The organism is Micromonospora sp. CNZ309 (assembly GCF_002846525.1).
This window is the reverse complement of record NZ_PJNG01000001.1, coordinates 3112812-3170308: the sequence shown is the minus strand read 5'-3', so window position 1 is coordinate 3170308 and position 57497 is coordinate 3112812. Positions and strand designations below refer to the sequence as shown.

Sequence of the window (57497 nt, the reverse complement as noted above, 5' to 3'; positions counted from 1 at the left end):
TGCTGACCGTGCCGAGGCCGGGGCGCTGGCGCAGGGGTATCCAGAGCAGCAGCACCAGTGCCCCGACCGCGATGGTGACGGTGCCGAAGGAGAGGCCGGTCAGCTCGGACAGGCCCTGGTGGAACACGTCCCACGGGTTCAGGCCGAGCCCCGAGTTGATCATGAGGGCCATGCTCACGCCGTACAGGACGAGGCCCGCGTAGAGCTGGGTGAGCCGCCGCGCTGGACGGTGTCGGAGATTGCCAATCGGTGTCACCCATGCCACGCTAAAGGCCAATTCGCGAAGCGTAAGAGCCAATCCGGGAGGAGTGGCCATGACCAGTCAGGTTCGGGGTGCCCAATTGGCCCGGCTCCTCGGTCAGTGGCATGCCCTTCCCGGCCGCCGCCGCAGCCCCGACTACGCCGCCCTGGCCGGTGCCGTACGCGGGCTGCTCGCCGACGGCCGGCTGCCGCTGGGCGTACGCCTGCCCGCCGAGCGGGAGCTGGCCGAGGCGCTGAAGATCAGCCGGACCACGGTCACGGCCGCGTACCGGGAGCTGCGGGAGAGCGGGCACCTCGCGAGCCGGCGCGGCGCCGGCAGCTGGACGATGCTCCCCGGCACCCACCGGGTGGCGAGCACCGGGCTCTGGACCCCGCTGGACGACCGCGACATGATCGACCTCGGGGTCGCCGCGCTCGCCGCGCCGCCCGAACTGCTGCCGGCCGCCCGCGCGGCGGCCGAGGACCTGCCCCGCTACCTGGGCGGCGCCGGTTACCACCCGACCGGCATCATCGAGCTGCGCGAGGCGGTGGCCCGCGCCTACACCGACCGGGGCCTGCCCACCTCGCCCGACCAGATCATGGTCACCAACGGCACCCAGCACGCCCTCGACCTGGTGCTCCGACTGGCCCTCGCCCCCGGCGGGAACGTGCTGGTCGAGGCGCCCAGCTACCCGAACGCGCTGGCCGCGCTCGCCGCCCGGCGGGCCCGGATCACCACCCACGGGCTGGCCGTCGAGGAGCCCGGCTGGGACGCGGACCTGCTGCTCGGCGGCCTCCGGCAGGCCCGACCCAAGCTGGCCTACCTGATTCCGGACTTCCAGAACCCGACCGGTCACCTGATGCCGGCGGCGCTTCGGGAGCGGGTGGTGGCCACGGCGCACGCCGTCGGCACCGACCTCGTCGTCGACGAGTCGTTCGTGGACCTGCCGCTGGACGGGACCGTGCTGCCCCCGCCGACCGCCAGCTTCGACCGGCACTCCCGGGTGATCACCATCGGCGGCATGAGCAAGCCGTTCTGGGGCGGCCTGCGCATCGGCTGGGTCCGGGCCTCCGCCCCGCAGGTGCAGCGGCTCGCCGCCGCCCGCGTCGGCGTCGACATGGCCAGCCCGGTCCTGGACCAGCTGGTCGCGGTCCACCTGCTCGCCGACGCGCCGGGCATCGTCGCCGCCCGGCAGGCCCAGCTGACCGCCCAGCGTGACGCGCTGCTCGCCGCGCTCGCGCAGCGCCTGCCCGAGTGGCAGGTCACCGTCCCGCACGGCGGGGTGACCCTCTGGGCCGAGCTCGACGGGCCGATCTCCAGCGCGCTGGCCCGGGCCGCCGAGGAGGTCGGCGTACGCCTGGCGCCCGGTCCCCGCTTCGGCCTGGACGGCACGCTGGAGCGCTTCCTGCGGCTGCCGTTCACCCTGCCGGCCGCCGACCTGGTCGAGGCGGTCGGTCGCATCGCCGCCGTCCGCTACGACCTGGACCGGGGCGGCCGGTCGCAGTGGCGGGAACCGGCGGTCATCGCCTGAGGGCCCGGGCCGGCTTGCCGGCCGCAACTCGCGGCCCCGTCGGTCAATCGCGCCTGCGCGGCGCCCCGGGGCTGGGAGACTGCGCAGGTGGGGGACGCGCGGGGGACACGTTGGCCGCGCGGGATCCTGCCGAGCGCCCCCGGCTCCCGCACCACCCGCCTGGAACTCTTCTACGACCTCGTCTTCGTCTTCGCCTTCCTCAACGTGACCACGGTGACGGCCGGCACCCCGGACGCCCGCGGACTGATCCGGTTCCTCGTGGTGCTCGCCCTGCTCTGGTGGTGCTGGAGCGGCTTCGCGGCGCTGGGCAACCTGGTCCGTACCGACCAGGGGCTGACACCGCTGGTCGGGTTCGCCCTCGCCGCCGCCGTGTTCGTGCTCGCGCTCAGCCTGCCGAAGGCGTTCACCGACCGCCCCGGCGGGCTGCCCGGCCCGGTGGTCTTCGCCGTCTGCTACTTCCTGGTCCGCGCGACCCAGGTGACGGTCTTCCTCTGGGCCGTGGGCAGCGACCGGGAGGTGCGCCGGCGGATGCCCGTGCTGATCCTGCCGTTCCTGATCGCCACGGGGCTCATCCTGACCGCCGCGCTGGTGCCGCAGCGGCTGCTCGACGGCGGCGCCGAGTCGGCCGTCCGGCTGACGTTGTGGGTCGCCGCGCTCGCGGTGGAGTACGGTGCCGGCCTGGCCCAGCACCGCGCGGGATGGACGGTGCTCTCGGCGGGGCACTGGGCGGAGCGGCATGCCTTGATCATCATGGTGGCGCTCGGCGAGTCGATCATCGCGCTCGGGCTCGGGCCGGGCCCCACCACCGCCCTGCCGCTGACCTGGCCGGTGATCATCGCGGCGTTGCTCGGCATCGCCGTGGTAGCGGCGCTGTGGTGGGCGTACTTCGACACCCTCGCCCTGGCCATGGAGCAGGTGCTGCACCGCACCCGCGAGCCGCGCACCCGCGCGGGACTGGCCCGGGACGTGTACACGTACCTGCACCTGCCGCTGATCACGGGCGTGATCATGTTCGCCCTGGGTCTCAAGGGGCTGATCCACGAGGGCGCCGACCCGGCGACCCCGACCTGGGGGGTCCCGCTGCCGAGCTTCGACGTACTGGTCCTCAACGGCGGGGTCGCGCTATACCTGCTCACGCTGATCGGGCTCGGGAGCCGGACGCTGGGCGCGGCGCGCTGGCCGTCGATCGGCGGGGTGGCGCTGCTCGTCGCGCTGACCCCGGTGGCCGCGCGACTGCCGGAGCTGGTCGCCCTGGCCATGCTGGCGCTGGCCGCCGTGCTGACGGTCGCGGTGCAGACGGTCGTCGACGCCCCACGACGGCGGCGCGTGCGGCAGGTGGCGCTGGAGGAGCAGCTCGCCTCCGAGGCCGAGCAGACCCGGTGGCGGGGCCACCACCTCTGAGGGAACCGCCCCGCACCCCAGCCCTGCCCCGACGCCGGTGACCCCGCGCCGCAGCGGGGGGTCACCGGCGTCGCGTGCTCAGAGCTCGGCCAGCGTGCCCGCGTACATCTTCTCGATCTCGCCGGCGAAGTTGCTCTCCACGCCGCGGCGCTTGATCTTGAGCGACGGGGTGATCTCGCCGTCCTCGATGGTCAGGTCGCGCGGCAGGATGGCGACCTTCTTGATCGTCTCCCAGCGGTTGAGCTTGGCGTTGAGCTCGGCCACGTACCCCTCGACCATGGCCTTCGCCTCCGGCGAGGCGACGATCTCGGCGTAGTCGCGGCCCTCCAGCGGGGTGCCGGCGGCCCAGCCCTTGATGGCGTCCGGGTCCAGCGTGACCAGCATCGTGCAGTAGTTGCGGGCCTGGCCGATCACGACCGCCTGGGAGGTGTACGGGCAGGTGGCCTTGAACATCCCCTCGATGTGCGAGGGCGCGATGTACTTGCCGCCCGAGGTCTTGACCAGGTCCTTCTTCCGGTCAGTGATCTTGAGGTAGCCGTCGGCGTCCAGGGTGCCGATGTCGCCGGTGCGGAAGAAGCCGTCCTCGGTGAACGCGGCGGCGGTCTCCTCGGGCAGGTTGTGGTAGCCGCGCATCACCGGCCGGCCACGCACCAGGATCTCGCCGTCGGTGTCGATGCGGCACTCCAGGTCGCCCATCGCCTTGCCGACGGTGCCGATGCGCAGCCCGTCCGGCGGGTTGACGAAGTTGCCGGCGCTGGTCTCGGTGAGGCCGTAGCCCTCGGAGATCGGCAGGTTCGCCGCGGCGAAGAAGGTGGCGATCTCCGGGCTGAGCGGGGCGGCGCCGGAGACGAGCACCCGGATCCGGCCGCCGAGGCGGGCCTGGAGCTTGCTGAACACCAGCTTCTCGGCCACCGTGTACTTCAGCTTCAGCCCCGTCGGGACGGGCCTGCCGGCCTGCTCCAGGGCGACCTTCTCCGTGCCGACCCGTACGCCCCAGGCGAAGATCTTCGCCTTCGCGCCGCCGGCGGCCTGCGCGGTCGTCACCGCCTTGTTGTAGACCTTCTCGAACACCCGGGGCGCGCCGCACATCAGCGTCGGCCGGATCACCGAGAGCAGGTCGACCAGCTTGTCCACCCGACCGTCGACGTACGTCGGCAGGCCCACGTGGATCGCCCCGCAGAGCAGGGTCTTGCCGAACGAGTGCGACAGTGGCAGCCAGAGATATTGCAGGTCGTTCTCGCGCAGCAGCCCCAGCTCGGCCTGTGCCACGCCCTCCCAGCACCAGCCGCCGTGCAGCAGTTCGACGCCCTTCGGGCGCCCCGTGGTGCCGGAGGTGTAGATCAGGGTGGCCAGGTGGTCGGGACCGATCTGGGCGACCAGCGTGTCGATCAGGTCGGGCTCGGCAGCCAGCGCGCGGGCGCCCTGCTCCTCCAACTCGGCGAGGGTGAGTTGGGGGACGGCGGCGGCCGGGTCGGCGGCGCCGTCGAAGAGCACGACGTGGGTCAGCGCCGGCAGGTCCGCACCGGCGATCTTGGCGGCCTGGGCCGGGTTCTCGGCGAACAGCACGCGGGAGCCGGAGTCGGCGATGATGTAGGTCGCGTCGTCGGGTTCCGTGGTCGGGTAGACGGTGGTGGTCGCGCCGCCGGCGCACATGATGCCGAGGTCGGCGATCACCCAGTCGAGCCGGGTGTTCGCCAGGATCGCGACCGGATCCTCCAGGCCGACACCGAGGCCGTGCAGCCCGGCGGCGACCGCCTTGGCGCGACGGGCCATCTGCTCCCAGCTCAGCCAGACCGGCCCGGAGTCGTCGGGGGCCGGGTGGGCGAAGGCGTCGCGGTCGGGGGACGCCGCCACGCGCTTGAGGAACATGTCGGGGATGGAACGGTACGGTACATCGAGAGCCATCGCTGTAGCCGCCTTCGGGGGTGGAGACGTGACCACAGTCACGTCGGCGTTCGTTACCGAAGGGTATTGCCTGCGCCCGGGCATCGGCTAGCCCTGTCGATCACGGCTGGGCCACGTCTCGGAGGATGGACGCCCGGCTCAGGCGTACCGGGCCGCCCGCAGCGACCAGTCGTAGGTGGCGCGGATCCAGTTGCGCCGGGCCGTCAGGGCGGACCGCAGGCCGGCGTCGCCGGTGGCGAGCAGCGCCGTCTCGGCCGCCAGGTACGCCGACAGGGTCCCGTTGAACCGGTCGGCCGCCGCCCGCAGGGCCGCCGACTCGTCGCCGTCCGCCCGCCCCGCGGCGATCACCGCGACCAGGTTGTGCACGTCGGGCTGGGTGAGGTGCTCCTTGCGGTACGAGAAGACGTCGTTGCACCAGCAGACCAGGTCGGCGGCGAGCAGGTCGAGGGCGACCAGCGACGGCTCGGTGCGCTGCGCCGCGCCCGGCAGGGTGCCGCCGGCCAGTTCGGTGAGGGTGAAGCTGGGGTGGACCGCGCCGGTGTGCCGGCGCATCTGGGCGTACTCGGCCAGCCCCGGCACGCGCCTGTGCTCGCGGTTCGCGGCCTCCCAGAGCAGCGCCAGCAGGTACTCCCGCACGTCCCCGGCGAAGCGCAGCAGCGCCGCGGGGCCGCCAGCCGCGTGGGCCCGCCGGCACAGGTCGGCCAGCGCCTCGCCGAGCGGCCCGGCCACGGTGGCCGGCCCGTCGGCCGCGCTCCCCTGCCCGTCGAGCACGTCCAGCAGGGCGGCGACGGTCGGCGCCAGGCGGGTGGGGGAGTCGCCGAGGCCGTCCTCGTCGCAGGCGTCGTCCATGACGAACAGCCAGGAGATCAGGTCGGTGAGCAACCGCAGCCCGTCGACCGGGCCCTCGGGGCAGGCCCGCCCGGCCAGTCCGGCGGCGTCGGCCCGGCGCAGTCGGCGCAGCCGGTGTCCGTCACCGATCAGCCCGTGGTCGAGCGCCCACTCGGTGCTCTCCCGTGCCACCCGCTCGGTGGCGTCGTGCTGGCGCTCGGGAAAGGGGGGTTCCCGTAGCGCCGAGACCGCAAAGGTCCGCATGGTGCCCCCTGTCGCGCCGTTCCCGTACGGGGCGGTGCGGCACAGCGTACGGGAACAGGGATCGGCCGTTATCGTTGGGGCATCCGGCTCGTCGGGCCGCTCCGTGACCGCTTGCGCATAGTCGGTCACATGCCCAGGCTGGCGCCCCGGAGCCGCTCGGACAGCGTCGCGGGCCCGTCGATCTGCACCCGGGACACCCGCTGCCGGCCGCTGAGGAACAGGGCCAGCTCGCCCGGCGCCCCCACCACCCGCACGGGTTCGCCGCCCCGGCCGACGGAGAGTTCGCCGTAGCCGGGGGCCTGGACGAAGACGTCGGCCGGGAACCGGCGCAGCGCCAGCCGGGCCAGCCCGGCACACCGCTTCCAGAGCGCCGCGTTCAGCCCCGCCGACAGGTCGCGTGGCAGCCAGCCCGGACGGGCCCGGCGGACGTCCTCGTGGTGGATGAAGAACTCCAGCGTGTTGGCCAGCTCGTCGGTGACCGGGTTGCTCACCGGGCTCCACAGCGGCGGGCGGCGCACCTCGTCGAGCAGCCGCGGCCAGGGGCGCGCGGCGACGCGCAGGCGCACCCGCTCGGCGTAGCCGCGCAGCGGCGGGAGCAGGATCCCTCCTGCGGCGTCGGGCCGGCGTTCCCGGAGCACCAGGTGGGCGGCGAGGTCGCGGGTGCTCCACCCCTCGTTGACCGTCGGCGCCTTCGGTCCCAGCGTCTGCATCAGGTCGGCGAGCGCCTCGCGCTCCGATCGGGCGTACCGCGGCATGGCCCGATCGTAGGCGCGTACGACCCGCTCGGCGCGGCGAGTGGGCCGCGGGCCGCCGTGACGGCGGACATAGCGGACCGGGGCGGCGGAGCTGGCTCCGACCGGTAAGGATGAGGAGGATAATTGCGGCTTACGGCGGGGGAGAGTGTGGCGAGCAGGACAAGTCGGGACGTGCTGGTTCGAGGGCTGGCCGTCCTGGGGCGGGCGATCCGGGAGGAGCCCCGCATCTTCGCGGTCGCGGTGAGCGGCAGCGTCCTCTTCGGTGCCATGACGGTGGCCAGCGCCTTCGTGGTGGGTGCCGTGGTCGGCGACGTGGTGGTGCCCGCGATCGAGCGCGGCGCGGTCGGGGTCGGGGGGCTCGCCCTGGCCGCCGTCGCGCTGTTCGCCATCAGCGTGCTGCGGGTGGCCGGCATCTTCGGTCGCCGGCTCGGCGCGGGCTACATGCAGTACCGGCTCCAGGCCGCCTACCGGCGCCGGGTGACCCGCCGCTACCTGGAGCTGCCGCTGGCCTGGCACCACCGCAACGCCACCGGCACGCTGCTGTCCAACGCCAACTCCGACGTCGAGGCCGCCTGGTACCCGATCGCTCCGCTGCCGTTCGCGGTCGGCACCCTGGTGATGCTGGTCGGCGCGGTGGCGTCGCTCTTCGTCACCGACTGGGCGTTGGCGCTTGTCGGTCTCGCGGTCTTCCCGGCGCTCTTCGCGCTCAACGTCGCCTACTCCCGCCGGATGGCGCCCCGCCAGGCCCGGGCCCAGCGGCTGCGCGCCGAGGTCAGCGGCATCGCGCACGAGAGCTTCGACGGCGCCCTGGTCGTCAAGACGATGGGCCGGGAGGCGCAGGAGACCGACCGGTTCGCCGCCCGCGCGGGCGAGCTGCGCGACTCGCTGGTGGCGGTCGGGCGGCTGCGCGGCGTCTTCGACCCGCTGCTGGAGACCCTGCCCAGCCTCGGCACCCTCGCCGTGCTGGTGGTCGGCGCGATCCGGCTGCGGCAGGGCGAGATCAGCGTCGCCGAGCTGATCAGCGTCGCCTTCCTCTTCACGGTGCTGGCGTTTCCCGTCCGGGCCATCGGCTGGGTGCTGGCCGAGCTGCCGCGCAGCGTCGCCGGCTGGGACCGGGTCAGCCGGGTGCTCGACGCGACCGGCGAGATGCCGTACGGCGACACCACGCTCGACGTGTCCGAGCCCCGCCCGGCCAGCCTCGCGTTCTCCGGCGTGCGCTTCGGCTACGAGCCGGCCGAGGCGCACCTGCCCGGCACGGAGGTGCTCGGCGAGGTCTCCTTCACCGTGCCGGCCGGGAAGATCGTCGCCCTGGTCGGGCCGACCGGCTCGGGCAAGTCGACGATCGCCGCGCTGGCCGTACGGCTGGTCGACCCCCTGGCCGGCACGGTGTGCCTGGACGGGGTCGACGTCCGCCGGCTCACCGCCGCCTCGCTGACGGGCACGGCCGCGCTGGTCGCCCAGGTGCCGTTCGTCTTCGACGACACGGTGCGGGCCAACGTCACCCTGGACCGGCCCGGCATCGGCGACGACGACGTCTGGGCCGCGCTGCGGCTGGCCGAGGCGGACGGTTTCGTCGCGGCCCTGCCCGAGGGGCTCGACACGATGGTCGGCGAGCGGGGCACCTCGCTCTCCGGCGGTCAGCGGCAGCGGCTCACCCTGGCCCGCGCGCTCGCCGGCCGGCCGCGCCTGCTGGTGCTCGACGACGCGACCAGCGCGGTCGACCCCCGGGTGGAGGCGGCCATCCTGGCCGGGCTGCGTTCGTCGGCGGGCGAGACCGGGGCGCCGGCCGCGTCGATCCTGGTGGTCGCCTACCGGCGGGCCACCATCGCGCTGGCCGACGAGGTGGTCTACCTGGAGCAGGGCCGGGTGGTGGCCCGGGGCCCGCACGCCGAACTGCTGGCCACGGTGCCGGGCTACGTCGACCTGGTCACCGCCTACGAGCAGGCCGAGGTCGACCACACCAAGGACGAGACGTACGACGAGGTCGCCCCGCTGACGTCGGGCCTGGAAATCGAGGTGGACCGGTGAGCGCGAGGAGTGCAGCGGAGCGGAGCCCCGCAGTCGCGAACGAAAGGCCAGCCCGGTGAGCGTTGCCACTACCGCGGGGACGGCGCGGAAGTCCGCGGCCGACGAGCCGCCCGAGAACCCCGAGACGACCTGGCAGACGCTGCGTCGTGGCCTGGCGCTCTCCCCGGAGCTGCGGGTCGGCCTCGCCGGCACGCTCGGCCTGGCCCTGGTCTACATGGTCGGCCGGGCGGCCGTGCCGGTGGCGGTGCAGCAGGGCATCGACAACGGCCTCGTCGGCGGCCTGGACCTGGGCGTCGTCTGGACGGTGGTCGCCGCGACCGCCGCGGTGCTGGTGGTGACCACGCTCTGCGGATACCTGATGATGCGCCGGCTCTTCACGGTCAGCGAGACCGCGCTGGCCAACGTGCGGATCCGGGCGTTCCGGCACGTGCACGACCTGTCCATGCTGCACCAGCAGTCGGAGCGGCGCGGTTCCCTGGTCTCCCGGGTGACCAGCGACGTCGACCAGATCACCCAGTTCCTCCAGTGGGGCGGCGTGATCCTGGTGATCAACCTCGGCCAGTTGGCGGTCACCACGCTGGTCATGTTCGCGTACTCCTGGCAGTTGACCCTGGTGGTCTTCGCCGCCTTCCTGCCCGCCGTGTTCCTGATCCGGCTGCTCCAGCGCCGCCTCGCGGGGGCGTACGGGGTGGTCCGGCAGCGTACGGGGGCGCTGCTCGGCGCGATCGGCGAGAGCGTGGTCGGCGCGCCGGTGATCCGGGCCTACGGGATCGCCGGGCGGACGGCCCGCCGGCTGGACGAGGCGATCGACGGCCAGCGCCGGGCCCAGCAGAAGGCGATCAGGATCAGCATCATGGGCAGCTCGGTCGGTGAGCTGGCTGCCGGCCTGGCGCTGGCCGGCGTGGTGGTGCTGGGGGTGACCCTCGGCGCCGACCGCACCCTGAGCATCGGCGAGGTGACGGCCTTCCTCTTCCTGGTCACGCTCTTCATCCAGCCGGTGCAGATCGCCACCGAGGTCCTCAACGAGGCGCAGAACGCCATCGCGGGCTGGCGCCGGGTGCTGGACGTGCTGGACGTCGAGCCCGACGTGGCCGACCCGGGCGAGCAGGGGCGGGACCTGCCGGCCGGTCCGCTGGACATCCGCTTCGCGGAGGTGCGCTTCGCGTACCCCGGCGGTCCGCCGGTGCTGCACGACGTCAGCCTGGAGATTCCGGCGAAGAGCCGGGTGGCGGTGGTGGGGGAGACGGGCAGCGGCAAGACCACCTTCGCCAAGCTGCTGACCCGCCTGATGGACCCGACCGCCGGTCAGGTGCTGCTCTCGGGTGTGCCGCTGGAGCGGGTCCGGTTCGCCTCGCTGCGGTCGCGGGTGGTGATGGTGCCGCAGGACGGTTTCCTCTTCGACGCCACGGTGGCGGAGAACGTCCGCTTCGCCCGCCCGGAGCTGACCGACGAGCAGCTCGCGGCGGCCTTCACCGAGCTGGGGCTGGCCGACTGGCTGGAGGGGCTTCCGTCGGGCCTGCACACCCCGGTGGGGGAGCGCGGCGAGGCGCTGAGCGTGGGGGAGCGGCAGCTGGTCGCGTTGGCCCGCGCGTACGTGGCCGACCCGGACCTGCTGGTGCTGGACGAGGCGACCAGCGCGGTCGACCCGGCCACGGAGGTGCGGCTGCAACGCACCCTGGACGCGGTGACCCGGGGCCGCACCACCCTCGCGATCGCGCACCGGCTCTCCACGGCGCAGGCCGCCGACGAGGTGATCGTGGTGGACAAGGGCCGGATCGTCCAGCGCGGGCCGCACGACGAGCTGGTCCGGGACCCGGAGTCGGTCTACGGCCTGCTCTACGCCTCCTGGCTGGAACAGACCCGCTGAGCCGACCCGTCGCGTCGGCGGTGCGCGGCCCGGCCGAGTGCCGGGCCGCGCGGTGGTCACCGGGAGTAGAACTCCACCACGAGCTGCTCGTCGCAGATCACCGGCACCTCGTGCCGGGCGGGCTCGCGCAGCAGCGTGGTGCGCAGCTCGGCCAGCTCCACCGCCAGGTACGGCTGGCCGGGTCCCTCGGTGGCGTTGGCGCCCGTGGCGGGCGAGCTGGAACGGCAGGGTGGCGCGGCTGCGTTCGCGGACGGCCACCACCTGTCCGGGCCGCAGCCGGTACGACGGCCGGTCGACCTTGCGCCCGTCGACGGTGAAGTGGCCGTGCGCGACCAGTTGCCGGGCCTGGTAGACGCTGCGGGCCAGGCCGGCCCGGTGCACCACCGCGTCGAGCCGCCGCTCCAGGAGCGCCACCAGGCCCTCGCCGGTCTTGCCCGCGCCCCGGGCCGCCTCCTCGAAGACGCGCCGCAGCTGGGTCTCGCTGACGTTGTACTGGTGGCGTAGGCGCTGCTTCTCCAGCAGCCGCACCTGGTAGTCCGAGGTCTTGCGGCGCTGCCGGCCGTGCACTCCCGGCGGGTAGGGGCGGCGCTCGACGTACCGCACGCACTTGCGGGTCAGCGGGATGCCGAGGGCGCGGGAGAGGCGGGCCTTGGGCCTGGGTTGGTTCACGCTGGACGTCTCCGATCCGGTGCTCTAGTCTCCGAGTTAGGTAAGGCTAACCTATGAAGGAGTCGTCCATGCGGCCCAGCCCGGCGGAGATCGTCCGCACCCTCGTCGCCGGCCGGCTGCCCGGCATCGCCCACGTCGCGCACCGGCCCGGCCCGCACCAGGTCCGGCACGTGACCGACCCGGACGGCCGGGTGCTGCTGCTGGTGCCGGTGGTCAGCGACCTCGCCGCCGCGCTGCGTCCCGCCGGCGGCGACTCCGAGGTCGCGCTCGTGCTGGACGTGCTGGACCTGCCGCCCGCGGCCGGTGCGCCGAGCCTCGGCCGGGCCTGGGTCTCCGGCTGGGCGGCCCGACTGGACGGGGACGAGGAGCGCCGCGCCGCGCTGGACTTCGCGGCCGTGGAGCCGACCGGTGACCTGCTCGACGTCGGCACCCGGTTCCGGCTGCACCGCTTCGAGGTGGTCGAGGCCCGCTGGGAACGCGGCGACACCGTCCGCCGCATCGACCCCGAGGCGTACGCCGAGGCGGAGGCCGACCCGCTGCACGCGGTCGAGGCCGAACTCCTGGCCGACCTCGCCGACCACCACGGCACCGAGGTGGCCGGCTACCTGTGCCGTCAGCTCGTCCTGGCCGACGCCGGCGACGCCGCACCCCGGGTGGTGCGCATCGACCGGTACGGCCTGCTGGTCACCCACGGCCGGCCCGGCGCCCGGCGGCGCGTCCGGCTGGCGTTCCCGCGTCCGTTGCAGTGCCAGGCGGAGCTGACCCGCCTCCTGCCTCCGCTGGTCTGCCGCCACGCCTCGCCCCGGCACGCCGACCACGCCTGACCGGGTGCCGCCGCCCCGGCCGTCCGGTCAGCCGGCGAAGACCTCTGCGAGGTCGCCCGTCAGGTAGCGCTGCACGGTGGGGCCGACCGCCGCGACGAGCGTCTCCGGGGCGGCCGAGGCGACCGGTTCCAGCCGGACCACGTGTCGCATCATGGCCAGCCCGATCAGCTGGCTGGCCACCAGCGAGCCGCGCAGCGGCAGCTCGGCCGGGTCGACGTCGAGCTCGTCGAGGACCCTGCGCAGCACCTGGGTGACCAGGAACTCCCGCAGCAGCCGGGCGGTCCACTCGTTGCTCACCGCCGAGCGCAGCAGGGCCACGCCGGCGGTGCCGGCCGGGGAGTCCCAGACGCCGAGGAAGGTGCGCACCAGCCGCTCCCCGAGCCCCGCGCGGTCGCCCGCGAGCACCCCCGGCAGCAGCTCGGCCGGGTCGACCGGCGCGTGCATCGCGGCCAGGAAGAGCCGGTCCTTGCTGCCGAAGTAGTGGTGCACCAGCGCCGGGTCCACCCGCGCGGCGGCGGCGACGGCCCGGATCGAGGCCGCGTCGAAGCCCCGCTCGGCGAAGGCGGCGCGGGCCGCGTCGAGGATGGCCTGCCGGGTGTCCGGGTTGCCGGGTCGTCGTCCGGTCCGCCGCGTCATCGTCGCCCTTCGCTCCACCGTCGTCCCGCCGCCGGCCGCGTTGCGCCCCGCCGGTCGGGCCGGCGGCTCAGCCGCTGCGCCGCCGGAGGGTGGCCGCGGCGAGCACCAGCGCCAGCGCCGCCGCGCCGGCGACCACCGCCACGTCCCGCCACATCGTGCCGGTCGGCTCGGCGTGGGCGCCGACCTCCTGGAGCGCCTCGACGGCGTACGACAGGGGCAGCGCGTCGCTGACCGCCTGCAACCAGCCCGCCATCTCGCCCCGGGGCACGAAGAGCCCGCAGAGCAGCAGTTGGGGCACGACCACGACCGGCATGAACTGTACGGCCTGGAACTCGGTGCGGGCGAAGGCGCTGCAGAACAGCCCGAGCGCGACGGCGAGCACGGCGTTCAGCGCGGCGACCAGGACCACCAGCCCGCTGTTGCCGGCGGTGTCCAGCCCGAAGACCCCGTACGCGACCACGGACGCGACGACCGCCTGGACCACCGCGGCCAGCCCGAACGCGATGCCGTAGCCGAAGAGCAGGTCGAGCTTGCCCAGCGGGGTGGTGAGCAGCCGTTCGAGGGTGCCCGTGGTGCGCTCGCGCAGCATCGCGATGCTGGTCACCAGGAACATGACCACGAAGGGGAAGAAGCCGAGCATCACCAGGGCGACCCGGTCGAACGTCGACGGCTGGTCGACGTACATGGCGTGGACCAGGGCGAGCAGCGCCGACGGGACCACCAGCAGCAGCGCCACGGTGCGCCGGTCGTGCCGCAGTTGGCGCAGGATGCGGCCGGTGGTGGCGGCCAGGATCCGGGGGTTCACGACGCCTCCCGTCCGGCGGCGCCCGCCCTGATCAACCGCAGGAACGCCTCGTCCAGGTCGTCGGTGCCGGCGGCGGCGCGGACCGCGTCGGGGGTGTCGTCGGCGATCAGCCGCCCCTCGCGGATCAGCAGCAGCCGGTCGCAGCGGGCCGCCTCGTCCATGACGTGGCTGGAGACCAGCAGGGTGGTGCCGGCGGCGGCCATGGCGTGGAACCGGGCCCACAGGTCGGCCCGCAGCACCGGGTCCTGACCGACGGTGGGTTCGTCGAGGACGAGCAGTTCCGGCTCCCCGACCAGGGCGCAGGCCAGCGACGCCCGGCTGCGCTGCCCGCCGGAGAGGGTGCCGACCAGCTGCCCGGCGGCCGAGGCGAGCCCGACCTCGGTGACCGCCCGGTCGGCCTCGGCCCGCCCCCGGCCGTGCAGGGCGGCGAAGTAGCGCGCGTTCTCCCGCACCGTCAGGTCGGCGTAGACGCTGGGCGCCTGGGTGAGGTAGCCGACGCGGCGGCGCAGCTCCGGCGACCCGGCGGGGCGCCCCAGCACGGTCACCGAGCCGGCGCCGACCACCTGCACGCCGACCAACGCCCGCAGCAGCGTGGTCTTGCCGCTGCCGCTCGGGCCGAGCAGCCCGGTGACCACACCGCGCGGCACGGTCGCGCTGACTCCGTGCAGCACCCGCCGCCCGCCCCGCTCGACGACCAGGTCGCGAACGGCGATCGCCTCGTCCACCGGCGCCTCCGGGAAACTCATCATCCGTTGAACTCACGCTAGCGGGGATGTCCGCCGCAGCGCAACGGTCGGCTTCCGGCGCGCTCGAACGGCAGGTCAGCACCGGCGTCGGCGGCGAGCCGGGTCGACCGAACGCTGCACCGCCCCGGCGCGGTCGCCAAAGCGCGGTACCCCGGGGCGGCGATGCGGTTGGTCGGGCATTAGCCTTCGGACCGGACAGCGGGTCCGCCAACGGGCATCCGGCGCGGCAGCGGGCATTGCGCCCTGATCGGACGTACGGCACGATGGCGCCGTGGGTCACGCTGTGTCACCGGACGAGAGGTTCCTCGGCGAATGGGCGGCCCGGCTGCGGGCCGGTGCCGAGCAGCCCGTGGTCGGCATCATGCTGCGCGGCAGCCACGCCCGGCGGGCCGCCACCGCACACAGCGACGTCGACGTCGACGTGCTGCTCGCGGGGGCCCCGTACGCCGCCCGCCAGGCATTCCTGGCCGAGCACGGGGGCCGGCTGACCCACGTCTCGGTGGCCGCCCGCGACGTGCGTTCCTGGCTGGCCCGCCTCGGCGAGCCCGCCGACTGGGCGTTCGGGCTGCCGGTGGCGGCGCCGGCCCGACTGCTGTGGGCGGATCCGCACTGGCGGCCCCGGATCGACCTGCCGGTGCTGTGTCAGCCCGCCGGCGAGCCGCAGTTGGAGGAGCTGATCGCGACGCTCGGTAAGGTGGCCGGCGCGCGGGACGCCGACGACCACCTCGGTGTCCGGCTGGCCGCCGCCGACCTCGCCCGGCTCTGCCCGTCCGTGCTGCGGCTGGCCAACCCCACGGTCCGGGTTGCGTCCCGCCGGGGTGCCTTCGCCGCCGCCCTCGACCTGCCGGTGGCGCCCCCGAACTACCGCGAGGACCTGCTGCTCTGCCTCGGCCTGCGGCCCGGCTCCGTCGGTCAGCTCTGCGCCGCCGCGGCCCGCCTGGTCGCCGGCGTGCTGCCGCTGATCCGCCCGTACGCCGCCGAGGTCGCGCGGGTGGCCGGGGCGGACCTCGCCGACGCCCTGGCCGACGGCCGGCTGGACCGCTACGTCGACCAGCTGACCCGGCCCGCCCACCTGCCCCCGCGACCCCGGCGGGAGCCGTCGCCCGTGCCCGCGCCGCGTGCGGGACAATGGGTCACTGTGCCCGTACCTGACGCGCCCGTGACCGGCGCCCACCCCAGTCCGCAGGAGCCCGCGGCCGACGGCACGGCCCGTCCCTCCCGGCTCGACCCGGCCATCGCCGCCCGGCTGCGCCGCACCCCCGACGGCCTGGTGGCCGCCGTGGTCCGCCAGCACGACTCCGGCGAGGTGCTGATGGTCGCCTGGATGGACGACGAGGCGCTGCACCGCACCCTGACCACCGGCCGGGCCACCTACTGGTCGCGCAGCCGCCGCGAGTACTGGGTCAAGGGCGCCACCTCCGGGCACCACCAGTACGTCCGGGCGGTGGCGCTGGACTGCGACGGCGACGCGCTGCTCGTCGACGTCGACCAGGTCGGCGCGGCCTGCCACACGGGGCACCGCACCTGCTTCTTCACCGAGCTGCCCGTCGGCGGCGAGGGGGCGGGGGCCCGGTGAGCGCGTCGCGCGCGACGCCCGGCGGGTCCCGCTCCGACGGCGCGGTCAGCCCGGACCTGGCCACCTTCACCGAGCTGGCCGCCCGCTGGCGGGTCGTTCCGGTCACCCGCCGGCTGCTCGCCGACGCGGAGACCCCCGTCGGCGTCTACCGCAAGCTGGCCGGCGGCCCCGGCACGTTCCTGCTGGAGTCCGCCGAGCAGGGCGTCGGTTCGGCCGGCCTGGCCTGGTCGCGCTACTCGTTCATCGGCGTACGCAGCAGCGCCACGCTGACCGAGCGCGACGGGGCCGCGGTGTGGACGGGGCGGCCCCCGGCCGGCCTGCCGACCTCCGGCGACCCGGTCCGGGTGCTGCGCGAGACCGTCGAGGCGCTCGCCGGCCCGGCGTGGGACGCGGCCAGCGGCATGCCGCCGCTGACCGGGGGCATGGTCGGCTACCTGGGCTACGAGCTGATCCGGCGCTTCGAGCGGCTGCCCGAGCTGACCGAGGACGACCTGGGCGTGCCCGAGCTGGGCATGATGCTCGCCGCCGACCTGGTGGTGCTGGACCACTACGACGGCTCGGCGATCCTCGTCGCCAACGCGATCCTGCCGCCGCTGGACGAGCCGGACCGGAACGCGGAGGTCGCGGCGGCGTACCACCACGCGGTCGGGCGGCTCGACGCGATGACCACCGCGCTGTCCCGGCCGATCCCGCCGATGGTCTCGACCGTCGAGCGCCCCCCGGCGGGCGAGGTGCGCAGCCGTACGCCCGAGGGCGGCTACCCGAAGGCCGTCGAGGCGGCGAAGGAGGCGATCCGGGCCGGCGAGTGCTTCCAGATCGTGCTGGCCCAGCGGTTCGAGCGGGACACCCACGCCGACCCGCTGGACGTCTACCGCGTGCTGCGCACGACGAACCCCAGCCCGTACATGTACCTGCTGCGCTTCGACGGCTTCGACATCGTCGGATCCTCCCCGGAGGCGCACCTGAAGGTGACCAGCGACGCCGAGGGGCGGCGGCGGGCGCTGCTGCACCCGATCGCCGGCACCCGGCCGCGCGGCGGCACCCCCGAGGCCGACGCCCGCCTCGCCGCGGAGCTGCTCGCCGACCCCAAGGAGCGCGCCGAGCACGTGATGCTGGTCGATCTCGGCCGCAACGACCTGGGCCGGGTCTGCCGCCCGGGCACCGTCGAGGTGCCGGAGTTCGCCACCATCGAGCGCTACAGCCACGTCATGCACATCGTCTCGACCGTGGTCGGCACGCTGCGCGAGGACCGTACGGCCTTCGACGCGCTCGCCGCGACCTTCCCGGCCGGCACCCTCTCCGGCGCGCCCAAGGTGCGGGCCATGGAGATCATCGAGGAGCTGGAGCCGGTCCGGCGGGGCCTCTACGGCGGCACCGTGGGCTACTTCGGCTTCGGGGGCGACCTGGACATGGCGATCGCGATCCGCACCGCGCTGATGCGCGACGGCAGGGCGTACGTGCAGGCCGGGGCGGGGGTGGTCGCCGACTCTGATCCGGCCGCCGAGGACCAGGAGACCCGCAGCAAGGCCGCCGCCGTGCTCGCCGCCATCGCCGCCGCCGAGACCCTCCGGCCCGCCCGGTGACGGCCGCCGAGCCGCGGGGCCGGGAGCCGGGGGCGACTCCGGCGGGCCGGTCCGACCCGGGCCGACGCGAGTTGACGTACGCCGTGCTGCTCTGCGTGGCCGGCGCGGGCCTGGCGCTGTGGGCGTCGACCCGCACCTGGGCGGTCGAGCTGACCGCCCGGCCCACCCCGCTGCCGCCGGTACGCGACGCCCGCACGGGCGCGGGTCTGCTGCCCTGGCTGCCGGCGCTGGCGCTGGTCGGGCTGGCCGGCGGCGGCGCCGTGCTCGCCACCCGGGGCCGGGCGCGGCGGCTGCTGGGCGGGCTGCTGTGCGGGCTCGGCGTGGCCGTGGCGGCCGGCGGCGGCTACGGGCTGGTCGCGGCGTTCGACGGCGAGGTCGCCCGGCACTGGCCGGCGCTCTGCCTGCTCGGCGGGGTGCTCGCCACGGCGGGCGGGCTGCTGACGGCGCTGCGGGGCCGCCGGTGGCCGGCGATGGGTGCCCGCTACGAGCGGCGGCCGGCGGGCGACGCCGCCCCGGTGCCCGGAGGCGACGGCGGCCGGGTGACCGGCCGGCGCACCACCGAGGCGTGGGACGCGATGGACCGGGGAGAGGACCCGACGGTCAGCTGACCGGCTGGCGCTCGCGGGCGGCGGCCCGGGCCGCCGCCAGCTCCGCCACCAGGCGGTCCAGCTCGGCCCGCTGCTCCGCCCGGGCCCGGTCGGCGCAGACCGCCTCCCAGGCGTTGCCCCGCGCGGTGCGCATCCGTGCCTCGCCCACCACGGCGCGCTCCAGCGTGTGGACGACACCGACGGCGAGCGACGCGACGGTACGCGAGACGGTCGTCAGTCCGATGGGCTGGTGCGGCTCGACAGTGCTCATGATCACCCCGCAGAGATCGTTGGTGACGGAGGGGCAGACGCGTCATCGAGTCTGCCCGAGGACGATGCTGGCTGGTTCACGTTTCGCCGTGGTGACCGACACGTCAACTTTGCTTCCGGTGCCATGACCTGCGAAAGGGCCGTTCGGCCTTGAGGTAGGTCACACGCGTGCCCGGCACCGGCGGCGACCGGGGCACCGCGCGGCCGCGGGCTGGCGGACGGCGCCGCGGCGGGCGGTGGAGCGCACCGGCGGTGGACGCCGAACCGGGCGGCCGGTCGCGTCAGCGGATAGGATCACGTCGATGACCGGGAGGGCGGAGGCGTGGTGCTCGCGTGGCGTTCGTCGATGGGCGTGATCGCCCAGCGTGACATGCCGTTCACCGGAGGTCGGCCATTATGCCCGAGCCCATCTCGTGAGGCACGCCATACCCCCGGCACCCGTCGCCAGGTGGCGCCCCCTAGCATCGGCCCATGACACCCGGAGAGGGGAGTCCGTTGGTGACTGCTGAGCATGCGCACGCGGAGGGGGACGAGGCCGGTCCGGCAGCGTCCGTTGGCGTGCTCGACGAGATCCTGGCCGGCGTACGTGAGGACGTCGCCCGGCGCCAGGAGCAGATTCCGCTGGAGCGGATCCGCGAACTGGCCGCCGCCGCGCCGCCGCCGCTGGACGCGTACGCGGCCCTGCGTAAGCCGGGCGTCGCGGTGATCGCCGAGGTGAAGCGCTCGTCGCCGTCCAAGGGGCGGCTGGCCGAGATCGCCGACCCGGCCGACCTGGCCGGCGAGTACGCCGCCGGTGGCGCGCGGGCGATCAGCGTGCTCACCGAGGGCCGCTGGTTCGGCGGCTCGCTCGACGACCTCGCCGCCGTCCGCGCCGCCGTCAGCATCCCGGTGCTGCGCAAGGACTTCGTGGTCTCCAGCTACCAGGTGCACGAGGCCCGCGCGCACGGCGCCGACCTGGTGCTGCTGATCGTCGCCGCCCTGGAGCAGAACGCGCTCGTCGGGCTGCTGGAGCGGATCGAGTCGCTGGGCATGACCGCCCTGGTCGAGGTCCACGACGAGGAGGAGGCCGACCGCGCCCTGGAGGCCGGTGCCCAGGTGATCGGGGTCAACGCCCGCAACCTGCGTACCCTTGAGGTCGACCGCTCGGTGTTCGAGCGGATCGCGCCCGGCCTGCCCAGCAGCGTCGTCAAGATCGCCGAGTCGGGGGTGCGCGGCCCGCACGACCTCATCCGGTACGCCTCGGCGGGCGCCGACGCGGTCCTGGTCGGCGAGGGTCTGGTCACCCAGAAGAGCCCCCGCGAGGCGGTGGCCGAGCTGGTCAACGCCGGCAACCACCCGGCCACGCCCCGCCCGGTGCGCTGAGGCGCACCGGCTCGTCCACCGAGAGGATGCCCGCATGAGTGAGCGCAGCGAGCGAATCATCAGGCTCAGCGCGGAAGTGCCTCATGGCGGCACGGAGCGAAGCGGAGCGCCGGCATGAGTGAGCGCAGCGAGCGAATCATCAGGCTCAGCGCGGAAGTGCCTCATGGCGGCACGGAGCGAAGCGGAGCGCCGGCATGAGCGCCGACGCCCTGGCCGCGGAGATCGGTCCGTTCCCCGACGCGGCGGGCCACTTCGGCCGCTTCGGCGGCCGGTTCGTGCCGGAGGCGCTGGTCGCGGCGCTCGACGAGCTGGACGCCGCGCACCGCGCCGCGATGGCCGACGAGTCGTTCCGGGCCGAGTTTGCCGCCCTGCTGCGCGACTACGCCGGCACCCCGTCGCTGCTCTACGCGGCCGAGCGGTTCTCCGCCAAGGTGGGCGCGCGGGTGCTGCTCAAGCGGGAGGACCTCAACCACACCGGGGCGCACAAGGTGCGCAACGTGCTCGGCCAGGCGCTGCTGACCAGGCGGATGGGCAAGCGTCGGGTGATCGCGGAGACCGGCGCCGGCCAGCACGGCGTCGCCACCGCCACCGCCGCCGCGCTGTTCGACCTCGACTGCGTGGTCTACATGGGCGAGGTCGACACCGAGCGGCAGGCGCTCAACGTGGCCCGGATGCGGATGCTCGGCGCCACCGTCGTCCCCGTCACGAACGGCTCGCGCACCCTCAAGGACGCGATGAACGAGGCGATGCGCGACTGGGTCGCCAACGTCGACGAGACCCACTACCTGATCGGCACGGCGGCCGGGCCGCACCCCTTCCCGGCGCTGGTGCGCGACTTCGTCCGGGGCATCGGCGACGAGGCGCGCCAGCAGTGCCTCGACCTGACCGGCGCGCTGCCCGACGCGGTGACCGCCTGCGTCGGCGGCGGCTCCAACGCGTTGGGCATCTTCCACGCCTTCGTCGGCGATCCCGACGTGCGGCTCTACGGCTTCGAGGCCGGCGGCGACGGGGTGGAGACCGGCCGGCACGCGGCCAGCATCACCGGCGGTTCCGCCGGGGTGCTGCACGGCACCCGGACGTACGTGCTCCAGGACGACGACGGGCAGACCTGCGAGTCGCACTCGATCTCCGCCGGGCTGGACTACCCGGGCGTCGGGCCGGAGCACGCCTGGCTGCACGACAGCGGGCGCGCGACGTACCTGCCGGTCACCGACGACGAGGCGATGGCCGCGTTCGAACTGCTCTGCCGCACCGAGGGCATCATCCCGGCGATCGAGAGCGCGCACGCGCTCGCCGGCACCCTCCAGATCGCCCCGAGGCTCGCCGCGGAGCTGGGCCGGGAGCCGACGATCGTCGTCAACCTCTCCGGCCGGGGCGACAAGGACGTGCACACCGCCGGCGACTACTTCGGCATCCTCGACAAGGAGCAGTGAGAACGTGAGCCGGATCGGGGTGGCCTTCGACAAGGCCCGCGCCGACGGGCGGGCCGTGCTGGTCGGCTGCATGCCGGCCGGGTTCCCGACCGTCGAGGGCAGCATCGCCGCGATGACCGCCATGGTCTCCGCCGGCGTCGACGTCATCGAGGTGGAGATCCCGTACTCCGATCCGGTGATGGACGGGCCGGTGATCCAGAAGGCCAGCGACATCGCCCTCGCCGGCGGCGTACGCACCCGCGACACGCTGCGCGTCATCGAGGCGGTCGCGGCCACCGGGGCGCCCGTGGTCACCATGACCTACTGGAACCCGGTGGAGCGCTACGGCGTCGACGCCTTCGCCCGGGACCTCGCCTCGGCCGGGGGCACCGGCCTGGTCACCCCGGACCTGATCCCGGAGGAGGCCGGCGAGTGGCTCGCCGCCTCCGACGCGTACGGGCTGGACCGCACCTTCCTGGTGTCGCCGTCCTCGACCGACGCGCGGCTGGCGATGACCGTCGGGCACTGCCGGGGCTTCGTCTACGCCACCGCGATCATGGGTGTCACCGGCGCCCGGGCACAGACCTCCGACGCGGCCCCGATCCTGGTTTCCCGCACGCGGGAGGTCACCGACCTGCCGGTCGGCGTCGGGCTGGGCGTCGGCACGGGCGCGCAGGCCGGCACGGTCGCCGGGTACGCCGACGGCGTCATCGTCGGCAGCGCGCTGATCCGCTGCCTGCTCGACGCGCCGGACGAGGCGTCCGGGCTGGCCGCCCTGCGCGCGCTGAGCGCGGAACTCGCCGAGGGCGTACGCAACCCGACCCGCTGACCGGTCGGCCGCCGCGAGCGGCGAACGGTGGACCGGGGTGCCACCGGAGGGGCCCACGGCGGTAGCGTGTGCACCCGTGACCTACGCCTCGCTCGCTCCCCAGGCGGCCCTGCCCAGCCCCAGCACCGCCGTCTGGCAGCTCGGACCGGTGCCGATCCGGGCGTACGCGCTGTGCATCATCCTCGGCATCGTGGTGGCCTGCTGGGTCACCGAGCGGCGGCTGCGCCAGCGCGGCGTCGCCCCCGGCGCCGTCCTCGACATCGCGGTCTGGGCGGTGCCCGCCGGCATCATCGGCGCCCGCATCTACCACGTGATCACCTCGCCGGAGAAGTACTTCGGCACCGGCGGCGACCCGATGAAGGCGTTCGCCATCTGGGAGGGCGGTCTCGGCATCTGGGGCGCGGTGGCCGGCGGCGCCGTCGGCGCGTGGCTCGCGGCCCGGCAGCTCGGCATCCCGTTCGCGGTGGTCGCCGACGCGCTGGCCCCCGGCCTGCCGCTCGCGCAGGCGATCGGCCGGCTCGGCAACTGGTTCAACAACGAGCTCTACGGCGGTCGGACCAGCCTGCCCTGGGGGCTGGAGATCCACCGGATGGACCCGGACAATCCGGGTCACGCGCTGCGCGACGACGCCGGTCAGCCGATCCTCGAACCGGGCCTCTACCACCCGACGTTCGCCTACGAGCTGCTGTGGAACCTGGGCGTGGCCGCGCTGGTGCTCGTGCTCGACCGCAAGCTGCGCCTCGGCCGGGGGCGGGCGTTCGCCCTCTACGTGATGGGCTACACGGCCGGGCGGTTCTGGATCGAGCTGATGCGCACCGACGAGGCGAACACCATCCTCGGCGTACGCCTCAACGTCTGGACCGCCGGTCTGGTCTTCCTCGGCGCCCTGGCCTACTTCGTGCGGGTGCGCGGTCCCCGGGAGTACCTGATCCCGGTCGGCGCCGCCCCGACGCCCGAGCCGGTCGCCGACTCCGACGTCTCGCAGGTCGACCTGTCCGCGCGGGAGGCCGGCGCGCGGCCGGCCGCTCCCGAGGGCTACCGCGTGGTGAGCGAGGAGCAGTACCGGCACTGGCGGGAGACCGGTGAGGAGCCCGCGCACGACGGGCCGGACGCCGACGGGCCGGACGCCGACGGGCCGGACGCCGACGGGCCGGACGCCGACGGGCCGGACGCCGACGGGCCGGACGCCGACGGGCCGGACGCCGACGGGCCGGACGCCGACGGGCCGGACGCCGACGGGCCGGACGCCGACGGGCCGGACGCCGACGGGCAAACCGCGCAGGACCGGGCCGGGGCCACGGGCATTCGGCCCGCCGAGCGCGACAGCTGAGAGGGAGCACCCATGCGTAGCGCGGTCGTGGTCGGCGCCGGGATCGGCGGCCTCGCGGTCGCCGGCGCGCTGGCCCGCTCCGGCTGGCGGGTCACCCTCCTGGAGCGGGCCGACCGCGTCCGCCCCGAGCCGACCGCCGTGGCGCTCTGGCCCAATGGCGTACGCGCGCTGCGCGCCCTGGGCCTCGGCGCCGGCCTGGAGGCGATCGCCACGCCGCTCGCCGACGGCGGGGTGCGCCGCCCCGACGGGCACTGGCTGGTGCAGCCCCGCCCCACGCCGGCCGACCGGATGCCGGTGGTGGTGCACCGGGAGGACCTGCACGACGCGCTGATCGCCGGTCTGGGCGACGAGGTCGAGCTGCGTACCGGGGTGACCGTGCGGACGGTCCGGGCCGCGTCCGGGGAACGCCCCTCGGTCGGCGACGGCCGGCACACCATCGAGGCCGACCTGGTCGTCGCCGCCGACGGCACCGACAGCGAGCTCCGTCGGCAGCTCGCCCCGGAGTCCGGCGTGGTCAGCTCGGGCTGCGCCGCGTGGCGGGCCGTGATCCCCTGGTACCGGGCACCGAAGCTGCCCGCCGACCGGCCCGTCGGCGGCGAGGTGCTCGGTGCCGGCTACCGCTTCGTGTCCGCCTCGCTCGGCGAGCGCGGCTCCTCCGGGGCCTCCAGCCGGGGTGGCATCTACTGGGTGGCGACCGCCGTCGGCGCGCCCCGCCCGGAGCCGCCGGAGACCCAGCTCGCCCTGCTGCGCCGCTGGTACGCGGGCTGGCCCGCGCCGATCGCCGACCTGCTCGACGCCACCGACCCGACGGATCTGGTGCAGCAGGAGATCCGCGAGCTGCGGCCACTGCCCAGGTCGTACGGCTTCCCGGCCGGCCCGGGCGGGGTGGTGCTGCTCGGCGACGCCGCGCACGCCATGCCCCCGCACCTCGGCCAGGGCGCCTGCCTCGCCTTCGAGGACGCGGCCACCCTCGCCTCGCTGCTGCGCGAGTCCCGGCTGCCCGACGCGGTGGTCGCGTACGACCGGGCACGCCGACCCCGCGCGGCCACGGTGGTCCGCCAGACCCGCCGGATGTCAGCGGTGCTCAAGGCCCGGGGCCCGCTGGCGCTGCGCGCCCGCGACGCCGCCCTGGGCGCCCTGAGTCCCCGCCTGCTCTCCACGGCGGCCACCACGGCCGCCCAATGGCGCCCCCCGACCTGACCCCATCCGACCCCCGCGCCTACGGCTCACGTGGCCCGCAGCCGCAAGGTGACGGTCAGCTAGCCGATACACCACCGCCGCCGGAACGCTGATACCTCAGGGGCATAAGAATGCCTGTGTGGTATCGGAGCGTGCGGACACCACCACCGCCGGCGTCGAGGCCCGGCGCAGTCAGTCACGGTTGAGTGGAACAGGCCGCGGCCCTCGCGGATCTTGCAGTTGTGCTGGGTCAGGGGGATACCGGGGCGGGTTCGGCTATGCAGGCGGTGCCGATGCGGCGGAAGCCGACCCGCAGGTAGACGCGCGCGATGTCCTCGCTGCCCGCCGACAGGAAGACCAGGCCGGTGCCGGCGGCCAGCAGTTCGCGGGCCAGCGTGGCGGTGACCGCCCCGCCCAGGCCACGGCGGCGGGCGGACGGCAGGGTGGCCACGCCGGCGATCTCGGCGACGTCGCCGACCCGCATCGCCATCCCGCTGGCCAGTGCGCCCTCGGCCGGCGTTCCCGCCAGCACCGACAGCCGCCGGCCGTCCGCGACGCGGGTCCGCTCCTCGTCGAGCGCCGCCTCGTCCAACTCGGCCATCGCGGCGTCCCGCTGGGCGGGGCCGGCCTCGCCGCGTCCGGTGCCGGCAGCGGAGAACCCCACGGCGGCGACCGCCCGCCGCGCCGCCACGTCCGCCGCGAAGTTGGGCGCCGCCGCGTCGAGCACCCGCAGCGGTACGTCCGTGAGGGTGCCCGGGTCGGGCAGGGCGGCCGGGTCGAGCACCATCAGCGGCGCCTCCAGCACCGCCAGCCCCGCCGAGCGGGCCACGGCCAGCAGGTCCGGGGTGGTCTCGTGCACCCACTCGAAGGCCTCGGGCAGGCCCAGCCCGCGCTGCCGCTCGCGGACGGCCGTGACGTCCGCCAGCGACGGCGCCGTGTCGGCGTCGAGCCGGGGCCGGGCGTAGAACGGCCAGCCGGGGCCTTCCCGGACGAACAGGACGAGGCCGCCGTGCTCTTCCGCGCGGGCCCCGTCCCGGGGCACCGCGTCGTAGAAGTGCTCCAACCGGCCGAACAGGTCCTGGCGCAGAAAATCCACCGCGCGAGACTACACGTCCCAGACTCTGGAAGGTGTGATCAATCTGCACTGGCCTTGCGCGCCGGACCCTAACGTAGACTCAATAGACCCTTGAGGGCCGACGTCGTCCCGATCGAGATCCACCCTGAGCGACGACAGGAGGCCCGGTGGCCTTTCCGTACCCTCACAGCAGCCCGAGGCAGGCCCCGCACCTCGGCCCGGGAGCGCCCGCGGCCGGTCTCTACGACCCCGCGCAGGAGCACGACGCGTGCGGCGTGGCCTTCGTGGCGGACCTGCACGGACGGCGCTCGCACGCGGTCGTGGCCAACGGCCTCGACGCGCTCTGCCGGCTGGACCACCGGGGAGCCCGGGGCGCGGAACCGAACACGGGCGACGGCGCGGGCATCATGATCCAGATTCCGGACGCGTTCCTGCGCGCGGTGGTGGACTTCCCGCTGCCGCCCGCCGGCGAGTACGCCACCGGCCTGGTGTTCCTCCCCGACGACGACGCCGACGAGGCCCGCGCCCGCCGCGTGGTGGAGAAGTACGCGCTCGTGGAAGGCGCCCACCTGTTCGGCTGGCGGGACGTGCCGGTCGACCCGAGCGGGCTCGGCGAGACCGCCCTGGCGGCGATGCCCCGGGTCCGGCAGCTCTTCCTGGCCGCGCGCCGGCTCACCGACTCGCCGGCCGGGCCGGCCGGCTCGCCGCTGCGCGGCATCGAGCTGGAGCGGGTGGCGTTCTGCGTGCGTAAGCAGGCCGAGCGGGAGAGCGCCGAGCGGGGCGTGCCGGCCTACTTCCCGTCGCTGTCGGCGCGGACCATGGTCTTCAAGGGCATGCTGACCCCCGACCAGCTGCCGGCGTTCTATCCGGAGCTGACCGACGAGCGGGTGCAGAGCGCGATCGCGCTGGTGCACTCCCGCTTCTCCACGAACACGTTCCCGTCCTGGCCGCTGGCGCACCCGTACCGGCTCATCGCGCACAACGGCGAGATCAACACGATCCGCGGCAACCGGAACTGGATGCAGGCCCGCGAGGCACTCCTGCGCAGCCCGAACCTCCCCGGCAACATCCGCCGGGTCTTCCCGGTCTGCACCCCCGCCGCCTCCGACTCCGCGAACTTCGACGAGGTCCTGGAGTTGCTGCACCTGGCCGGGCGCAGCCTGCCGCACGCGGTGCTGATGATGATCCCCGAGGCGTGGGAGAACGACCCCGACATGGCCGCCGACAAGCGCGCCTTCTACCGCTTCCACGCGAGCCTCATGGAGCCGTGGGACGGGCCGGCGTCGGTCGCCTTCACCGACGGCGACGTCGTCGGCGCCGTGCTGGACCGCAACGGCCTGCGTCCGGGCCGCTGGTGGCGTACGGACGACGGGCTCGTGGTGCTCGGCAGCGAGGCGGGCGTGCTCGACCTCGACCCGGCCCGGGTGGTCGCCAAGGGCCGCCTCCAGCCGGGGAAGATGTTCCTGGTCGACACCGTCGCCGGCCGGATCGTGCACGACGAGGAGATCAAGGCCGAGCTGGCGGCCGAGCAGCCGTACGCCGACTGGCTGCACGCCGGCCTGATCGAGCTGACCGACCTGCCGCCGCGCGAGCACATCGTCTACACCCACGACTCGGTACGCCGCCGCCAGCAGGCCTTCGGCTACACCGAGGAGGAGCTGAAGATCCTGCTCGCGCCGATGGCGCGCACGGGCGCCGAGCCGCTCGGCTCGATGGGCACCGACACCCCGATCGCCCCGCTGTCCACCCGGCCCCGGCTGCTCTACGACTACTTCCATCAGCTCTTCGCGCAGGTCACGAACCCGCCGCTGGACGCCATCCGCGAGGAGCTGGTGACCAGCCTGGCGTCGACCATCGGGCCGGAGGGCAACCTGCTCGACCCCGGCCCGGCGAGCTGCCGGCAGATCGTGCTGCCGTACCCGGTGATCGACAACGACGAGCTGGCGAAGATCCTCTCCATCGACGAGGACGGCGACCTGCCCGGCTTCAAGGCGGTCCGGGTCTCCGGGCTCTACCGCCTGCGCGAGGGCGGCGCCGGCATCAAGGCCCGGCTGACGGAGATCTGCCGGCACGTCTCCGAGGCCATCGAGGACGGCGTACGCATCCTGGTGCTGTCGGACCGCGACTCCAACGCCGACCTCGCCCCCATCCCGTCGCTGCTGCTCACCGCAGCCGTGCACCAGCACCTGGTGCGCGAGCAGACCCGCACCCAGGTGGCGCTGATCGTCGAGTCGGGCGACTGCCGCGAGGTGCACCACGCGGCGGTGCTGATCGGCTACGGCGCGGCGGCCGTGAACCCCTACCTGGCCTTCGAGTCGGTGGAGGACATGATCTCCACCGGGGCGCTCGTCGGCGTCGAGCCGGCGAAGGCGGTCCGCAACTACGTCAAGGGCCTCGGCAAGGGCGTCCTGAAGATCATGTCGAAGATGGGCATCTCGACGGTGTCGTCGTACTGCGGGGCGCAGGTCTTCGAGGCCGTGGGGCTGGACGCCAAGCTCGTCCAGCGCTACTTCCGGGGCACCCCGAGCAAGATCGGCGGGATCGGGCTGGACGGCATCCACGCCGAGGTCGCCGCCCGGCACGCCGTGGCCTGGCCGCCGCCGGGCGCCGAGCCCACCGACCGGCTGGAGGTGGGCGGCGAGTACCAGTGGCGCCGCGAGGGCGAGCTGCACCTGTTCAACCCGGAGACGGTCTTCCTGCTCCAGCACGCCACCCGCAGCCGCCAGTACGACGTCTTCCGCCAGTACACGGCCAAGGTCGACGAGCTGGCCGCGAAGGCCGGCTCGCTGCGCGGCCTGTTCACCCTGCGTACGGGCGTGCGGCCTCCGGTGCCCCTCGACGAGGTCGAGCCGGCCACCGAGATCGTCAAGCGGTTCGCCACCGGCGCCATGTCGTACGGGTCGATCTCGGCGGAGGCGCACGAGACCCTGGCGATCGCGATGAACCGCCTCGGCGGCAAGTCCAACACCGGCGAGGGCGGCGAGGACGTCGAGCGGCTGCACGACCCGGCCCGCCGCTCGGCCGTGAAGCAGATCGCCAGCGGCCGGTTCGGGGTGACCAGCGAATACCTCGTCAACGCCGACGACCTCCAGATCAAGATGGCGCAGGGCGCCAAGCCCGGCGAGGGCGGGCAGCTGCCCGGCAACAAGGTCTGGCCGTGGATCGCCCGTACCCGCCATGCCACCCCCGGCGTCGGCCTGATCTCCCCGCCGCCGCACCACGACATCTACTCCATCGAGGACCTCGCGCAGCTCGTCCACGACCTGAAGTGCGTCAACCCGTCCGCGCGGGTGCACGTCAAGCTCGTCAGCGAGGTGGGCGTCGGCACCGTGGCGGCGGGCGTGGCCAAGCTCAAGGCCGACGTCATCCTGATCTCCGGCCACGACGGCGGCACCGGCGCCTCGCCGCTGAACTCGCTCAAGCACGCCGGCACCCCGTGGGAGCTGGGGCTGGCCGAGGCGCAGCAGACGCTGCTGCTCAACAAGCTGCGCGACCGGGTCACCGTGCAGGTCGACGGGCAGCTCAAGACCGGCCGCGACGTGCTGGTCGCGGCGCTGCTCGGCGCCGAGGAGTTCGGGTTCGCCACCGCGCCGCTGATCGTCGAGGGCTGCGTGATGATGCGCGTCTGCCACCTCGACACCTGCCCGGTCGGCATCGCCACCCAGAACCCGGTGCTGCGGGAACGCTTCACCGGCCGGCCGGAGTTCGTGGAGAACTTCTTCCTGTTCCTCGCCGAGGAGGTCCGCGGCTACCTGGCCGAGCTGGGCCTGCGGTCGATCGAGGAGGCCATCGGGCAGGCCGAGCTGCTCGACGTCGCCCCGGCGATCGCGCACTGGAAGGCCGGCGGGCTCGACCTGACCCCCGTGCTGCACCTGCCGGAGCTGCCGGCCGGGGCCGCGCGCCGGGGCGTACGGGCCCAGGACCACGGCCTGGAGCTGGCGCTGGACAACGAGCTGATCGCCCTGGCCGCCCCGGCGCTGCGCGACCGTACGCCGGTGCGGGTGGCGGTGGCGGTGCGCAACGAGCACCGCAGCGTCGGCGCGATGCTGGGCGGCGAGGTGACCCGCCGCTTCGGCGGGGCGGGCCTGCCCGCCGACACGATCGAGTTCACGCTGCGCGGCACCGCCGGCCAGTCCTTCGGCGCGTTCCTTCCGCACGGGGTCACCCTGCGGCTGCACGGCGACGCCAACGACTACGTGGGCAAGGGCCTCTCGGGCGGTCGGCTCGTCGTGCGGCCGGACGTCGCCGCCCCGTTCCTCGACGGCGACGCCGCGCCCGGGCAGCGGGCCGAGGACCAGATCATCGCCGGCAACACCATCCTCTACGGGGCCACCGCGGGCGAGTTGTTCCTGCGCGGCCGGGTGGGGGAGCGGTTCGCGGTGCGTAACTCCGGCGCGGTGGCCGTCGTCGAGGGCGTCGGTGACCACGGCTGCGAGTACATGACCGGCGGGACCGTGGTGGTGCTGGGACCGACCGGCCGCAACTTCGCCGCCGGCATGTCCGGCGGTACGGCCTTCGTGCACGCGCTGGACCGCCGGCGGGTGAACGCGGAGCTGGTCGACCTGGCGCCGCTGTCCGAGCCGGAGCAGGCAGTGCTGCACGAGTTGGTGCAGCGGCACTTCGCCGAGACCGACTCGACGGTCGCCGAGGGGCTGCTCAAGCGCTGGCCGGAGGCGGTGGCGGAGTTCACCGCCGTGGTGCCCCGCGACTACCGCCGGGTGCTGGAGATCATGCGGGCCGCCGAAGCCGCCGGCCGCGACGTCGACGACGCGGTGATGAGCGCACTGGCGGGCCCTGCCGCCTCGGCAGCGCAGCCGGCGCCTTCCGCTTCGTCTGTGCCGACCCTGCCCGCCTCGCGGGTGACGGTCCAGGAGGTGGCTCGTGCCTGACCCGAACGGTTTCCTGCGCTACGACCGGCGGCTGCCCGCGCGCCGCCCGGTGCCGGTGCGGATCAGCGACTGGCGCGAGGTGTACCCGCCGGCCGGCGAGGAGCTCATCCGCGAGCAGGCCACCCGCTGCATGGACTGCGGCATCCCGTTCTGCCACGACGGCTGCCCGCTGGGCAACCGCATCCCGGACTGGAACGACCTGGTCCGCACGGGCAACTGGGACGCCGCGGTGGACTCGCTGCACGCCACCAACAACTTCCCCGAGTTCACCGGCCGGCTCTGCCCGGCGCCCTGCGAGGCGGCCTGCGTGCTCGGCATCGGCGGCGGCGAGCCGGTCACCATCAAGCAGGTCGAGGTGGAGATCGCCGACGCGGCCGTCGCGCGGGGCGGGCTGTCGCCGCGCCCGGCGTCGACGCCGACCGGCCGGTCGGTCGCCGTGGTCGGCTCCGGGCCCGCCGGTCTCGCCGCCGCGCAGCAGCTCGCCCGCGCCGGTCACGCCGTGACGGTGTACGAGCGCGACGACGCGATCGGCGGCCTCCTGCGGTACGGCATCCCCGACTTCAAGCTGGAGAAGGTCCACATCGACCGGCGCGTGGCCCAGCTCTCCGCCGAGGGGGTGCGCTTCCGCACCGGGGTGGACGTCGGCGTCGACGTCACCGCCGAGCAGTTGCGCGCCGAGCACGACGCCGTGCTGCTCGCCTGCGGCGCGCTCCAGGGCCGGGACACCCCGCAGACGCCGGGGCGCGGGCTGCGCGGCGTGCACCAGGCGATGGACCACCTCGTGGCGGCCAACCGCGTGGTGGCCGCGGCGGCGGGCGGGCGGCCCGACACGGCGGTGCTGCCCGACGGCGACCCGATCGACGCGGCCGGCAAGCACATCGTGATCATCGGTGGCGGCGACACGGCGGCGGACTGCCTGGGCGTGGCGCACCGCCAGGGCGCGGCCGGCGTACACCAGCTGGACCTCTACCCGCAGCCGCCGCAGGCGCGCGACGAGGCCCGGGACCCGTGGCCGACCTGGCCGTGGCTGCTGCGCAGCTACCCGGCGCACGAGGAGGGCGGCGAGCGGGTCTTCGCCGTCGCCGTGCAGGAGTTCGTCGACGACGGCACCGGTCAGGTGCGCGCGGTGCGGATCGCCGAGGTGACCGTGGAGAAGCGGGACGGGCGGCGCATCGTCACCCCGCTGCCCGGCTCGGAGCGGGAGCTGCCGGCCGACCTGGTGCTGCTGGCCATCGGCTTCGAGGGCACCGAGGAGCAGCCGCTGCTCGACCAGTTCGGGGTCTCCCGCAACGCGCGTGGCGCGATCGACGCCCGGCCGGACTGGCAGACCGGCGTCGACGGCGTCTTCGTCGCCGGCGACATGCACCGGGGCGCCTCGCTGATCGTCTGGGCGATCGCCGAGGGCCGCGCCGCGGCTGCCGCCATCCACGCCCACCTGGGCGGGACGGGCACCCTGCCGGCCCCGGTGGACCCGGCCCGCCAGCCCCTCGTGGCTCGCTGACCACGGTCCGTCACCGACCCGCCCGCCCGCCCCCCCGTGGGCGGGCGGGTTTGTCGTTGACGGTGCTGTCGAAAGAGGTCGAGCCTGTTCCATTGATCTGGATGTTTCGTTAGTCTTACCGGCTAGTAACAACGATCACACCCCTGGCCACGCGCGCGGTCACCGGGCTCCACCACCCCCATGTCCCGTGGAGGTCCCATGCCCCACCGTCCGTTGGCGCGCGCCCTGCCCGCGCTGGTCACCCTTCTCACCGCCATCCTCGGCGCGGTCGCCGTCCCCGCCGCCGCCCAGGCTGCCGCCCCCCTGCACTACGTCGCCCTCGGTGACTCGTACTCCTCCGGCGTCGGCGCCGGCCCGTACGACTGGTCCGGCTGTCTGCGCAGCCAGAAGTCGTACGCCCCGCTGTGGGCCGCCGCGAACAACGTCGACAGCTTCCGCTTCCCCGCCTGCGGCGGCGCGGTCACCGCCGACGTCATCAACAACCAGGTCAGCTCCCTGAGCAGCACCACCACCCTGGTCACCATCACCATCGGCGGCAACGACGCCGGCTTCGCCGACGTGATCACCAGCTGCCGCCTCGGCAGCACCTCCGAGTGCACCAACGCGGTCAACGAGGCCAAGGCGTTCGCCACCGGCACGCTGCCCGGCCGGCTCGACCGCACCTACGCCGCGATCCGCGAGCGGGCCCCCAACGCCCGACTGATCGTGCTGGGCTACCCGCGCCTGTTCGAGACGAACTACTGCGGTCTGCTGGCGATGAGCACCTACAAGCGCACCATCCTGAACGAGGCCGCCGACACCCTCGCCGCCGTCACCTCCGCGCGGGCCGCCGCCGCCGGGGCCACCTTCGCCGACACCCGGCCCACCTTCGCCGGCCACGGCGTATGCGCCGCCACCCCGTGGATCCGTGACATCAGCGGCCTCATCGAGGCGTACCACCCGAACGCCGCCGGCTACCGCGACGGCTACCTGCCGGCGCTGAACGCCGTCACCCGCTGACCCACCAGGGGGCGGCCCGGCGGTCCACACCGGACCGGCGGGCCGCCCCCGCGGCGTGTCCCGTCGCTCCACACTGTCGTACCCTCGCCGCCGTCCGTTAGGGTTTGCCACGACCAGGGGCGCTCGGCGGAGGGGCAGAGGGTGGGCAGGCTCGCGTCGGCGTACGGGCAGGCGGTCGCCGCCCACCGGGCGGCCCGCATCCACCTCGACAACGCCCGCGCCGCGTGGCACGCCGCGCCACCGCCGGCCCCACCGGAGGCCGACCCCGATCTGGTCGCCCGGCTGGCCCGCGTCGGCGGCGCGCTCGCCGCCCCCGCCCCGGGCACCCCGCTGACCGGTACGCCCCTGCCGGTGCGCCTCGGTGAGGCGGTCACCGCAGGCGGCGGGTTCCCCGTGCTGGTGCCCCTCGGCGGCGGCCACCACCTGTCCATCGACGCCGACGCCCGTGACCCGCGTGCCGCCGCGCTGCTGCGGGCCGTCGTCCTGCGGATGCTGGCCACCGCGCCGCCCGGCGGGCTGCGGGTCGCCGGGCTCGACGCCGCCGCCCTCGGGGCCACCTTCGGGCCGCTGCGCCCGCTGGTCGACGCCGGGGTGCTCGATCCGCCCGCCATCACCGAGGCGGAGGTGGCCGCGCTGCTCGACGACGCGGAGCGGCACGCCCGCGCCGCCCGCGACGGCAAACGTGACGACCAGGAGCTGTTGCTGGTGGTGGCCGCGTTCGCCCCGCCGCCCCGCGAGGCCGCCCGGCTCGCCGCGCTCACCCACGCCGGCCCGGCCGCCGCCGTCTGCGTCCTGGTCGGCGGCTGGCAGTCCGGACCGTCGGTCACCCCACCACCGGCGCTTGGCACCACCACCGCGCTGCGCCTGACCCCCGACGGGTACGCCCACGTCGGCGACCCGCCGGGCGCGCCGTTCAGCGCCGACGGCACCGGGCTGGCCGTGCCGGTGCTGCTCGACGGTGATCCGCCGCCGGCGGCCGTGTCGGCCCTCGCGGGGCACCTCGACGCCGCCGTCCGCCGCCACGCCGTCGTGGGTTTCGCCGAGCTGCTGCCCCCGCACCGGTGGACGGAGTCCGGCCGGGCCGGCCTGCGTACCGTCGTGGGGCGCGCCGGCCGGGAATCCGTCTCGGTCGCCTTCGACGACGCCACCCCGCACTGGCTCGTCGGCGGGCGCACCGGCGGCGGCAAGACGGTCTTCCTGCTCGACGTCCTCTACGGGCTGGCCGCCCGCTATTCCCCGGCCGAGCTCCAGCTCTACCTGCTCGACTTCAAGGAGGGCGTGAGCTTCACCGAGTTCGTGCCGACCGAGCGCGACCCCGCCTGGCTGCCGCACGCCCGCACGGTGGGCATCGAGAGCGACCGCGAGTACGGCGTCGCCGTGCTGCGTGAGCTGCGCCGGGAGTTGCACCGCCGGGCCACCCTGCTCAAGCGGCACGGCGTCACGAAGCTCGCCGACCTGCCCGCCGACGTCGCTTCCCCCCGGGTCGTGGCGGTGGTCGACGAGTTCCAGGTGCTGCTGGCCGGCAGGGACGCCATCGCCCGGGAGTCGGTGGATCTGCTGGAGGAGTTGGCCCGCAAGGGCCGCTCCTACGGGGTGCACCTGGTGCTGGCCAGCCAGAGCACGACCGGTATCGAGTCCCTCTACGGGCGGGCCGAGGCCGTCTTCGGGCAGTTCGCCCTGCGGGTGGCGCTGCCCGGCGGCAGCGGCGTGCTCGACCGCGACAACCCCTCCGCCGCCACCCTGAGCGTCGGCACGGCCGTGCTCAACACCGCCGCGGGGGCCGCCGGTGCCGACACGGTCGTCCGCTTCCCGGACGCCCACGCCGAGACCGGCGTGCTGGCCCGGCTGCGCCACGAGCTGTGGCAGACCCGCCCGGCGGGTGCCCGCCCGCCGTCGGTGTTCCGGGGCTACGAGGGGGCCCGCGTCGAGGAGGACGCCACGTTCGCCGGTCTGCGCCCCGGCGGCCGGCGTCCCCTGGCGCTGGTCGGCCGCACCGTCGACATCGACGGCACGTCTGCGCTGTTCATGATGGACACCAGCCCCGGCCGGCACCTGGCAGTCGTGGGCACCGCCGTCACCGCCGCCGAGGTGCTGCGCGCGGCCACGCTCAGCCTCGCCCGCCAGCACGGCCCCGGCGAGGTACGGTTCCTGCTCGCACCCCTCGTGGCCGCCGCCGACACGGTCGTCGACGACACCGTCGCCGCGTTGGTGGCTGCCGGCCACACCGTGGAACGCCTCGACGCGCACGCCCTGCGCGACCGTGTCGTGTCGCTGGCCGCGCCCCCGCCCGGCCCGGCGGCGTCGGGTGTCCCGGCGCCCGCGACCAGCCCGGCGACGCTGACCAGTGGCGGGCCGGCCCGCAGCTATCTGGTCGTGTTCGGGATGGACGCCGCCTCCGCCGTGTTCGCCGCCGTCGATCCGGTGACGTTCCGGTCCGCCCACGAGGACCTGCGCGCCCTGCTGCGTCAGGGGCCGGGGCGGGGCGTGCACCTGCTGGGCTGGTGGCGCGGCCTGCGCCGGCTCGCCGACGACCTTGGCGGCACCCAGAACCGCGACGACGTGGCCTGCCTGGTCGCGCTGAACGTGACCGGCGCCGAGCTGGGGCTGCACCTGGGCGTGCACGATCTGGCCTACCAGCCGCGCGCCGACCGGGCGCTGCTGGTCGACCGCCACGACCAGCGGGTACGCCTCATCGTGCCGTTCACTCGCGACGGGCACCCGCCGGACGAGGAGAGCTGAGTGGCCACCTTCGAGGACTACGCGGCGCTGGCCCGGCACCTCGCCGCGCAGCGGCGGGCCGGCGAGCAGGGCGCCGCCACCGAGGCGGCCCGTCGCCGTGACCTGCGCGCCGCCGTCGACTACCTCGAACGCCGGCTCACCGCGCAGGGGCAGCGCCTCGACCAGCTCGGTCACACGATCGGCTGCCCACCCCCGCCTCCCGGCCAGCCGGCCCCCGGCGCCGCGCCGGGCGGCCCGATGCCGGCTGCGCCGACGCCGGGCGGCCCGATGCCGGCTGCGCCGACGCCGGGCGGCCCGATGCCGGCTGCGCCGACGCCGGGCGGCCCGATGCCGGCTGCGCCGACGCCGGGCGGCCCGATGCCGGCTGCGCCGACGCCGGGCGGCCCGATGCCGGCTGCGCCGACGCCGGGCGGCCCGATGCCGGCTGCGCCGACGCCGGGCGGGCCGGTGGCGGCTGCGCCCACCTCGGGCGGCCTGTCGGCCGTCGGGGTGCCGTCGGCCGGGCAGCCCCACGGGTTGCCGCAACCGGGGGCGGGGTCGACCGGCGGCGCAGCCGCCGCGCCGGGGCGGCCGGAGGTCGGGGCGTACCCCCAGGGGAGCCTGGGGGAGACGGCGCTGGCGGTGCCGGGCGGGGTGCCCGCGCCGCGCGCCGGGGAGCTGGACCCGGCGGCGGAGCTGGAGTCGGCGCGACGCTGGGCCGACGAGGCCGACCGGCTGGGCCAGCAGGTCGAGCTGACGGCCCAGCGCCCGGCGCTGCTGCCGACCTGGTCGGCGATGGCCCGGGCGCTCGCCGTCTATCTCGGCTGTGCCGGCGTCGGCGTGCTGCTGATGCTGGTCATGGTGCTCGCCTCCGGCGTCGGGGCGCTCGGCCTCGGCACGCTCTACACGTGGATGTGCGCCGGGCTGCCCGCCGTGTCGCTGATCGCCGGGTGGCTCATCCTCGGTCGCTGGGGCACCCCCGCCGTGGTCGCCGGCACGCCGCCGCGCTACCCCCTGCTGGGCATCCTGGTCTGTTTCCTGGCCGTTCCGCTGGCCTACTGCGGCTACCTGCTGATGTTCCGCGCCGTGCGTTGACGCCGCGCTGTCGCGCCGGGCGGCGGTCGGCGGTGAAGCCGGTGATCAGATGGTGAAGCCGCCGTCGACGTTGACCGTCGCCCCGGTGATGTAACGGCCGTCGGGGCTGGCGAGGAACGCCACCGCGGCGGCCACGTCGGCTGGCGTCGCGTAGTGACCCAGGGCGGTGAACCCGTTGATCGTGTCGGAGCCCGGGCCGTCGGCCGGGTTCAGTTCGGTGTCCGTGGGACCCGGATTTACCAGGTTGACCGTGATCTGCCTGCCGCCGAGTTCGCGTCCGAGTGCCTTGGTCAGGCCGATCAGCGCGGTCTTGCTCATCGCATACAGCGAGAAGCCCGGGAACACCGCTCGCTCGGCGACGTTGCTTCCGATGTTGATGATCCGCCCACCGGCTGACAGGTGGCGCACCGCAGCCTGCGAGGCGATGAACGGCGCGCGGATGTTGACCGCGACGGTCTGTTCGAAATCCTTCAGGCTCAGTTGCTCGACCGGTCCGAGTAGGAAGGCGCCGGCGTTGTTGACCAGGATGTCCAACCGGCCCAGCTCACCGGCAACCCGGTCGACTGCGGCAACGACCGCCCCGGGGTCGGCGCTGTCCGCCTGGACGGCGATCGCCCGACGTCCAGCGGCCTTGATCTGGTCCACCGTGTCGTCGGCGCGCTGCTGATTCCGCTCAAACGTGAGCGCCACATCGGCGCCCTCCTGGGCCAGGCGAAGCGCGACAGCAGCGCCGATGCCGCGGCCCCCGCCGGTTACCAACGCCACCTTGCCGTCAAGTTCATTGGTCATGACGGAGAGCCTGGTCGACGTGGGTTCACTTGTCTGGCGGTGATCGGCCGTCGCGTTCACGCCCCCACCCGAGCGGCGCATCCGGATCTGCCGCTGGGCGAGCAGTCTGGCCGACTGACCAGATAGTCGATGGGCGACCGATGTGCTGCCGAGGCGATCCAGGTGCGGGCCTGACGTCACGCCCCCAGGATCGGGTATCCACCGTACGCCGCTGCCCGGCCCCGAGGCTGCCTGGTTGGTGCACCGTCCTGCGGACACCTGGACCGGCTTGACGCTGCCCCATCCCGAGTCGTCACCCTCCATGCTCATCGGTCTCAGCGCCGAACGCATCGTGCTGCGACGGCTGGCCGGTGATGACCTCGCCGTCTGGGAGCGGCAGACCGACGCCGGTCACCAGGTCGACCTGCACGTCCATGTCATGCGGGGCGAGCGGCTGACCGACCTCGCCGCGCTGCGTGAGTTCCTCGCCGAATACCACGAGCGTGACCCCGCCGACTGGTCGTTGACCGAGTTCCCGCACGGTGACACCGCGGGGCTTCATGACGACTCCCAGGCGTTCTGGTTGGCCGAGCCTGGCGTCGCCGTCAACGTGCTGGTCGACCCCGCTCAGGTGGACCGGGGGCAGTTGCTGGCGACGACGCTTGCCGTTGGGGCTGTCGGGGCACCGGGTCGAACCTGACGGTCGCCTCGGTGAACCCTGGAGACTTCCGCACCAACCAGCACTTCACGCTCAAGCAGAACCCACTGCGCCGCGAACACCTCCAGGACTTCGTGGACTGCTACCTGCCGGGCAAGGACCGCTCCGAGCGGGTCGAGACCGAGCGGTTCCGGGCGTTCACCTATGACGAGCTGATCGCCCGCGACAAGGTGAACCTCGACATCACCTGGCTGAAGGACGCCTCCCTGGAGGACGCCGACGCGCTGCTGCCGCCCGAGGTGATCGCACAGGAGATCGTGGAGGACCTCCAGGCGGCCCTGCGTGAGTTCGCCGCCATCGCCGACGCACTCGGGCGGCGTAGTGCCGATCCGAGCTGAGCCCGCGCGCCACCAGCTTCCCTGTCGCTCTGCGGCTTGCTCTTGCGGTCCCTGTCGAGCTGCCCCATTCATGCGACCACCCTCCGAACCCGGACGACGACGTGCCCGCTTGGTCGTGGCATGCCCAGCCAGCGGGGCTGCTGCTGGTGCTCGGCCACGCCTCGGCCGGCACGGGTGGAACACCAGGGGTGTCACCACGGCCAGGAGACACCCCTGGTGTTCCACCCGTGTTCGTGCCGCTGGTCGGCGCGGGCGGTGACCACGAGTCGGGCGGTTCGTCGTGGGGGAGGGCGGCGCAGGGTGACTGCGGCGGCAGAAACCCCGGGACCGTCACGGCCTCGTGAACCTGATGTGGGTGACGCCGGTGGGCGTCGAGACCGCCTCAATGTCGTAGCCCGTTTCCAGAGCCTCCAGGCCGTCCCACAGCCGCACCCCCCGGCCGAGCACGATCGGCACCTGCACCAGGTGGATGTGGTCGACGAGCCCTGCCGCGATGAAGTCGCGGGCGACGGTCGGGCCGCCGCCGACGCGTACGTCCTTGCCGGCTGCTGCCTCGCGCGCGACGGCGAGGGCCTCGGCCGGCGAGGCATCGAGGAAGTGGAACGTCGTGCCGCCGGCCATCTCGATCGGCGGGCGCGGCTTGTGGGTCAGCACGAAGGTCGGCGTGTGGAACGGCGGGTTGGAGCCCCACCATCCCTTCCAGCCGGCGTCGTCCTGCCAGCCCGGGGGCCCGAACTTGCCCGCGCCCATGATCTCGGCGCCGATGCCGGGCTCGTGCTGCTGGGCGAACGCGTCGTCGGTGCCGCCGGTGCCGCCCTTGCGTCCCATGATCGAAGCGCCGAAGCGGGTGGCGAACATCCACTCGTGCAGCCGGGTGCCGGCGTGGCCCATGGGGGTGTCGAGGGCCTGGCCCTCGCCGGCGGCGAACCCGTCCAGCGACACGGAGAGGTTGTGGATGCGGGTCCGGCTCATCTGCGCGCTCCGTCTGCTCGGCTGCTTCGCGGACCTCGGCACTCATTGCTCCCGTGCGGCCCAGCATCGTCCGAGGGTAGTTGGCCCGTGACTGTCAGGGCGAGCGGACCGGCATCCAGTCCGTGAACCGCCGGTGCAGATCCGTCGACTGCACGCCGGGGTCGTGCTCGGCGAGCTGGGCGGCGGCCTCCTCCCGCAGCGTCACGAGGTGGGCCATGAGCCCCGGCATGTCGCCCCGGTACCTCGCGAGGAGAAGCAGCTTCGCCGCCGAACAGGGCCAGGCGATCCCGCAGGCCCGGCAGCGCCACGTCGGGCGGGACGGTACATGGTGGCGGACAGACGTCCTCACTGGCCGGTCCCCGCGTTGTGCCGGGCCGGAGCGCGCCGCTGCGCCGAGGGTGTACGCACGGCCGAGGGCGCCTGCGTGGGGCGCATCCCGTCGGGCCGCACGTACAGCTCGCGTTGCTCGACCGCGTCGCCGCGCGCGTCGAGCTGGTACGCCTCGATCCACGTCCAGCCGTGGTAGGTGACCAGGTCGGTACGCTCGCGGATCACCCGTACCGTGATCGGCGTGGCGAACTGCGGCGACGCCTCGCGCGTCAGCAGGTAAACACCGGGGCTGACCCGGGGCGTCCCGTCCTCGCGGGTGCGGGGCGTCGCGGCGGCGGGGCGCGTCGCCCAGCGCGACGCCGGCACGGCATTCGCGGGCCTCGGCACGGGCACGGACGCCTCCTTCCGTCGGTGAGTTGGAACGGGGGTCGCTGCGGATGGTCGCCAGCGGCGACCCCCGCGAAGTGCGCGCCCGCAGGGTCGGGGGGACCGATTCCGCCGGGCGCGCCGTCCTCCTTCCACCCTGGACGAACGCCCCCTAGGCTCGGAACAGTCACCGGTCGATCGCGGAACGTAGTGCGCGGTCCCGGGTTGACGGGGAACTGTGCGGAGGGTCGTGGAAGGGCGTGGAGGCCGTGGGAATCTCGCCGTCGGAGTACCTGCTTCGTGAGCTGAGGCGGCGTCGGGCCGCCGCCGGCTTGACCCAGGCGCAGCTCGGTGAGCTGGTCTTCTGCTCGGACTCCCAGGTGAGCGCGATCGAGACCGGGACGAAGCCACCGACCGCGCCCTACCTGACCGCCGTCGACAAGGCGCTGGACACCGGCGGATACTTCGCGACGCTCTGGAACGAGCTGGTCAAGGGCGACGCCGCGCCAATCTGGCTGCGCGAGTGGATACAGATCGAACGGGAGGCGACCGCGCTGCGCTGGTACGAGCACGCATTCGTGCCGGGACTTCTCCAGACCGAGGCGTACGCGCGAGCGACCTTCCGGGCGGCGCGAACACCGGTAGCTGAGTTGGATCAGCGGGTAGCCGCGCGGATGGAACGGCAGGAGGTGCTCGCCCGCCTGCCGAGCCCTCGGCTCTTCGTGGTGCTGGACGAGATGGTCGTCCGGCGGGCGTGCGGCGGTCCCGACGTGATGGTCGAGCAGCTCGAACACCTGCTGACCTGCGCCGAACAGCCGCATATCCAGGTGCAGATCGTGCCGCTGTCTGCTGGTATCTACTCAGGACTGGCCGGAGCGTTCATCCTGGCCGACCTGCCCGACGGCTCGCGTGCGGGCTGTGTGGACCATCAGTTGGAGTCGCAGACCACCGGGCAGCCTGAAGCGATTGCCCGCGTTGGGCTCGCGTGGGACGCTGTCCGCGGCGAAGCCCTCCCGCTGAGGCAATCACTTGACGTGCTCAAGGAGGCGGCGAAGACATGGACATCCTGACCGGTGCACGATGGCGCAAGTCGTCCCGTTCGTCCACCAACGGCGGCACCTGCGTCGAGGTGGCCGACAACCTGCCCGGCGTCGTGGGCGTACGGGATTCGAAGGACCCCACCGGCCCCGCGCTGACCTTCACCCCGACCGCCTGGCGGGCCTTCGTCGCCCGACTCGGCGACCTCGCCTGACGAACAACCCGACGAAGCAAGCTCAGCCTGTCGGCGCGCGGACGCGCCTGCCCGTCAGAAGTCGGTGAGCAGCAGCCAGTCGTCGTCCTGCCGGGTGACAGCGGTGCCCTCGGGCCAGACGTGCGGGGCGGCGGCCGTCAATGCCCGAGCCGCTCCAGGGCGTGCAGGCCGCCCAGGCGGACGACGAGCACCAGCCACCACGGCATCACCCGCAGCGGCTCTTCGCGGGGCGGTGTCGGGCGCACGGGTCACAGCATGCCACCGCGCCCCGGCCGGCGCGGGGCACCGTCCGTCGTGGACGGATGCCGTCGGGAATGCCGGTTTGTGCTCCCGGCGCGACAAGAGGTTACCGAGCCGTAACTTGTGATTGACGTTTGCGGATTACGGCCATCATCATCGTCACCACGATCGATCGGAACCACCCCACCCCCACCCCCGTACCACCGGGTTCCTCCATGGGAGGTGCAGCTTTGCTGCTCCGAAAGATCGTCCCCGTCCTCGCAGTCACGGTCGCCGCCGTGCTCGCCGCCCCCACCACCGCCGCTGTCGCGGCCCCCGACCGGCCCGCGGCCATCGCCCACACCGCTCCCGCCCCCGCCCCCGCCCCCGCCCCCGCCCCCGCCCCCGCCGGGGAACGCGTCACCAGCACCGCCGCCGAGATCGCCGCCGCCGCGGCAGGCAACCCCGTCATCGTCGTCGGCGGCCTCAGCGGCATCGCCTCCGCGTACGGGCCGCTGGCTTCCCGGCTGCGCGTCGACGGGTACCGGGTCTGGGTCTACCAGCTGCCCAACCTCGGGCTCGGCGACATCCCCACCTCGGCCCGCGCGTTCAGCAGCTTCGTCGCGCAGGTCCGCGCCTCGACCGGCGCGGCCAAGGTCGACGTCGTCGCCCACTCCGAGGGCGGCCTGGTGTCCCGGTACTTCATCAAGAACCTGGGCGGGACCAGCAGCATCGGTCGCTACGTCAGCCTCGGCACCCCGCAGTACGGCACGTACGTGGCCAACATCGTGAAGTTCCTCGGCCTGGGCAGCTGCGCCGGCATCGTCGCCTGCCAGCAGATGTCGATCGGCTCGTCGTTCCTCACCGGCCTCAACTCGGGCGACGACACCCCCGGCACGGTCCGCTGGACGGCGGTGCGCACCATCCAGGACGAGCTGGTGCGGCCCGTCGACAACGCCAAACTGGCCGACGGAGCGACCAACGTGCTGATCCAGTCGGCGTGCCCCCTGCGGGTCGTCGGGCACCTCGGCCTGGTGCTCGACGGCACCACCTACACGGTGATCCGGCAGGCCCTTCGCGACCAGCCGATCCGCCCCAACTGCTTCGCCCTGTAGCGCTCGCGTGGGGCGGCCGGCCGCGCGCCGCCCGCCCCCGCGCGTCGTCAGGCGGCCTTGGCGAGAGCCGCGTACTCGTCGTCGGTCAGCCGCACCTCGGCGGCGGCCACGTTCTCCTCCAGGTGCGCCACCGACGAGGTGCCCGGGATCGGCAGCATCACCGGCGACCGGCGTAGCAGCCAGGCGAGGGCGAGCTGCGCGGGCGTCGCGCCGTGCCCGGTGCTGATCTCGTCCAGCGGGCCGCCGGGCCGGGCCAGGTCGCCGGTGGCGATCGGGAACCAGGGGATGAACGCGAGGCCGTTGCGCTCGCAGTGCTCCAGGACGGCCTCCGCGCTGCGGTCCGCCAGGTTGTAGAGGTTCTGCACGGAGACGATCGGGGTGACGGCGCGGGCCGCCTCGATCTGCTCGACGCTCACCTCGGACAGCCCGATGTGCCGGATCTTGCCCTCCTGCTTGAGCAGGGCCAGCTCCCCGAGCTGGTCGGCGAGCGGCACCTGCGGGTCGATCCGGTGCAGCTGGTAGAGCCCGATGCTGTCCAGGCCGAGGTGGCGCAGGCTCAGCTCGCACTGCTGGCGCAGGTATTCCGGGCGCCCCACCGGGCGCCAGTCGTTGGGGCCGGAGCGGGTCAGGCCGGCCTTGGTCGCGATGACCAGGTCGTCGGCGTACGGGTGCAGCGCCTCCCGGATCAGCATCTCGCTGACGAAGGGCCCGTAGGAGTCGGCCGTGTCGATGAACGTCACGCCCAGCTCGTACGCCCGGCGCAGCACCCGTACGGCCTCGGCCGGGTCCTTCGGGTCGCCCCACACACCCGGGCCGGTGAGCTGCATCGCCCCGTAGCCGAGCCGGTCGACCTGGAGGTCGCCCCCGATCCGGTACGTCCCCGAGGCCTTCGCGGGCTGCTTGCCGGCGTCGTTCGCCATGCGTGGATTCCCCATCCTGTTCGTTCGTCTCCGGCGGCCGATTCAACCACCGCCGAGAGGCACTTTCCCGCCGAACGCCGCACCCACCAGGACCGGGGCGGATCGAGACCGGGATCACCCGCCCCCGGGCCGCACGTGCGTCGGGGCCGGCACGTGGTCGAGGTGGGTGTCGCGGAAGGGCCGGGTGAGCGGGCACGGGTCCAGCCCCAGCGCCTCGAGGATCGCCCGGTGCCGGCACTCGGCGAACAGCCGGGGCGCGTCGTCGAGCGGCACCTCCCCGCGCAGCGCCGCGCCGAGCGCGACGATGTCGACCGCCCCGACCCCCAGCGGCGCGAACACGGCCGGGTCGTCCCCGCTCGGGCCGGGCGGCGGCGGAGCGTCCAGCGGGTGGAGCGTGCCGTCGAAGCCGGCGAGGACCTCGTTGTCGTCGTCGTCCCAGTATTCCGTCACCCAGCCCCCGTCGGAGAGGTAGCGGTGCACCTCCCGGCCGCCGGCGTGCACCGTGGCCCGCATGACGCTGGAGTCGAAGACGTCGAAGGTGACCGCCGGCTCGCGCGTGAGCAGGGTGATCAACTGCGCCAGGTCGTCGACCTCGGCGTAGCCGCTCTCCTCTTCCTCGCGCGGGACGACCGCCCACCGGCGCTCGCCGACGGGCGTCACGTACGCCTCCGTGCCGACGTCGGTCAGGACCCGGCGGATCTGCGCCAGCCCGCCCAGGGCCAGGATCGTCTGGTAGCTCGTGCCCACGCCCGGCAGCCTAGGGCGGGGATGGGACAGCCTTCCGCCGCCGAGCGACCGATTGCCGGCGGAGCCGGCAGGCGAAACGGCGCGAGCGGGCCGGCAGAGCAGCGCGAGCGGGAGAGCGAAACGGCGCGAGCGGGCCGCAACCGGGCCGGGTCGCGGACCAAGTTCGCCGGAGCACCCGTGCCGGCCGGCTGCCCGTGCGACGCTGGGCCGTGCCGGCTCGACGTCGACCACCGGGCGCTCGCCCGCCAGTCGACCGAGCGCACGTCGCCGCGTGCGGCGCGACGCGGGAGGGAACGCCATGACGGGAGTGCCGCAGGTCGACTTCGCGCTCGACACGTACGAGTGCATCGTGCTGTATCCCGGCGCGGCCGGGCGGGCGCTGCCGGCGGAGACGGTGCAGCGGTTGCAGGCCGAGCACCTCGCGCACATGCAGGCCCTGCAACGACGGGGGATCATCCTGATCGCCGGCTCGGTCGACGGCCCGGCCCGCGAACCGGACCCGCCGATCGGCTTCGGCCTGGCCCGCACCGGCTCGGTGGACGACGTGCGCAGCGTGATGGAGGCCGACCCGGCCGTCCAGGCGGGGCTCTACCGGGTGGACGTGATGACCTTCCTCTGCCCGGAGGGCTCGCTGGAGTTCCCGCTCGTCAAGACACAGAGCTGAACCGCCCACCGACACGTCGACGACGCTTCCGGCCGGCTGCGGCGCCGAGCTGGCCGCGCCGTGCGGGGCCGACCGGGCCGGCCGCGTGCGGGGCCGACCGGACCGGGCCGTCCGCGAGGGTGACCTGCGCGCCGGGCGGGCTCGCTCCTGCCGCCGGGACAGCGGCGGGGAGCACCCGCCTGTCCGGTGGCGCCGGGGGCGTACGATTCCGGCGCGCGGTCGCCGATGCCCGCCGCCTCGACGTTCCGGCGTGGGTTCCGCCCGCCGGCTGCGCGCCCGCCGCGCGTCGTTGGACAATGTTCCGCAATCCTGAAGGGGTCGGCCCGTGGTGCGACCCGGAGGAGAGACTAGCCTGATGGGCGTGACACGCCGCGCGAAAATCGTCTGCACTCTAGGGCCCGCCACCTCGTCGCCGGAGCGGATCCGCGGCCTCGTCGAGGCCGGCATGAACGTGGCCCGGCTCAACTTCAGCCACGGCAGCCACGAGGACCACGAAGCGGTCTACCGGCTGGTCCGCGAGGCCGCCGACGCCGCCGGCCGGCCGGTGGCCGTGCTCGCCGACCTCCAGGGCCCGAAGATCCGGCTCGGCCGGTTCGCCGACGGCCCGCACGAGTGGCGCACCGGCGACTCCGTCGTGATCACCGGCGACGACGTCCTCGGCACCAAGGAGCGGGTCTCCTGCACCTACCGCAAGCTTCCGCAGGAGGTCAAGCCCGGCGACCGGCTGCTGATCGACGACGGCCGGGTCGCCGTCGAGGTCACCGACGTCACCGGCAACGACATCCGCTGCCTGGTCACCGAGGGCGGCCCCGTCTCCAACAACAAGGGCGTCTCGCTGCCCAACGTGGCGGTCAGCGTGCCGGCCATGTCCGAGAAGGACGCCGAGGACCTGCGTTTCGCGCTCGGCCTGGGCGTGGACCTGATCGCGCTCTCCTTCGTCCGCTCGGCGGAGGACATCAAGCTGGTGCACGGCATCATGGCCGAGGAGGGCGTGCACCGGCCGGTGCTCGCCAAGGTCGAGAAGCCCGAGGCGGTCGACTGCCTGGAGCAGATCGTGCTGGCCTTCGACGGTGTCATGGTCGCCCGCGGCGACCTCGGCGTCGAGCTGCCGCTGGACCAGGTCCCGCTCGTGCAGAAGCGCGCCGTGCAGCTCTGCCGGGAGAACGCCAAGCCGGTCATCGTGGCCACCCAGATGCTCGACTCCATGATCGAGAATTCCCGCCCGACCCGCGCCGAGGCCTCCGACGTGGCCAACGCCGTGCTCGACGGCGCGGACGCGGTGATGCTCTCCGGCGAGACCAGCGTCGGCAAGTACCCGGTGCTCACCGTCAGCACCATGGCGAAGATCATCACCACCACCGAGGCCGGCTCGATCGGGGTGCCGCGCCTCCAGCACGACCCCCGTACGCACGGTGGCGCGCTCACCGTCGCCGCCTCCTCGATCGCCCGGGCCATCGGCGCCAAGGCGATGGTCGCCTTCTCGCAGACCGGTGACACCGTCAAGCGGCTCTCCCGGCTGCACTGCGACCTGCCGCTGCTGGCCTTCACCCCGGTGCCCGAGGTGCGCAACCAGCTCGCCCTCTGCTGGGGCGTGGAGACGTTCCTGATGCCGTTCGTCGAGCACACCGACGACATGTTCCGGCAGGTCGACCAGGCGCTGCTCGGGCTCGACCGGGCCAACCCCGGCGACTACGTGGTGATCGTCGCCGGCAGCCCGCCCGGCACCCCCGGCTCGACCAACACGCTGCGCGTACACCAGCTCGGGTCGCTGGTCGACGCGGCGTCGGCGCGGGCCTTGCAGTGAGCGACGCGGACGTCGCGGTCGGGCAGGCCGCGGTCGACCAGCTCCTGGAGGTGCTCGACCTGGACCACACCGGCGGGATGACCTTCCGGGGGATGAGCCCCCCGGTCGGTCCCCAGCGGGTGTACGGCGGCCAGGTCGCCGGCCAGGCGCTGGTCGCCGCCGGACGCACCGTCGACCCGGCCCGCTTCGTGCACTCCCTGCACGGCTACTTCGTCCGCCCGGGCGACCCCGCCGAGCCGATCGTGTACGAGGTCGAGAACGTCCGCGACGGCCGCTCGTTCTCGGTGCGCCGCTCGGTGGCGCTCCAGCACGACAAGCCGATCTTCTTCATGTCGGCGTCGTTCCAGCGCACGGAGGAGGGCCTGGACCACCAGGCCCCCACCCCGCCGGACGTGCCGGGCCCGGACGAGGTCCCGACGATGACCGACCGGCTCGCCCGCTATCCGGAGCGGCTCGGCATCTGGGCGCAGATCCCGCGCCCGATCGACGTCCGCTACGTGGGCGAGCCCGGCTGGGTACGCCCCGGCGACCGGCCCGCCGACCCGCACCAGCGGGTCTGGATGCGCATCGACGGCAAGCTGCCCGACGATCCGCTGCTGCACGCCTGCGCGCTGACGTACGCCTCCGACCTGACGCTGCTGGACTCGGTGCTGTCGGTGCACGGCGAGGTCTGGGGCCCGGGCGGCGTGGTCGGGGCCAGCCTCGACCACGCACTGTGGTTCCACCGGCCGTTCCGCGCCGACGACTGGTTCCTCTACGACTGCTGGAGCCCGTCGGCGTCCGGCGCCCGGGGGCTCGCCACCGGGCGCATGTTCACCACCGAGGGGCACCACATCGCCAGCGCCGTGCAGGAAGGGCTGCTGCGCCGCGTCGGCGACTGACCGGCGTGGTCTCGCCCGGTCCGTCGGGTGAGTCCGTGGATCCTCGTCGCATCGCCACCGGCCGATCGGCTGAGGGGTGATCGTCCGGGCGGGGCGGCCAGGCGACTAACCTTGCCGCATGCGCCTCTCCGCCCGGGTCGACTACGCCCTCCGCGCGGTCGCCGAGCTCGCCTCGGTGACCGCCGAAGCCGGGCCCGGGAGAAGCCGGCCCGTGACCGCCGACCAGATCGCCCGCGCCCAGGAGATCCCGCCGAAGTTCCTGGAGAGCATCCTGTTGCAGCTGCGCCGGGGCGGCATCGTGCAGGCCCAGCGCGGCCCGGAGGGCGGCTACTGGCTGGCCCGCCCGGCCGGGGAGATCTCCCTGGCCGAGGTGATCCGGGTGATCGACGGGCCGCTCGCGCACGTGCGCGGGCAGCGGCCCGAGGAACTGGGCTACCACGGGGCCGCCCGGGCCCTCCAGGAGGTGTGGATCGCCCTGCGGGCCAGCGAGCGCGAGATCCTGGAACTGGTCACCGTCGCCGACGTGGCCGGCGGCACCCTGCCGGGCCGGGTCGTCGAGCTGGCCGCCGACCCCCGCGCCTGGACCTGACCCGCCGCGAGAGCGTCCCCCTTCCGGACCGGGCAGGCTCGCCGCCGCCGACTCTGCCTGGACCTGACCCGCCGCGAGAGCGTCCCCGCAGCCGTGGTGGCCGGCGGAGTTGTGTCGTCTCACTGACCGGTTGAAGGCTTGACCGGGGCATGCCCCGTGCCGCATTGTCGACCAAGTCGATAGGAGATGCCGAAAAGACAGGGGGCGCTCGTGCGCAAGCTGCTGGTCCTCGCGCTGGTCGGGCTCGCCGCGCAACTCGTCGACGGCGCGCTCGGCATGGCGTACGGGCTGACCTCCTCCACGTTGCTGCTGCTCGTCGGGGTGGCGCCGGCCGCCGCGTCGGCGTCCGTGCACCTGGCCGAGATCGGCACCACGCTCGCCGCCGGGGTGTCGCACTGGCGGTTCGGCAACGTCGACTGGCGGGTCGTCTCCCGGATCGCCCTCCCCGGCGCCGTGGGCGCGTTCGCCGGCGCGACCTTCCTCAGCTCGATCTCCACCGAGTCGGCCGCCCCGTGGATGGCCGGCATCCTGTTCACCCTCGGCGCGTACCTGCTGGTGCGCTTCTCTCGGCCGCTGCGCACCAATCGGCGCGGCGGCCGGCTGCGGGGCCGCTTCCTGGGCCCGCTCGGCCTGGTCGCCGGCTTCGTCGACGCCACCGGCGGCGGCGGATGGGGCCCGGTCGCCACGCCGGCCCTGCTGGTCAGCGGGCGGATGGAGCCGCGCAAGGTGATCGGCTCGGTCGACACGTCCGAGTTCGTGGTCGCCGGCGCCGCCAGCCTCGGCTTCCTGATCGGCCTCGGCTCGGAGGGCTTCCTGCTGCCCATGGTCGCCGCGCTGCTCATCGGCGGCCTGATCGCCGCGCCGATCGCGGCCTGGCTCGTACGCATCGTTCCCGCCCAGCTGCTCGGCGCGACGATCGGTGGCGTGATCGTGCTGACCAACGCCCGTACGCTGATGCGCGCGGCCGACCTCGACGGCACGGCCCGACCGGCCGTCTACGCCCTGCTGGCCGTCGCCTGGGTCGCCGCACTGGCGCTGGCCGTCCGGGCGTTGCTGCGTACCCGCCGCCAGCGCGACGTGGCCGCGACCGCCCTCGCGGCTGTCTCCCCGGCGACTGTCTCCCCGGTGCCCGTCTCCTCGACGGCGGACCCGGCCGAGGACCGTCTCCCGACCCCGGCGGCGGTTTCCTCGGGCGGCGACCGCTAACGTCCCGCCCGTCCGGCGACCTCTCGCTGCGGCACCGCGCCGTGCCGCAACGCGCCGGCCGCCTCGCTGCCGCGCAAGCGCCAGGTCCCGCCGCGTCCGCGTCAGTGGGGGAGGAGGGCGCTCGCGGCGTCCGTGAGCAGGGTCCACGCCTCGTCGACGTGGACCTCGGTGGTGTGCGGGGAGCCGACGGCCAGGCGCAGCGTGTACCGGCCGTTGACCCGGGTGTGCGTCAGGTGCACCCGGCCCGTGGCGTTCACCCGGGCCAGCAGCTCCGCGTTGACCTCGTCGTCCGCCTCCAGGCGGAAGCACACCAGCGCGTACGGGTGGGCCCCCACCAGCGCGAACCGGTCGTCGGCGCGTACCCGGTCGGCGAAGCGGGCGGCGAGCGCCACGCCGGAGCGGATGTGCGCCCGCAGCCCCTCGGCGCCGTACCAGCGCAGCACGAACCACAGCTTCAACGCCCGGAACCGGCGGCCCAGCGGCACCTGCCAGTCCCGGTAGTCGATCACCGCCCCGGACTCGGTGGCGGCGTTGCGCAGGTACTCGGGCAGCACGCTGAGCGCCTCGATCAGCTCCGCCGTGTCGGCCACCCAGAACGCGTCGCAGTCGAAGCCGGTCAGCAGCCACTTGTGCGGGTCGAAGCAGTACGAGTCGGCGTACTCCAGGCCGGCGTGACCGAACCGCAGCTCGGGGCAGACCGCCGCCGCCCCCGCGTACGCCGCGTCGACGTGCAGGAAGATCCCGTACTCGGCGCAGATCGCGCCGATCTCCGGCAGCGGGTCGATGGCGGTCGTGGAGGTGGTGCCGACGGTGGCCACCACGATCGCCGGCACGACTCCGGCGGCCACGTCCGCCTCGATCGCCGCGCGCAGCGCCGCCGGGGACATCGCCTGCGTACGCGGGTCGACCTCGACCGGCCGCACGCCCTCGGCGCCCAGCCCGGCGATCCGCGCCGCCTTCTCGATGGACGAGTGGCCCTGGGTGGAGGCATAGGCGCGGTAGCGGCGGTCGACGCCGACCTCGCGCCAGCGGCCGCCGCCGGCGCGGTGCAGCGCGACCAGGGTCGCCACCAGCGTCGCCGAGGACGCCGAGTCCTGGATCACCCCGCCGCCCGCGGTGCCGGAGCGGAACCGCTTCGGCAGGTCCAGCAGGTCGGCGAGCCAGTCCAGCAGCACGGTCTCCACCTCGGTGCACGCCGGCCCGGTCGCCCAGAGCATCCCCTGCACGCCCAGCCCCGAGCTGACCAGGTCGCCCAGCACGCTGGGCCCCGAGGTGTTGGCGGGGAAGTAGCCGAAGAAGCCGGGGTGCTGCCAGTGGGTCAGTCCGGGGGTGATCAGGGTGTCCAGGTCGGCGAGGACGGCCTCCACCGGCTCGCCGTGCTCGGGTGGGCCGGCCGGCAGTCGGGCGGCGACCGTGCCGGGCGGGTCCTGCGAGGTCACCGGCCGCTGCTCCAGCGTCGCCCAGTAGTCGGCGATCCAGTCCACGACGGCGTGTCCGGCGCGTCGGAACTCGTCCGGGGTCATGTGCTCAGCCACGCCCTGAGTCGATCAAGAATCCGGGCCCGGGGCAAGGGAAGCGCCCGACACCGCCGGCACGGGGGACGGCCACGCACCGAAAGGCCAGGGGCCAGAAGGTCACCCTGGAGGGTGGCCGGGGAGGGGCAGAAGCGGTGCGCGCCCGGCGGGCGGTGGCGGATTGTCCGTAGAAAGCGCTTGCCCTAGCATTTCAGGTACGCGGAGCCACCCCTCGACGCCGCCCGCCGGCCCACCGACGCCGCAGTGCCGGCGCCGGGGTGCCGACACCGGGACCGGCGGCGTCGACACCGATGCCGGATCGCGGCGTCGGACCACCGCCGCCAGCGCGGCGTGTCCTCCCGCCGGCCCGGGCAGGCCGGCGGCGACGCCCCCGCGCGCCCGACCTCTTCGGAGGACCCCACCATGCCCTTCACCCACCGCCGCGTCGCGCTGCTCGCCGCAGCCGCCGCGGCCGCACTCGTCGCCGGTACGCTGCCCACCCTCACCGCCACGGCGGCCGCCGCCGGTTGCCGCGTCGAGCACCGGATCACCAACCAGTGGCCCGGCGGCTTCGGCGCCGACGTCACCGTCACCAACCTCGGTGACCCGGTGAACGGCTGGACCCTGACCTGGTCGTACGCCGCCGGTCAGCAGGTCACCCAGGCGTGGAACGCGCTCGTCACCCAGTCCGGCGCCCAGGTGACCGCCCGCAACGTCGACCACAACGCGGTGATCGCCACCGGCGCGAGCACCGCCTTCGGCTTCAACGGCTCGTGGACCGGGAGCAACCCGTCGCCGACCAGCTTCGCCCTCAACGGCACCGCCTGCACCGGCGCCGCGCCCACCGGCGGCCCGACCACGCCGCCGCCGAGCAGCGCGCCGCCCACCACCCCGCCGCCCACCGAGCCCCCGGCCGGGGCGGTGCAGATGGAGGACCTCGACCGGGGACTGGTCAGCGTCCGCTCCGGCACCGGCAACCTGGTCTCCTGGCGGCTGCTCGGCACCGAGACCACCGGGGTGGCGTTCAACCTCTACCGCGGCGCGACCAGGGTCAACGGCAGCCCGATCACCGGGGCCACCAACTACCTCGACGGCGGCGCGGCGGCGGACGCCACCTACACCGTGCGCGCCGTGGTCGGCGGCACGGAACAGGCCCCCTCCGCCGCCGCGCTCCGGTTTCCCGCCGGCTACCTCGACGTGCCGTTGCAGGTGCCGCCCGGCGGCAGCACGCCCAGCGGCGAGAGCTACACGTACTCCGCCAACGACGCCTCCGTCGGCGACCTCGACGGCGACGGCGACTACGAGTTCGTGGTCAAGTGGGAGCCGTCGAACGCCAAGGACAACTCCCAGTCCGGCTACACCGGCAACGTGTACGTCGACGCGTACACCATCACCGGCACCCGGCTGTGGCGCGTCGACCTGGGCCGCAACATCCGCGCCGGTGCCCACTACACCCAGTTCCAGGTGTACGACTACGACGGCGACGGCCGCGCCGAGGTGGCCATGAAGACCGCCGACGGCACCCGCTCCGGCACCGGCCAGGTGATCGGCTCCGCCACCGCCGACCACCGCAACTCCAGCGGGTACGTCCTCGCCGGCCCCGAGTACCTGACCATGTTCGACGGCCGCACCGGCGCGGTCCTCTCCACCGTCGCCTACGACCCTCCGCGCGGCACGGTCTCCTCCTGGGGCGACAGCTACGGCAACCGGGTCGACCGCTTCCTCGCCGCCACCGCCTACCTCGACGGGCGGCGCCCGTCACTGGTGATGGCCCGCGGCTACTACACCCGGGCGGTCGTGGCGGCCTGGGACTTCCGCGACGGCACCCTGCGCAAGCGGTGGACCTTCGACTCGAACGTCTCGGGCAACGGCGCCGCCTTCGGCCAGGGCAACCACAACCTCTCCGTGGCCGACGTTGACGCCGACGGCCGGCAGGAGATCGTGTACGGCTCCGCGACCATCGACGACGACGGCCGCCTCAGGTACGCCACCGGCTTCGGCCATGGCGACGCCCTGCACGTCGGCGACCTCGTCCCCGGCCGCGCCGGCCTGGAGGTCTTCACGATCCACGAGTCCGGCAACCAGCCGGCGGCCGACCTGCACGACGCCCGCACCGGCCAGGTCGTCTGGCAGCGACCGAACAACGGGGGAGTCGAGGGCCCCGGCCGGGGCGTCGCCGCCGACATCCACGCCGGCAGTCCCGGCGCCGAGTTCTGGGGCGCCGGCACCCACATGACGGACCTCTACGGCGCCACCGGAGCCGTCGTCGGGCGCCGGCCGTCCTCGGCGAACTTCCTCGCCTGGTGGGACGGCGACCCCGTACGGGAGCTGCTCGACGGCACCCGCATCGACAAGTACGGCACCGGTGGCGACGCCCGACTGCTCACCGCGAGCGGCGTGGCGGCGAACAACGGCACCAAGTCGACCCCGGCGCTCTCCGCCGACCTGTTCGGCGACTGGCGGGAGGAGGTCGTCTGGCGCACCAGCGACAGCCGCGCCCTGCGGATCTACAGCACGCCCACGCCCACCGGCACCCGGATCCACACGCTCATGCACGACCCGCAGTACCGGGTGGCGGTCGCCTGGCAGAACACCGCCTACAACCAGCCCCCGCACCCGGGCTTCTTCCTCGGCGACCAGATGGCCGCCCCGCCCACGCCCGACATCCACCTGCGCTGAGCCCGGCACCGGCCGGCGGCGGCGCCTCGCGGCGCTCCGTCGGCCGGCTACCGGTCGCGGGATGAAGCGGGCCCCGGCCGTGGTCGCGGGGTGCAGAGGGTCACGGTCGCGGGATGAGAGCAGAAGGCACCGGGCCGCAGCCGCGGAATCCGCACAGCTCCGGCCCGGTGCCCCACACCGCGGCATCCCCGACCCGTCCCGACCGGGAATGCCGTACCACCACCGAGGACAAACCTAGGCGGGCCACGCGTCGCCCCGGTGACGCCGACGTGAAGATCGTGTTTCAGCCCTCGCGGCGCAGGCCACCGGCCACGTGCTCGGCGATCAGCTCGTACGAGCGCACCCGGTCGGCCACGTCGTACACCAGCGTGGTCAGCATCAGCTCGTCGGCGCCGGTGCGCGCCAGCAGCTCGTCGAGCTGCCGTCGTACGGTCTCGGGCGAGCCCGTCGCCTGCCCGTCGCGGCGCTGGCGCACGAACTCGCGCTCGGCCTGCGTGTACGGGTACGCCGCCGCCTCGTCCGGCGTCGACAGCGGCTCCGGCCGACCCGAGCGCAGCCGCAGGAACGACAGCGCCGCCGGCCCCGCCAGCCACTCCGCCCGCTCGTCGGTGTCCGCGCAGACCGCGTTGACGGCCACCATCGCGTACGGCGCGTCCAGCCACTTCGACGGCCGGAAGTGCTGCCGGTACAGCGCCAGCGCGGGCACCGTGTTCTGTGCGCTGAAGTGGTGCGCGAAGGAGAACGGCAGGCCCAGCAGCCCCGCCAGCTGGGCGCTGAACCCGCTGGAGCCGAGCAGCCAGACCGCCGGCTGCTCGCCCAGGCCCGGGGTGGCCGTGATCGGCCCCGGCCGCTCACCGCTGAAGTAGTTCATCAGGTCCGCCAGCTCCCGGGGGAAGCCCTCCGCCGACAGCCCCTCCATCGTCCGGCGCAGCGCCAGCGCGGTCACCTGGTCGGTGCCCGGGGCGCGGCCGATGCCCAGGTCGATGCGGCCTGGGTGCAGCGCCTCCAGCGTGCCGAACTGCTCGGCCACCACCAGCGGCGCGTGGTTGGGCAGCATCACCCCGCCCGAGCCCAGCCGGATCGTCGACGTGTGCGCCGCCAAATGCGCGAGCAGCACCGCCGGGGCGGAACTCGCGATCGCCGGCATGTTGTGGTGCTCGGCCACCCAGAACCGGCGGTACCCGAGTTCCTCCGTACGTCGGGCCAGCTCGGTGGTGTGCCGCAGCGCCGCGCCGGCGGTGGCGCCGGCCGCGACGGGGGCGAGATCGAGAACAGACAGCGGTACGTTGATCACACGAGTGGCCAACCCCGCCCACCTCGGCTTTGTTCCCCTGCGCGACCGTGCTCACGGTGCCCGCCGGGCCTCACCCCATGCCGCGCGCCTGCTCGAAGATCAGGCTCGTCTGGGTGTGCGACACCGCCGGGTCCACGGCCAGGTGGTCCAGCACGAAGTCCCGCAGGGCATCCGCCGAGGCCGCCCGCACGTGCAGCACGTAGTCCTCCGCGCCCGCCACGTGGAACACCGCCACCACCCCCGGCAGCCGCACGGACCGGGCCCGGAAGGCGTCCACCGCCGCCCGCTCGTGCGCGGTCAACCGCACCGACACCAGCGCCTGCAACGGCAGCCCCACCGCCGCCGGATCCACCTCCGCGTGGAACCCCCGGATCGCCCCGCGCTCCCGCAGGGCGCGGGTGCGGGTCAGGCAGGTCGAGGGGGCCACCCCCACCCGCTCGGCGAGGGCGTTGTTCGGCAGCCGGCCGTCGGCGGCCAGCTCCGACAGGATCGCGCGGTCGGTGTCGTCCAGGTCGGCGAACCGCCGCACATCATTCGTCGCAAGGGGCATGCAGGCATCTTCCATCGAACCAGCCCGCGCCTCCAAGGGGAATTACCGAATGATGTTCGGAACTATTGCTTCGGGTTGGCGCTATGTTCGATCCTTCCGGCATGACGACCGTGGACACCAGAGCCGTGCACGCCGGCCGCGACGACCTCGCCGCCCTCGGCGTCCACGTGCCGCCCATCGACTTCTCCACCACCAACCCGCTGCCGTCGGTCGACGCCGGCGGCGACGCGTACGAGGCCCTCGCCACCGGCGGCACCCTCCCCGTCGGCGGCAGCGCCGTCTACCAGCGCCTGTGGAACCCCACCGTGGCCCGCTTCGAGACGGCCCTCGCCGACCTCGAAGGCACCACCGACGCCGTCGCCTTCGCCAGCGGCATGGCCGCCCTCACCGCCACCCTGCTCGCCGCCACCCGGGACGGAAAGCGGCACCTCGTCGCCGTCCGCCCCCTCTACGGCGGCACCGACCACGTGCTCGCCACCGGCCTGCTCGGCACCACCGTCACCTGGGCCCGCGCGGACGAGGTCGCCGCCGCCGTCCGCCCCGACACCGCCCTGGTGATCGCCGAGACCCCGGCCAATCCCACCCTCGACCTGGTCGACATCGCCGCCCTCGCCCGGGCCGCCGGCGACGTGCCGCTGCTGGTCGACAACACCGTCGCCACCCCGGTGCTCCAGCAGCCCACCCGCCACGGCGCGGCCCTCGTGCTGCACAGCGCCACCAAGAGCATCGGCGGACACGGCGACGTCCTCGCCGGCGTGGTCGCCTGCGACGCCGACTGGGCCGCCCGGCTGCGCCAGGTCCGCGCCCTCACCGGCGCGATCCTGCACCCCCTCGGCGCGTACCTGCTGCACCGTGGCCTGCAGACCCTGCCGGTGCGCGTGCGCGCCCAGCAGGCCGGCGCCGAGAAGCTCGCCGCCTGGCTCGCCACCCACCCCGCCGTCGCCGTCGTGCACCACCCGTCGCTGCGCGACCCCGCCGGGCTCGTCGGACGGCAGATGAGCGGCCCGGGCAGCCTGCTGGCCTTCGAGGTACGCGGCGGCGCCTCCGCCGCGGCTGCCGTGGCCAACGCCTGCCGGCTGATCACCCACGCGGTGTCGCTGGGCGGCGTCGACACCCTCATCCAGCATCCGGCCTCGCTGACCCACCGCCCCGTCGAGGGCGAGGCCAAGCCGTGCGGCGGCCTGCTGCGCGTCTCCGTCGGCCTGGAGGACCCGGAGGACCTGCGCGCCGACCTGTCCCAGGCCCTCGCCGCACTCGGCTGACCGGGCCGACGCCGTCGCCCCGTTGCCGCGAGTCGGTTGCCCCGTTGCCGCGAGTCGCCCCGCAGTGGGAGCCGCCGGGCGGCACGGTCAGGACTTCGGGCCGACGTGGCGGTCGAGGGCGGCGACGGCCTCCCGGCGGGCCACGGACAGGCAGTTGCGGCGGTTCATGCGCCACGCGATGCCGAGCAGGTCCAACGCCCACTGGCAGAGGCCCATGATGTCGGCCGACTCGTTGGTGAACATGTAGCGGGGGTAGACGTAGCTCCTGCCACGGACGGTGACCCGATTGGCGAAGCGGCATCCGTCGGAGTGGAACAGGCCGCGCACGAAGTCACCCGGGAACCTGGTGATGATCTCCTTCTGCCAGTCGGCGAGGACGATCGGCCGTTCATGCTTCTTGCCGG

The 57497-nt window shown here is 74.4% G+C and carries 49 protein-coding genes and 2 pseudogenes (2 of these 51 cut by a window edge); 31 read left to right on the top strand and 20 right to left on the bottom strand.

Translation table 11 applies throughout. The features are described 5' to 3' along the window. On the bottom strand, positions 1-256 hold the 5' end (the start) of the coding sequence (gene yczE, locus CLT72_RS12715; protein WP_101411828.1) for a membrane protein YczE. 434 nt of this gene lie to the left of the window's left edge; 256 of the gene's 690 nt are visible here — the first part of the coding sequence; it begins with the start codon at positions 254-256; the stop codon falls past the left edge of the window. A 58-nt stretch (positions 257-314) separates the two neighbouring features. On the opposite strand from yczE, the gene yczR reads away from it, so the two are divergent. After that, a complete protein-coding gene (gene yczR, locus CLT72_RS12710) occupies positions 315-1772 on the top strand; it encodes a MocR-like transcription factor YczR (protein ID WP_101411826.1) in 1458 nt (485 codons plus the stop codon). Between the two features lie 87 nt (positions 1773-1859). Continuing rightward, positions 1860-3173: a low temperature requirement protein A gene (locus CLT72_RS12705; RefSeq protein ID WP_396800919.1), complete on the top strand. Its 1314-nt coding sequence runs from the start codon at positions 1860-1862 to the stop codon at positions 3171-3173. A gap of 78 nt (positions 3174-3251) precedes the next feature. Here CLT72_RS12705 and CLT72_RS12700 read toward each other — a convergent pair whose 3' ends face one another. The 3 genes from CLT72_RS12700 to CLT72_RS12690 form a co-directional block, all read right to left on the bottom strand. Next, the gene (locus CLT72_RS12700; protein WP_101411824.1) at positions 3252-5078 is read right to left on the bottom strand and encodes an AMP-dependent synthetase/ligase; all 1827 of its coding nucleotides are present in this window, start codon (positions 5076-5078) and stop codon (positions 3252-3254) included. A 138-nt stretch (positions 5079-5216) separates the two neighbouring features. Continuing rightward, complete coding sequence (locus tag CLT72_RS12695; protein ID WP_101411822.1) at positions 5217-6170, bottom strand: terpene synthase family protein; 954 nt, start codon at positions 6168-6170, stop codon at positions 5217-5219. 125 nt (positions 6171-6295) lie between these two features. After that, entirely contained in the window at positions 6296-6925 is a 630-nt protein-coding gene (locus CLT72_RS12690) for a TIGR03085 family metal-binding protein (protein ID WP_101411820.1), read from the bottom strand. Positions 6926-7072: 147 nt separating this feature from the next. On the opposite strand from CLT72_RS12690, the gene CLT72_RS12685 reads away from it, so the two are divergent. Both CLT72_RS12685 and CLT72_RS12680 read left to right on the top strand, forming a co-directional pair. Further along, positions 7073-8953 (top strand): ABC transporter ATP-binding protein, encoded by a 1881-nt coding sequence (locus tag CLT72_RS12685; RefSeq protein WP_101411818.1) that lies wholly within the window; start codon positions 7073-7075, stop codon positions 8951-8953. Positions 8954-9092: 139 nt separating this feature from the next. Continuing rightward, complete coding sequence (locus CLT72_RS12680) at positions 9093-10820, top strand: ABC transporter ATP-binding protein (protein ID WP_101415129.1); 1728 nt, start codon at positions 9093-9095, stop codon at positions 10818-10820. 56 nt (positions 10821-10876) lie between these two features. On the opposite strand, the pseudogene rpsD reads toward CLT72_RS12680, so the two are convergent. Then, a pseudogene (gene rpsD, locus CLT72_RS12675) lies at positions 10877-11489 on the bottom strand (30S ribosomal protein S4). Between the two features lie 68 nt (positions 11490-11557). Here rpsD and CLT72_RS12670 point away from each other — a divergent pair. Next, positions 11558-12313 carry a DUF2470 domain-containing protein gene (locus CLT72_RS12670; protein ID WP_101411816.1) on the top strand — a complete coding sequence of 252 codons (756 nt, stop codon included), beginning with the start codon at positions 11558-11560 and terminating at the stop codon, positions 12311-12313. Between the two features lie 27 nt (positions 12314-12340). On the opposite strand, the gene CLT72_RS12665 is transcribed toward CLT72_RS12670, so the two are convergent. The 3 genes from CLT72_RS12665 to CLT72_RS12655 all read right to left on the bottom strand — a co-directional run bounded on the left by CLT72_RS12665 (position 12341) and on the right by CLT72_RS12655 (position 14479). Further along, positions 12341-12949 carry a TetR/AcrR family transcriptional regulator gene (locus CLT72_RS12665; RefSeq protein ID WP_101411814.1) on the bottom strand — a complete coding sequence of 203 codons (609 nt, stop codon included), beginning with the start codon at positions 12947-12949 and terminating at the stop codon, positions 12341-12343. A gap of 67 nt (positions 12950-13016) precedes the next feature. Further along, positions 13017-13754: an ABC transporter permease gene (locus CLT72_RS12660; RefSeq protein ID WP_101411812.1), complete on the bottom strand. Its 738-nt coding sequence runs from the start codon at positions 13752-13754 to the stop codon at positions 13017-13019. Beyond that, a complete protein-coding gene (locus CLT72_RS12655) occupies positions 13751-14479 on the bottom strand; it encodes an ABC transporter ATP-binding protein (protein ID WP_101415128.1) in 729 nt (242 codons plus the stop codon). Before CLT72_RS12655 ends, CLT72_RS12660 begins: the two co-directional genes overlap by 4 nt. 382 nt (positions 14480-14861) lie before the next feature. Between CLT72_RS12655 and CLT72_RS32780 the strand changes: the two are divergent. The 4 genes and pseudogenes from CLT72_RS32780 to CLT72_RS12640 form a co-directional block, all read left to right on the top strand. After that, positions 14862-15452, top strand: a pseudogene (locus CLT72_RS32780) (phosphoribosyl-AMP cyclohydrolase); the annotation flags it as partial. A 186-nt stretch (positions 15453-15638) separates the two neighbouring features. Further along, on the top strand, positions 15639-16076 hold the full coding sequence (gene hisI / locus CLT72_RS32775; RefSeq protein ID WP_101415127.1) for a phosphoribosyl-AMP cyclohydrolase: 438 nt from the start codon (positions 15639-15641) through the stop codon (positions 16074-16076). Beyond that, positions 16073-17659, top strand: a complete 1587-nt coding sequence (locus tag CLT72_RS12645) for an anthranilate synthase component I (protein ID WP_101411810.1) — start codon at positions 16073-16075, stop codon at positions 17657-17659. Before hisI ends, CLT72_RS12645 begins: the two co-directional genes overlap by 4 nt. Then, positions 17656-18267: a Trp biosynthesis-associated membrane protein gene (locus CLT72_RS12640; RefSeq protein WP_101411808.1), complete on the top strand. Its 612-nt coding sequence runs from the start codon at positions 17656-17658 to the stop codon at positions 18265-18267. The genes CLT72_RS12645 and CLT72_RS12640 overlap by 4 nt, the downstream gene beginning before the upstream one ends. Here CLT72_RS12640 and CLT72_RS12635 read toward each other — a convergent pair. Next, positions 18260-18517 (bottom strand): hypothetical protein, encoded by a 258-nt coding sequence (locus CLT72_RS12635; protein WP_101415126.1) that lies wholly within the window; start codon positions 18515-18517, stop codon positions 18260-18262. The genes CLT72_RS12640 and CLT72_RS12635 overlap by 8 nt on opposite strands. A 557-nt stretch (positions 18518-19074) precedes the next feature. Between CLT72_RS12635 and trpC the strand changes: the two genes are divergently transcribed. From trpC to CLT72_RS12610, 5 genes are all read left to right on the top strand, one after another. Continuing rightward, positions 19075-19878 (top strand): indole-3-glycerol phosphate synthase TrpC, encoded by an 804-nt coding sequence (trpC, locus tag CLT72_RS12630; RefSeq protein ID WP_199184752.1) that lies wholly within the window; start codon positions 19075-19077, stop codon positions 19876-19878. Between the two features lie 194 nt (positions 19879-20072). Then, positions 20073-21311 (top strand): tryptophan synthase subunit beta, encoded by a 1239-nt coding sequence (trpB, locus tag CLT72_RS12625; RefSeq protein ID WP_101411804.1) that lies wholly within the window; start codon positions 20073-20075, stop codon positions 21309-21311. Positions 21312-21315: 4 nt separating this feature from the next. Then, positions 21316-22119 carry a tryptophan synthase subunit alpha gene (gene trpA / locus CLT72_RS12620; RefSeq protein WP_101411802.1) on the top strand — a complete coding sequence of 268 codons (804 nt, stop codon included), beginning with the start codon at positions 21316-21318 and terminating at the stop codon, positions 22117-22119. 76 nt (positions 22120-22195) lie between these two features. Continuing rightward, the gene (lgt, locus tag CLT72_RS12615) at positions 22196-23449 is read left to right on the top strand and encodes a prolipoprotein diacylglyceryl transferase (protein WP_101411800.1); all 1254 of its coding nucleotides are present in this window, start codon (positions 22196-22198) and stop codon (positions 23447-23449) included. A 12-nt stretch (positions 23450-23461) separates the two neighbouring features. After that, complete coding sequence (locus CLT72_RS12610; protein ID WP_101411798.1) at positions 23462-24649, top strand: FAD-dependent oxidoreductase; 1188 nt, start codon at positions 23462-23464, stop codon at positions 24647-24649. A gap of 229 nt (positions 24650-24878) precedes the next feature. Here CLT72_RS12610 and CLT72_RS12605 read toward each other — a convergent pair whose 3' ends face one another. Next, positions 24879-25724 (bottom strand): GNAT family N-acetyltransferase, encoded by an 846-nt coding sequence (locus CLT72_RS12605; RefSeq protein ID WP_101411796.1) that lies wholly within the window; start codon positions 25722-25724, stop codon positions 24879-24881. 146 nt (positions 25725-25870) lie between these two features. On the opposite strand from CLT72_RS12605, the gene gltB reads away from it, so the two are divergent. From gltB to CLT72_RS32770, 5 genes are all read left to right on the top strand, one after another. Continuing rightward, positions 25871-30592, top strand: coding sequence for a glutamate synthase large subunit (gltB, locus tag CLT72_RS12600; protein WP_101411794.1), 4722 nt, complete (start codon positions 25871-25873; stop codon positions 30590-30592). Next, positions 30585-32093 (top strand): glutamate synthase subunit beta, encoded by a 1509-nt coding sequence (locus CLT72_RS12595; RefSeq protein ID WP_101411792.1) that lies wholly within the window; start codon positions 30585-30587, stop codon positions 32091-32093. The genes gltB and CLT72_RS12595 overlap by 8 nt, the downstream gene beginning before the upstream one ends. A 198-nt stretch (positions 32094-32291) precedes the next feature. Beyond that, on the top strand, positions 32292-33092 hold the full coding sequence (locus tag CLT72_RS12590) for an SGNH/GDSL hydrolase family protein (RefSeq protein ID WP_101411791.1): 801 nt from the start codon (positions 32292-32294) through the stop codon (positions 33090-33092). 141 nt (positions 33093-33233) lie between these two features. Then, on the top strand, positions 33234-35831 hold the full coding sequence (locus CLT72_RS12585; RefSeq protein WP_101411789.1) for an FtsK/SpoIIIE domain-containing protein: 2598 nt from the start codon (positions 33234-33236) through the stop codon (positions 35829-35831). Next, a complete protein-coding gene (locus CLT72_RS32770) occupies positions 35832-36905 on the top strand; it encodes a hypothetical protein (protein ID WP_486484257.1) in 1074 nt (357 codons plus the stop codon). Positions 36906-36950: 45 nt separating this feature from the next. On the opposite strand, the gene CLT72_RS12575 is transcribed toward CLT72_RS32770, so the two are convergent. Further along, positions 36951-37694: an SDR family NAD(P)-dependent oxidoreductase gene (locus CLT72_RS12575; RefSeq protein WP_101411787.1), complete on the bottom strand. Its 744-nt coding sequence runs from the start codon at positions 37692-37694 to the stop codon at positions 36951-36953. 301 nt (positions 37695-37995) lie between these two features. On the opposite strand from CLT72_RS12575, the gene CLT72_RS12570 reads away from it, so the two are divergent. After that, positions 37996-38373, top strand: coding sequence for a hypothetical protein (locus tag CLT72_RS12570; protein ID WP_101411785.1), 378 nt, complete (start codon positions 37996-37998; stop codon positions 38371-38373). Positions 38374-38384: 11 nt separating this feature from the next. Then, complete coding sequence (locus CLT72_RS12565; protein WP_199184562.1) at positions 38385-38729, top strand: hypothetical protein; 345 nt, start codon at positions 38385-38387, stop codon at positions 38727-38729. 330 nt (positions 38730-39059) lie between these two features. Here CLT72_RS12565 and CLT72_RS12560 read toward each other — a convergent pair whose 3' ends face one another. The 3 genes from CLT72_RS12560 to CLT72_RS12550 form a co-directional block, all read right to left on the bottom strand. After that, a complete protein-coding gene (locus tag CLT72_RS12560; protein WP_101411783.1) occupies positions 39060-39701 on the bottom strand; it encodes a dihydrofolate reductase family protein in 642 nt (213 codons plus the stop codon). A 94-nt stretch (positions 39702-39795) separates the two neighbouring features. Then, on the bottom strand, positions 39796-39930 hold the full coding sequence (locus CLT72_RS32765; RefSeq protein ID WP_350821340.1) for a hypothetical protein: 135 nt from the start codon (positions 39928-39930) through the stop codon (positions 39796-39798). Between the two features lie 116 nt (positions 39931-40046). Continuing rightward, positions 40047-40424, bottom strand: a complete 378-nt coding sequence (locus CLT72_RS12550) for a hypothetical protein (RefSeq protein ID WP_350821339.1) — start codon at positions 40422-40424, stop codon at positions 40047-40049. A gap of 233 nt (positions 40425-40657) precedes the next feature. Here CLT72_RS12550 and CLT72_RS12545 point away from each other — a divergent pair, with 233 nt between their 5' ends. The 3 genes from CLT72_RS12545 (at position 40658) to CLT72_RS12535 (ending at position 42983) form a co-directional block, all read left to right on the top strand. Further along, positions 40658-41467 (top strand): Scr1 family TA system antitoxin-like transcriptional regulator, encoded by an 810-nt coding sequence (locus CLT72_RS12545; RefSeq protein ID WP_101411780.1) that lies wholly within the window; start codon positions 40658-40660, stop codon positions 41465-41467. Further along, positions 41455-41649: a DUF397 domain-containing protein gene (locus CLT72_RS12540; RefSeq protein WP_101411778.1), complete on the top strand. Its 195-nt coding sequence runs from the start codon at positions 41455-41457 to the stop codon at positions 41647-41649. Before CLT72_RS12545 ends, CLT72_RS12540 begins: the two co-directional genes overlap by 13 nt. Before the next feature lie 470 nt (positions 41650-42119). Beyond that, positions 42120-42983: an alpha/beta fold hydrolase gene (locus CLT72_RS12535; protein WP_101411776.1), complete on the top strand. Its 864-nt coding sequence runs from the start codon at positions 42120-42122 to the stop codon at positions 42981-42983. Positions 42984-43030: 47 nt separating this feature from the next. Here CLT72_RS12535 and CLT72_RS12530 read toward each other — a convergent pair whose 3' ends face one another. Both CLT72_RS12530 and CLT72_RS12525 read right to left on the bottom strand, forming a co-directional pair. Then, positions 43031-43903, bottom strand: coding sequence for an aldo/keto reductase (locus CLT72_RS12530; RefSeq protein WP_101411774.1), 873 nt, complete (start codon positions 43901-43903; stop codon positions 43031-43033). Between the two features lie 114 nt (positions 43904-44017). Beyond that, positions 44018-44650, bottom strand: coding sequence for a hypothetical protein (locus CLT72_RS12525; protein WP_101411772.1), 633 nt, complete (start codon positions 44648-44650; stop codon positions 44018-44020). A 298-nt stretch (positions 44651-44948) separates the two neighbouring features. Between CLT72_RS12525 and CLT72_RS12520 the strand changes: the two genes are divergently transcribed. From CLT72_RS12520 to CLT72_RS12500, 5 genes are all read left to right on the top strand, one after another. Next, positions 44949-45314: a YciI family protein gene (locus CLT72_RS12520; RefSeq protein ID WP_088999297.1), complete on the top strand. Its 366-nt coding sequence runs from the start codon at positions 44949-44951 to the stop codon at positions 45312-45314. 355 nt (positions 45315-45669) lie between these two features. Then, positions 45670-47118, top strand: a complete 1449-nt coding sequence (gene pyk / locus CLT72_RS12515) for a pyruvate kinase (RefSeq protein ID WP_101411770.1) — start codon at positions 45670-45672, stop codon at positions 47116-47118. Beyond that, complete coding sequence (locus CLT72_RS12510; protein WP_088999299.1) at positions 47115-47999, top strand: acyl-CoA thioesterase; 885 nt, start codon at positions 47115-47117, stop codon at positions 47997-47999. The genes pyk and CLT72_RS12510 overlap by 4 nt, the downstream gene beginning before the upstream one ends. 118 nt (positions 48000-48117) lie before the next feature. Further along, positions 48118-48588: an RrF2 family transcriptional regulator gene (locus tag CLT72_RS12505; RefSeq protein ID WP_101411768.1), complete on the top strand. Its 471-nt coding sequence runs from the start codon at positions 48118-48120 to the stop codon at positions 48586-48588. A 210-nt stretch (positions 48589-48798) separates the two neighbouring features. Then, positions 48799-49794 (top strand): sulfite exporter TauE/SafE family protein, encoded by a 996-nt coding sequence (locus tag CLT72_RS12500; protein ID WP_101411766.1) that lies wholly within the window; start codon positions 48799-48801, stop codon positions 49792-49794. 101 nt (positions 49795-49895) lie between these two features. Here the strand turns inward: CLT72_RS12500 and CLT72_RS12495 are convergent, their stop codons facing one another. Next, on the bottom strand, positions 49896-51329 hold the full coding sequence (locus CLT72_RS12495) for a pyridoxal-dependent decarboxylase (RefSeq protein ID WP_250099992.1): 1434 nt from the start codon (positions 51327-51329) through the stop codon (positions 49896-49898). Between the two features lie 402 nt (positions 51330-51731). Here CLT72_RS12495 and CLT72_RS12490 point away from each other — a divergent pair, with 402 nt between their 5' ends. Continuing rightward, positions 51732-53987, top strand: a complete 2256-nt coding sequence (locus CLT72_RS12490; RefSeq protein ID WP_101411762.1) for a rhamnogalacturonan lyase family protein — start codon at positions 51732-51734, stop codon at positions 53985-53987. A gap of 283 nt (positions 53988-54270) precedes the next feature. Here CLT72_RS12490 and CLT72_RS12485 read toward each other — a convergent pair whose 3' ends face one another. Continuing rightward, positions 54271-55281, bottom strand: a complete 1011-nt coding sequence (locus tag CLT72_RS12485) for an LLM class flavin-dependent oxidoreductase (RefSeq protein ID WP_374208804.1) — start codon at positions 55279-55281, stop codon at positions 54271-54273. A gap of 70 nt (positions 55282-55351) precedes the next feature. Then, entirely contained in the window at positions 55352-55831 is a 480-nt protein-coding gene (locus CLT72_RS12480; protein ID WP_101411760.1) for an Lrp/AsnC family transcriptional regulator, read from the bottom strand. A gap of 83 nt (positions 55832-55914) precedes the next feature. On the opposite strand from CLT72_RS12480, the gene CLT72_RS12475 reads away from it, so the two are divergent. Then, positions 55915-57093: a trans-sulfuration enzyme family protein gene (locus CLT72_RS12475; RefSeq protein WP_101411758.1), complete on the top strand. Its 1179-nt coding sequence runs from the start codon at positions 55915-55917 to the stop codon at positions 57091-57093. 87 nt (positions 57094-57180) lie between these two features. Here CLT72_RS12475 and CLT72_RS12470 read toward each other — a convergent pair whose 3' ends face one another. Then, on the bottom strand, positions 57181-57497 hold the 3' end of the coding sequence (locus CLT72_RS12470; protein ID WP_284039041.1) for a terminase gpP N-terminus-related DNA-binding protein. 451 nt of this gene lie beyond the right edge of the window; the window shows 317 of its 768 coding nt (coding positions 452-768); its start codon lies off the right edge, out of view — the gene reads right to left on this strand; its stop codon occupies positions 57181-57183.

Excerpts from the sequence above, each read along its gene's own strand:
- CLT72_RS12520 (WP_088999297.1), top strand. The coding sequence starts at position 44,949 with ATGACGGGAGTGCCGCAGGTCGACTTCGCGCTCGACACGTACGAGTGC.
- CLT72_RS12570 (WP_101411785.1), top strand. The coding sequence starts at position 37,996 with ATGCTCATCGGTCTCAGCGCCGAACGCATCGTGCTGCGACGGCTGGCC.
- pyk (WP_101411770.1), top strand. The coding sequence starts at position 45,670 with ATGGGCGTGACACGCCGCGCGAAAATCGTCTGCACTCTAGGGCCCGCC.
- CLT72_RS12670 (WP_101411816.1), top strand. The coding sequence starts at position 11,558 with ATGCGGCCCAGCCCGGCGGAGATCGTCCGCACCCTCGTCGCCGGCCGG.
- CLT72_RS12475 (WP_101411758.1), top strand. The coding sequence starts at position 55,915 with ATGTTCGATCCTTCCGGCATGACGACCGTGGACACCAGAGCCGTGCAC.
- CLT72_RS12505 (WP_101411768.1), top strand. The coding sequence starts at position 48,118 with ATGCGCCTCTCCGCCCGGGTCGACTACGCCCTCCGCGCGGTCGCCGAG.
- CLT72_RS12480 (WP_101411760.1), bottom strand. The coding sequence starts at position 55,831 with ATGCCCCTTGCGACGAATGATGTGCGGCGGTTCGCCGACCTGGACGAC.
- CLT72_RS12590 (WP_101411791.1), top strand. The coding sequence starts at position 32,292 with ATGCCCCACCGTCCGTTGGCGCGCGCCCTGCCCGCGCTGGTCACCCTT.
- yczR (WP_101411826.1), top strand. The coding sequence starts at position 315 with ATGACCAGTCAGGTTCGGGGTGCCCAATTGGCCCGGCTCCTCGGTCAG.
- CLT72_RS12530 (WP_101411774.1), bottom strand. The coding sequence starts at position 43,903 with ATGGCGAACGACGCCGGCAAGCAGCCCGCGAAGGCCTCGGGGACGTAC.
- CLT72_RS12540 (WP_101411778.1), top strand. The coding sequence starts at position 41,455 with ATGGACATCCTGACCGGTGCACGATGGCGCAAGTCGTCCCGTTCGTCC.
- CLT72_RS32765 (WP_350821340.1), bottom strand. The coding sequence starts at position 39,930 with ATGCCGGGGCTCATGGCCCACCTCGTGACGCTGCGGGAGGAGGCCGCC.
- CLT72_RS12610 (WP_101411798.1), top strand. The coding sequence starts at position 23,462 with ATGCGTAGCGCGGTCGTGGTCGGCGCCGGGATCGGCGGCCTCGCGGTC.
- CLT72_RS12695 (WP_101411822.1), bottom strand. The coding sequence starts at position 6,170 with ATGCGGACCTTTGCGGTCTCGGCGCTACGGGAACCCCCCTTTCCCGAG.
- CLT72_RS12575 (WP_101411787.1), bottom strand. The coding sequence starts at position 37,694 with ATGACCAATGAACTTGACGGCAAGGTGGCGTTGGTAACCGGCGGGGGC.
- CLT72_RS12700 (WP_101411824.1), bottom strand. The coding sequence starts at position 5,078 with ATGGCTCTCGATGTACCGTACCGTTCCATCCCCGACATGTTCCTCAAG.
- trpB (WP_101411804.1), top strand. The coding sequence starts at position 20,073 with ATGAGCGCCGACGCCCTGGCCGCGGAGATCGGTCCGTTCCCCGACGCG.
- CLT72_RS12635 (WP_101415126.1), bottom strand. The coding sequence starts at position 18,517 with ATGAGCACTGTCGAGCCGCACCAGCCCATCGGACTGACGACCGTCTCG.
- CLT72_RS12560 (WP_101411783.1), bottom strand. The coding sequence starts at position 39,701 with ATGAGCCGGACCCGCATCCACAACCTCTCCGTGTCGCTGGACGGGTTC.
- CLT72_RS12690 (WP_101411820.1), bottom strand. The coding sequence starts at position 6,925 with ATGCCGCGGTACGCCCGATCGGAGCGCGAGGCGCTCGCCGACCTGATG.
- CLT72_RS12665 (WP_101411814.1), bottom strand. The coding sequence starts at position 12,949 with ATGACGCGGCGGACCGGACGACGACCCGGCAACCCGGACACCCGGCAG.
- CLT72_RS12490 (WP_101411762.1), top strand. The coding sequence starts at position 51,732 with ATGCCCTTCACCCACCGCCGCGTCGCGCTGCTCGCCGCAGCCGCCGCG.